Below are 42,570 nucleotides of genomic sequence, written 5' to 3'. Positions count from 1 at the left end.
AGACTGCTTAACCCAAAGCAACCTGGTTCCTCACATTTTATTTATTTCAATTGTCTACTTGACACGGTACGTATCAATCTGCAGGGCTTTTGTCATACTTTGATTACTAAAGAACTTAGCCTTCTAGCTCACTCAAATACTCATAGCGTTCATATTTTTCAAGCAAGCTTTCATTAGTGGCATCCAAGTCACGTTGAAGGCTGGCTAGCTGTCCATAATCGCTTGCATTTTCGAGCATGGCTGCTTCAATCTCTTCGATTTTAGCTTCAAGCTCGGCAATTTCATCTTCAATAGTCGCCCACTCTTGTTTTTCAAAGTAACTCATGCGTTTTTTGTCTTCTTTGACTTTTTCAACCTTAACGCTAGCTTGTGCTTTTTCCTTTTCAAGAAGGGCCGATTGCTCTTGTAAGAAGGCTTTTTCATCAAGGTAGTCCGTATAATTGCCAAAGAACTCACGCACGCCGCCATCTTCAAAGGCTAGAATCTTGTTTGCTACCTTGTCCAAGAAATAGCGGTCGTGACTTACGGTAACGACAGGGCCACCAAAACCATTAAGGAAGTTTTCCAAAACCGTCAAAGTTGCAATGTCCAGGTCGTTTGTCGGCTCATCCAAGAGCAGAACATTGGGCTTTTCAATCAAAATCTTAAGTAGATAAAGACGTTTCTTTTCCCCACCAGAGAGCTTAGCAATCTGTGTTCCATGGCTAGAACGAGGAAAAAGGAACTGCTCCAAGAGCTCGGTGATACTGGTTGTTCCAACTGTTGTCTTGACTTCATCCGCCACTTCTTGCAAGTAGTTAATGACACGCTTGCTCTCATCCATGTCCTTAATTTGCTGTGAGAAATAACCAATACGTACCGTCTCACCAATATCCAGGACACCAGCTGTAGGCACAAGATCACCATTAATGAGATTGAGCAAGGTCGATTTCCCGACACCGTTATCACCAACAATACCGATACGATCACGATTTTGCATGATAAGGTTGAAATCACTGAGAATTTGCTTGCCAGCTTCATAAGCAAAATCGACATGCTTGAAGTTAACCACCTTCTTACCAATACGGCTAGTCTCAAAGTTAATTTCAAGATCGTCATTATTGATCGTTTGGTGAACCTCACCCTTTAGATCCTTAAAACGATTGATACGAGCTTGTTGTTTGGTCGCACGAGCTTGTGGTTGCGTTCGCATCCAGGCCAACTCCTGCTTATAGAGTTGCTTTTTTTTGTGTAGAGCTGCTGCATCACGCTCATCTTGTTCAGCCTTGAGTCGCACGTAATCCTGGTAATTCCCTTGGTACTCAATCAGATTAGCCTGGTCTAGCTCAAAGATGCGTGTTGCCACATTATCTAAGAAATAACGGTCGTGGGTAATGAAAAGCACGGTTTTTTTAGAAGACTTAAGAAAATTAGTCAACCAAGCAATGGTATCAATATCCAAATGGTTGGTTGGTTCGTCCAAAAGCAAAAGATCAGCATCATTCAAGAGAACCTGAGCCAACTGAACACGACGTCGAAGACCCCCTGAGAGGTCACCAACCTTTTGCGAGAGGTCTGAAAGACCCAGCTTAGACAAGACTGTCTTAACCTCACTTTCAATAGACCAAGCATCCAGACTATCCATCTCAGCCATAACCTTCTCCAAGCGAGCCTGATTATCCTCAGAATAATCCGACATAAGCGTTTCATACTCACGAATCAAGGCCATCTCACGAAGGTCCGATGACAAGACCGTATCAAGAACTGTCTTGCTATCATCAAATTCTGGCTCCTGAGTCAAATAAGCTATCTTGTAGCCATTAGCCTTGGTGAAAGGTGACACATCACCATCAAAGCCAATACGCTCAGACACAACATCTAACAAGGTTGTCTTACCTGTCCCATTGACACCAATAATCCCAATACGATCCAAATCATGGATAATGAATGAAATCTCTTTAAAAACCGTCTTATCTCCAACGGACTTGGTTAATTTTTCAACAATAAAATCTGACATCTTACCTCCTTTTTACAAATAACACCGCTACGGATCTTACGCATGCTCTGTAGCGGTGTGTCATTTTTATAACGTCTAAAGGTTCACTTCATAGCTTGAACAAAGGCTATAATGGCTTCCTTGTCATTAGCTAGATTTCCATTAACAATAGTATTTTCAATAGCTTTGAGTGTACGACCAAGGTCCGGTCCAGGTTTGAAACCCAGATCCTTCATCAGCATACCGCCATTTACAACAATTTCGTGCTTATCATGGATGAGCAACTGACCATCCAACTCAGCAATACGCTCATAATCGACTGTCAAGCCCTGAGCTTGTCTCAAACCTTCAGCTTCCTCTAGGAGTTCCTTACCATAGTGATAAACATCTTGTTTGGTCACAGCTCTCTCCATACGGAATTTGAAAATCTCAACCAGAGATTGTACTGTCTTCTGGAAATTCACAGAGGTCTTCCATTTTTTAAGGAAAGAGCGTGGATTGTCATGCTTGAGAGCCAAAAGCGTTGCTGCCCAGGCCTGCTCAGAACTTGTAAATCTAAATCCCTCAGCATAATCTGCCACAAAAGACTGCCATTTCTCAGCTGTCTCTTGAAAATCTGGAAGGTACTGATAAGCCTTAGTCTCTAGAAGAGCCTTGATTCCTTTCTTCCAATGTGGGGCCAAAAGTAGCTTATCAAACTCGATGAAACTTCGCTCAATCGAAATCTTTTCCAAAAGCGGAGCATGGCTGGTCATCGCCTCAAAAGTCTTTTCTTCGATATCAAAGTCTAAACTTGCTGCAAAACGTAACCCACGCATGATGCGAAGGGCATCCTCGTTAAAGCGTTCCTCAGCCTTACCAACAGCCCTCAAAACACGGTTGTCCAAGTCAGCAAGACCATTGAACTTATCGATAACCTCAGCATTTTCATTAAGAGCAAAAGCATTGACTGTAAAATCACGACGCTTAAGATCCTCTTCCAATGAACGCACAAAGGACACACTAGACGGACGACGGTAATCTACATAGACATCCTCTGTTCGGAAGGTCGTCACCTCATATTCACCGCCATTTTCCAAAACCAAGACCGTCCCATGCTCAATACCAATGTCTACCGTACGCTCGAAAATCTGCTTGGTTTCCTCAGGGTAAGAAGACGATGCAATGTCCACGTCATGGATGGGACGATTGAGAAGAACATCACGAACAGATCCTCCAACAAAGTAAGCCTCAAATCCAGCCGCCTTAATTTTCTCTAATATTGGTAAAGCCTCCTGAAACTCAGAAGGCAAATAACTTAATCTCATAGTAAATGTTCCAAACCATAAACAAGCTGGTCACGTTTAACCACTTCTTTAATCCCAAGATTAACACCACCCATAAAGGAAATACGGTCGTAAGAGTCGTGACGCAAGGTCAAGCCTTCTCCTTGGGCACCAAAGATGACCTCTTGGTGAGCCACAAGACCTGGCAAACGCACACTGTGAATACGGAAGCCATCAAACTCTGCACCACGTGCTCCGGCAAGTGTTTCCACCTCATCTTCAGCTCCTTGACGTTTAGGTTCACGAACTTCACGAATAAGTTCAGCCGTTTTCACTGCTGTACCTGAAGGGGCATCCTTCTTCTTATCGTGGTGAAGCTCAATGATTTCAAGGTCTGGGAAGTATTTACTTGCTTCTGCTGCAAACTTCATCAAAAGGATGGCACCAATAGCAAAGTTTGGAGCAATCAAGCCACCAATTGACTTGTCTTTAGAAAGGGCTGTCAAGTCCTGAATCTGTGCTTCTGTAAATCCTGTCGTACCCACAACTGGTGCAAAACCATTTTCCAAAGCAAAATGGGTATTTTCATAGGCAACAGCTGGCATGGTGAAATCCACCCAGACATCTGCGTCAAAGCCAACCAAATCCGCCTTATCCGTGAAGACAGGAACACCGTCCACTTCTTTTTCTGTCGCAAATGGGTCAAGCAAGGCAGCCAAGGTCAATTCATCATCTCCCTTGACCATATCAACCGCAGTTGAACCCATTCTTCCTTTAAATCCAGCAACAATAACTTTAATAGACATATCATTTTTCCTCTCTATTGATCATAGTCGTAGACAATCCCCATTCAAAATGGATTGTTCTTTATTTGGTGAACTTAGGTGTCAAGCCTAGAACTAACGCTCCCTCTCCCAAATGGGTAGCAATCACGGCACAGAGGGACACCACTGTTGAAACCTTAACACCTTGGGCTTCAAGCTGTTCTTTAAAATCCTCTGCCTTTTCAGGAACATTGGTATGCAAAATGCTGAGCTCCATGTTTTGATTGTCCTCAGCTAGGGCAACCAAACGCTTCACAGCTTTCTTCTCTGTACGCACCTTTTCAAAAACAACGATTTTTCCTTCATCATTAAAATTCAAAATAGGTTTGATAGACAAAAGATTTCCTAAAATCGCCGAACCATTCGACAAACGTCCTCCCTTAACCAAATGGTTAAGGTCATCCACGAGAATATAAGCTGTTGTTTGTGCAATTTGCTCATCTAGTTTCTTCAAGATATTGTCAAAAGACATCTCTTGAGCTGACCAATGCAAAACGTTTCTCACCATGGCACCCATAGGAGTTGCCGTTATTTTAGTATCAGGAAAAGCAATTTTCAACTTGGCATGATCTTCAATCAAAAATTGACTGTTGGCCCAAAAACCAGAAATGCCTGAAGAAAGGAAAAGCCCAATGACATGGGTGTAACCTTTATCCTCTAACTCCATCAGTAGGTTATCCAAATCAGCCAGATTAGGTTGCGACGTCTTGAGCAGTTCTTCTGAGTTCGCCATTTGCTCATAAAACTGTTTCAAGTCCAAGTTTTTTCCTTCAACAAAAGGCTGACCCTCAATGATGACCGGAATATCTAAAATATATACATCAGCATGTCCCTGAATATCAGCAGGGAGATTAACCGACGAATCCGTAATAACTGCAAGAGACATCTTAGAACTCCAAGTTGATACCTGGGCGATCCAAGGCAATCTCAGTGACTTCATAAGTCAAACGTTGAAGCGTATCCAACAAAGGGGCTGCCAAAGCCTCAGCTTCTTCTTGTGAAAAGTCTTTAGGTTCATTGACGATACGGTTTTGAATATGATCCATTTGAGAGACAATACCTGAGATAACAAACTCATCACGGACAATCATAAATTGCAAAACAGCAACAACCGACGTGTTGTTAGCTTCTTCATCTTTATTGTGCAACTGGAAAGTTACCTCAACATTAGTTTTAGGAACACCATTTTCTTTTTCCCACTCATGGTTACGAACATCATAGTGGTAACGGTTAACGAATACTTTTTCGCGAATTAAATCCATTAGTCATTATTCTCCTTGATACAATTACTCTTTATTATAGCATAAATATGGTTTTTGATGGAAATATTATTGACAGAAAAATGAGTATTTTAATGAGTTTTTAACACTATAATTCGGGAGTAACTGACAAATGAAAATAAAGACGAGAGTAGGGCAAAACTTGAATGAACGAGTAAAGAACTAAAAGAGGGCCCTCTCAACAATAAGAGAACCCTTTAAACAAGCACTAACATTCCTTTAATGAACGTTTCTGTTGTCCATTTTCGTCAAAATTATCAGGAGCTAACCAGTTCTCAAAGCGCTCTTTTAGTGCAGGCCACTCACTGTCAATAATAGAGAACCAGTCCGTATCACGGCTACGTCCCTTATAGATAGCATGGTTACGGAAACGCCCTTCGAAGGTGAAACCTAGTCGCTGTGCTGCATTGGCGGAAGGACGGTTGAGACTGTCACATTTCCATTCATAGCGACGGTAGTATAGCACGTCAAAAACATAGGTCATCACTAAATATTGGGCTTCGGTAGCTGCTCGCGTTTTTTGTAAGGCTGGAGCCAAAATGACCCGTCCCATCTCTACACTCCGATTTTTAGGCGTAATGGCCATGAGTGAGAAAGTGCCCAGAACCTTTCCTGAGGCCTTATCCCTAATGGCAAAGAAATAAGGATTAGAAGACTGCTCATAGTCTTCCAAACACTGGCGTACTGCTTCTTCAGATTCAAAAGGATCCGCATACATATAGGTCCAGTCAGAAAGAATCCGATTGGTAAAGTAAAAGTCAAGAATATCCTCGTAGTGTTCTGCTACTGTCAAATGTTCAACACTACAATAGCGACCGTCCAAGAGAGTGATGTCCGGCATCTTCCCAGGTCTGGCATCCGCTAAGCTTGGTCCGACTTCTTGTTGGTACTGATTCAAAGGCATAGTCATCTTCCTTTCATAAATAAGAAAAGCCTACACAAAAGTGCAGACTTTAGCTGAATTATTTAGCAACTGGGTATACAGATACTTGTTTTTTGTCGCGACCTTTACGTTCGAAACGTACAACACCTTCAACTTTAGCGAAGAGTGTATCGTCACCACCACGGCCTACGTTTACACCTGGATAGATGTGTGTACCGCGTTGACGGTAAAGGATTGATCCACCTGTTACAGTTTGACCATCAGCAGCTTTGGCACCAAGACGTTTAGCTTCTGAATCACGGCCATTGGAAGTAGAACCCCCACCTTTTTTGTGGGCGAAAAGTTGCAAGTTTTCAAGAGTTTTCAACATAAGATTGTGTCCTTTCTTAGTGATTAGTCGTCAGCTTACGCGTTGATAGCGTTGATAACAACTTTTGTATAAGGTTGACGGTGACCTTGTTTACGGTGGCTACCTTTTTTAGGTTTGTATTTGAAAGTAACAACTTTCTTTTGTTTACCTTGTTTTTCGATAGTTCCGACAACAGTAGCTCCTTCAACAACTGGAGTACCTACTACAGTTTTATCACCACCGACAAGAACAACTTCGTTAAAAGTTACTTCTGATCCAGCTTCAGCGTTGATTTTTTCAACGTAGATCGCTTGACCTACTTCAACTTTAACTTGTTTTCCACCAGTTTTGATGATTGCGTATGTGCTCATGATGCACCTCCTATTAAAATATTAATGTGTCTGAGGTTTCCCTCTGTGAAGACTCGCCTAGTACTGCGGGGACGAACCCACTTGCAAACAGTAGTCGTGCGGTTGCACAGGACGTGCATTTAGTCAACGTTTCAATTCTATCATTTTTTTACTCTAATAGCAAGAGAAAAAGTTTTTTGATTAGTCTTATTCTGTCGATTTAAGTTAAACACCTAATACGCCATCTAATCCACTCTGACACCATGCTTGCCTAAAAAGGTCTTAGCCAAAGCGTTCTCCAAAGCTACTAGGGAAAGCGTCTTATCGGTTGTTAAAATCTGATAACGCTCAGTCCCTTCAAAATAGAAATGATTCAAAGCTTGATAGCCATTTTTTTCGTAAAATGCTAGACGTTTTAGACGTTGAGCTCGATTAGAAACATTAGGATCATCCATGGGCTCAATCGTGAGAACACATGGGCAAACACCTGCTTCTTTCTTAACTTGTGCCAAAATCTGACTACCGTATCCCTGAGACTGTTTACTTTCTTCAACCGCAAGAAAGAGTAAGTATACTAGGCTGTCAGTATAGATGGTATAGGTTAAGCCAATAAAAGTTTGCTTATCATAATAAGCCAGAAATTCCTGCCCTTTTTTCAAGCCATTCCAAGATAATTGCCAGAGGGGAAGACGCTCACAAGCAGGAAAAGCCGCTTCATAAAGCGAAGCGACCTGTCTAAACGTTGGTGTAAAAGGGTAAACCTTACGAACCCGAACTGCCATGACCCTAACCAATGACCTTTTGATAATCTTCTGGTGTCGCCACACGAGCATGCTCACGTTGACGGTCAAGAAGATGTCTAAAAAACTCATGGTTGCCCAAGGCTTCATGAAGGGTTTGCTTGAAGTGACCGGCATCCATCGGTGAAAAGATATTGCTTGGCGCTGTATACTCTGAACCATGACTAGTGTTCGTAAAGGCAAGGATAAGCATATTATTTTCGAAAGCAGCACGGGTCGCTGACAAGATTTCATTTTGATGGTTAATATCCAAGTAGAAATCAGCTTCTTGATAAAGGCGTTTAACCTGTTCTGTTGTAATGTTAGGATAAAGACTAACATTGCTATATTTAGCCAAATCCATCAAGCGACTTGACATCTCTGTAATAGCCCCGACATGATAGTGCATGGTAGGTACTTCACTAACAATACTTTCCAGATGTTCAACCTGATCGGAATTGGTCAAGATAAGTGCATGGTTTTGGAAATGATTTTGACGTGCAAATGGATACATGAAGCCAAGGAAAGCTACATGAGAAGCCTGCTGGGGACTAATCAATTTTAGCAAATTCGTGTAGGCTGTGTAATCCTGAACAACAATCTTGGTTTGACGGTGATTGCTATCAAGGAGCAAACGCATATTGCCAGGAACTGTGTCTGTAATTGGCTCTTGCCAGAAAAGCACATCTTGGCCAGAATTTGGAAGGTTCATCGTTGTCAAGAAAGGCGTTGACAGTGAGTTATAAAGGATACGACTTAAATCATAACCCGCCTCTTGGAGATAGAAGACTACAAATTCCGACTTGTTTTTGAAAATGTAGACTTTTTCCTTCCAATTCAAGATAACATCCTTGGTCAAATGGTTAACAACGATAACTTCCTTGTTGTCTGGCGTGAAATAACTAGTGATAGTCGCTTCTTGTTTAACATTGTACGTTGTCTGAGAAAAACGATATCCCTTGTTATTATAGCGGTCAGTCACGCGCAAGCGGCCTGACTCATCATACCAGTCCACAGCATTTACCAAACGTTGATGTTCAGGATGCGCATAATGAATATGTCCACGTTTTTTATCAAAACGGAAAATTTCTGCATTACTATTGGTCCCTAAAATTTCCCAGTAATCTGGCACGGGCACTTGATTAAAGTAAAGAGCAGATCCCTGAACCTTATCAAAACCAGTGAAATAAAGGTAGGGCGAGGTTACATCACTAGGTAGAAAGCCATCATCCGAAAGGCAAACCGTTGTATTGGCATAGCCAGCAACGATTAAGGAGTAATGGAGATCCCAACTACCCTGACTATAACTTTCAAATAAATTAATCATGACTAGTCATCTCCTTTACTAAGTTAAGCCACTTCTGCTCAATTTCCTCTGTCAAAAAGCCTTTAGCGATATCATAAGAAACTTGATGAACATGGTCCAAATCTGTGCGGTTAAAGAAGGCTACAATTTTCTCTGCCAAAGCCGATACAATGGCAGGTTCATCATCTTTTTCGAAACGAGGAATGAGGTAACCATTTTCATTATCTTTAATAAAGGTTTGGTTCCCATAGCGCACGTCAAATCCAATCATACCAAGACCTGAACCAACAGCTTCTAAAAGAGTCAAGCCAAAGCCTTCACTCTTAGAACCTGACAGGTAAAGCTCGTAGTCCTTGTAGACTTCTGTTAATTCCTGATGCCCTTTGAGGTGGATGTAATCCTGAGCTTGATTTTCCTCAATAATAGCCTTAAGTTTAGCCTCCTCAGCCCCTGTACCAAAGATATCAAAATTAACTTGTGGCAAGCTCTCCTTAGCCTTAACAACAGCCTTAGCCAACCAGTCCACATGTTTTTCATTGGCCAAACGTGAAGCGGTAATGATAGAGAATGGTTTACGATTGCCATCAGGTTTTCTCAGTTTATCCACACTTCCCACAGGGATGGTTACGATATGAGGCCTAAATGGTGTGTACTTGTTGAACTGATCTAGCATGATATCACGTTGACGATTTGTCGCCGTGATAAAGAAATCGACCTTGTCCGCATTACTAAATTGATACTCGTAATAATTATTCCAAAGAATGGTCTTGTCTGTTACCGCATTCTCACTAAAGTGTTCCGCATGGACCACTACCCCAAGTTTGGCAGGTTTGGCATTACGGAAAACGGCTTGCCCTGTACCAGTTGCACGGTCCAAGATGACAATATCTTTGTCCGTGAGGCCAAGTTGAGACATAAAATAAGCGATAAACTCGTGCTTAGAAGACAAAATCTTATCTGAAAAACGGAAGATACTATCCTTTCCATCAACGATTTCGTCATAGGCAACACTACCATCTTCATTGAAGAAACGGCGTTGGTAAAGATGAGCCTTGTTGTCCACTGGTGTGTAATACTCTGTGAACATCTTGGTATAAGAGTAAAAATCTTTACGAATCAAGCAACCACGAGAAACCTTTTCCACACGGTGAACAATCTCTTCACCCTCTTTACGCAAGTATGCCGCATAAAAAATGTCCTCTTTAGCACAAAAGAGCTTCACTACCTTACCATTAATTTCACGACGTGTAATATCATAAGGAATTTCATTTTCCAAATCCTTGACGGTATAAGTCGTTGGGGCAATCTTAAGGTCTGTAAAATAGCTATAGAGCCAGATGACATCTTCGTCCGCAAAACCCATGTTACGGGTCAAATCAGACAGGTTGTCCTGCAAGAACATATCCATAAAGACAAACTTAGCCTTGATACCAGTGTTTTTAAAAATGGTAGAACGGTAGGCCTGAGCATATTCGACACCACTTGACGCCCAACCAATTCCTAAATTGATGTTATAAACAGTCATGTATTTTCCTTTCTAGGTAAAATGCAACATCGATATTATTTCTTTATTTGATACAGCTGATGCTAATAAAATCTAAGCAGTCACTATATACTTTGGGACTAGAGCAAGTCATCAATAAGTGTGTCTACTTCGTCTTGTGCCTCTTCGATAGGTGTGATTTCAGTCACCATAATTCCTGCAACCGCCCGTTCAACTAGGCCTTCAACATCCATACGACGCTCATATTGTTCAACGTTTTTGATTTTGGGATTGGTCTTTGGACGGTCCGGTGCAAAGATGGTACAGCAATCTTCGAAAGGTTGAATAGAAATGTCGAAGGTATCAATTTTTTGTGCCAAATCAATGATTTCCAACTTATCCATAGTCACAACTGGGCGAATCACTGGCGTACAGGTGACAGCATTAATGGCCTGCATAGACTCCATAGTCTGACTGGCAACCTGACCAAGACTTTCTCCATTGATAATTACAAGACCACGTCGTTCCTCACGAATGCGGTCAGTAATACGCATCATAAAACGACGAGTCAAAGTCATCAAATAAGCCTCTGGTGCTTTTTCCTTGATTTCCTCTTGAATTTCAGTAAAGGGTACTTCAATGAACTGGATATTGCCACCAAACTTAGTCAACTTACGGGTCAAATCTTGAGCCTTTTTCAGTGCACCAGGACTGGTGTATGGAGGACTTGCAAAATGGACAGCCTCAATATCCACACCACGTTTAAGGGCTAGATAACCTGCAACAGGCGAATCAATCCCACCTGAAAGCATGAGCATGCCTTTCCCAGCTGTCCCTACAGGTAATCCACCTGCACCCTTAATTTCCTCATGAGAAATATAGGCAGCCTCCGCACGAATCTCTACCTTAAGATTAACATCTGGACCCTTCATTTGTGCTTTAATATCAGGCAATACATCAAATACAGCATTTCCTAAAGTAAGGTTGAGCTCACGACTGTCGAGAACAAAGTCGTGGTCACTACGTTTAGCCGTCACCTTAAAGGTAAGTCCATCATGATAAAGCCCAGTCATAATGTCTTGAACAGCTTTTTTCAATACTTCGACATTTTTTTCACATTTGTAAACAGGACTAAAGGCCTGAATCCCGAAAATCTGTTTCAAAGACTCTGCGACTGGTTCGTAGTCTGTGCCATTTAGATAGATGTGTCCACGGTCACGGTCAAAAGTCACTTTCACTTCTGGATAGATGGATAGGACATCCTTGATATTATTTTTAAGTTTATTGATGAAACGCATGCGGTTTTTGCCCTTGGTTGACAATTCCCCGTAGCGCACCATAATTTCTGAATACGTTAGTGTCATTCCTTTTCCTTTTGAACTTGAATTTAGTTTTATTTAATCGTTTTATCTCACTTTTTGTGTCTTAGCGTAGACCTGCTTGAAAATCGTGAGAAATTGTTCAACCTGTCCCATATCATTGTCATCATCGAGACTGATACGAACGGCAGTTTGGGCCAACTTACTTGGTACACCCATAGAAATGAGGGTTCCTGCTGGCTTACCGGCTTTTGAGGAGCAGGCTGATGTCGTTGAAATATAGATTTGATGTTCCTCAAAAGCATGGACAACAACTTCACCACGAACTCCCTTGATGCCAAAGGTCAAAATATTGGGAGCAAAGTTATCACCTTCACCTGAGAAGAGAGTAATGTCCTCATACTTCGACAATTCGTCAAAGATAACTTTTTTCATCTTGGCAATTTTAGGCAGAGACAAGGCCTCTTTATCAGTGACTAAGCGCAAGGCCTTAGCCATACTTGCAATCCCGGCAACATTTTCAGTCGTTGAACGAAGGTCTTTTTCTTGACCTCCACCTGTTAAGAGAGGCGTAATCTTTTTGCCAGCTTTTTTGTAGACAAAACCGACACCACGAACGGCATGGAACTTATGACCAGAAAAGGTCGCAAAGTCTACACGGTCAGTTAAATAAGACGATACAGGAACTTTACCAATAGCCTGAACAGCATCCACATGGAAAGAAATCGTTGGCTCATTAGCTAGAAGATCTGAAATCGCTTGAATGGGTTGGATAGATCCAATTTCATTATTAACAGCCATCACTGAAACCAAGATGGTATCAGGGCGTAACAGTTGAGCAAGAGCTTCTACATCCACGAACCCTTGAGCATTAACTGGCGCATAGGACACTTGAAAACCATGCTCAGAAAGCCATTTGGCAGACTCTTTGACAGCAGGATGCTCAATGTCAGATACGATGACATGTTTACCGTAGGGTTCTTTTTCAAAAGCTACGCCCTTGATGACCCAGTTGTCTCCTTCGGTTCCACCAGACGTAAAGAAAATCTCATCGGCTGATTTTCCAATGAGGTCCGCAACTTGCTTACGAGAAGCCTCCAAAATACGTGTCGCAGATGTTCCTAATTGGTGCAAGCTAGAAGGATTCCCAAAAATTTTCGTTGCCGCTTCTTGATAGGTTCTAAGAGCCTCTGGATAGGGCATGGTTGTGGCTGAATTATCAAAATAAATCATGTTTTTTCCTCGATTAATAGTTACTCCCTATTATAGCATAATTTTTTTAGCATTTTTTGCGAGAAAATCATATAATAGAGAGTACGAAATAATTTTTAAGGAGAGCATCATGTCTGAAAATTACTCACGCCGTAACCATACGTCCAATGAAGAAAGCAAATCTTCCCCTAAAGTGACTGAACACGTTTCTAAAGGCTTCACTGCCTTCCAAAAAGTCCTTACTGCTGTCGGGACCATTTTGTCAATCATCGTAGCGTCTATCACTATTATGAATTTCACATCTTCTAATAAAGATAAGGATACATCTGATTCTTCAGCAAATCAATCAACTGTAGTCATTAAAGAAGGTAACAATAAGACCCAAGATTCAAGCGCTGCCTCATCTAGCTATGGTAATGCGACTGACTCAGAAACAGAAACAAGCAGCCAAGCTGGTAATAACACTTATTCTTCATCAGCAGATACAACAACTGGTGGAAATACAACTACTTCTTCATCAGCAGCCACTGCAGACACAACTACTGGCAATGCGACAACTGGTGGTGCAACAACTGGTGGCGCTGCTTCCAACTAAGACATTTGAAAGGCTAGGAGTTTCCTGCCTTTTTCTATAATCCTATGAACTATACAGAAACCATAAATTTCATTCACTCTTTTAAGGGTAATGGTCGTCGTCCCAAGCTTGAGCGTATGTGCTGGCTTTTGGAGCAAACTGGAAATCCTCAAATGCACTATCCAACAGTCCATATCGTCGGAACCAACGGTAAGGGATCAACAACCAGTTACTTACAACATATCCTAAGTAAGGCAGGCTATCAAGTCGGAACCTTTACTTCTCCTTACATTACTCGATTTAACGAGCGTATTAGTATTAATGGCACAGAGATTCCTGATAAGGACCTGATTGCTATTGTTGAGAAAGCTCAAATTTTTCTCAATAATTTAGAACATAACACTGATTTTGACCGACCAACGGAATTTGAGTTGGTCACCCTACTCATGTTTCTCTACTTTGATTTGAAACAGGTTGATATTGCTATCATCGAAGCCGGAATTGGTGGACGTCTTGATTCGACCAATGTGCTTTCACCAGAGCTTGTCATCTGTACTTCGATTGGCTTTGACCACACTGAAACTCTAGGGAATAGTCTTGCGGAAATTGCTGAGCATAAAGCTGGTGTCATGCAAAAAAATACCCCTACCTTACTAGGTCGTGTTCCTGAAGAAGTTGAACAGCTCTTTAGACAAAAATCACATGAATGTAAGGCTCCTTTGGCTGTTATTGATAGGGAAATCCAGCTCATTCATGCATCCAATCAAGCTCTTCAAGTTTCTTATGGTAAGTGGCAGAGTTCAAAACTTAAGCTCTCCATGCTAGGACAGCATCAAGAAAATAATGCTGGTTTAGCCGTCACTGCTGCCCATCTATTGACTCAAATATTTCCTAAGATTACCGATAAGAGTATCCAAGAAGGCATCGAAGAGACGCATTGGCCTGGTCGCAGTGAGTGGATTGGAAATAACATTTACCTAGATGGCGCCCATAATCCTCAAGGTATTGCCAGTTTAAAACAGGTACTAAAAGATAACTTCGCCAATCGTAAGGTCCACATCCTCTTTGCAGGACTTAGGCGGAAGCCTCTAGCAGACTTACTAGAGGAGCTGAAAGCTTATGATATAACGGTAACTAGCTTTGACTTTTTTGAAGCACTGCCCTTGGATGACTATCCTCAACACTTCAAACAGGCGACCGACTATAAAGACTGGTTAATCCAAGCTGATTCAGCGAGTCCTGATGATTTATTTGTCATTACTGGGTCCCTTTACTTTATCTCAGAAGTCAGAAATTATTTGATTAACGAAAAAAAGGCCTAATGCCTTTTTTTATTTAGACAAGTTATTTGCTACACACAAAGTGTGGGCTGCTATTTGAGCACAAAGAAAAGCCTGAAACTCTTGGTATTCAGACCTCACTTATTTATCTCATTGTCACAAATTCTTCTGAACCGATTGGATGAATGGTTTCCATAGCCAAAAAGGCTATGGAAATTCGCAAGGGACTTCCTTGCGATCACTTTCAATTGAGGCCATTCAGACATAAAGAAAAGCCTGAAACTCTCGGTATTCAGACCTCACTTATTTATCTCATTGTCACAAATTCTTCTGAACCGGTTGGATGAATGGCAACCGTATTATCAAAATCAGCCTTAGTTGCTCCCATCTTAATAGCCACAGAGAAGCCTTGAATCATCTCGTCGACACCGTAGCCAATGCCATGAAGACCGATGATTTTTTCATTCTCACCAAGTGTTACTAATTTCATAGTTGACGGCTGACGATTGTTTGCAAGAGCTGTATACATTGGAGTGAAACTAGATTTATAGACCTTGATATTCTCCGCACCATATTTAGCGATTGCTTTTTCCTCAGTCAAACCAACAGAACCAATGACTGGGTGGCTAAAGACCACAGTAGCAACATCTGTATAATCAAGCTTAGCATCAGCTTTATTGTTGAAGAGTCGCTCTGACAATTGACGTCCCGCCTTGATTGCAACTGGCGTCAAATCTAGTTTACCAGTCACATCACCAAGGGCATAGATACCAGGAACTGATGTATTTTCAAAGGCGTCTGAATAAATGTTACCTCGTTCAGTCAACTCAACGCCCGTCTTTTCAAGACCAAAACCAGAGGTATTTGCTGCACGTCCGATAGCCCAGATAAGGCAATCAACAGTTACTGTTTCTCCATTGTCAAAGCTAATGGTCAAAGAATCGTCAGCATTTTTCACTACTTCTGTAGCATTAGCATGCGTGTGAAGGGTCGGACCTGATTTAGCCATCTCATCGACTAAGACATCAATAATATCCTTGTCAAAGGTACGTAATGGGCGATCCTTACGCACAAAGAGATGCGTATCACTGCCAAGAGCATTGAGAACACCAGCAACCTCAACGGCGATATAGCCACCACCGATAACAGCTGTACGTTTTGGTACCTCATCTAACTCAAAGAAACCATCTGAAGTAATCCCATATTCACTACCTGGAATATTTGGATAAAGGGCATGTCCACCTGTTGCAATAAGGATATGTGGCGCTGTATAACGCTCCCCAGCTACTTCAACTGTATGAGAATCAACAAATTTTGCATACTCGTAGACACGTTCAACGCCATTACTATCAAAACCACGCTCATAAGAACCATGGATACGGTCGATATAAGCTTGACGATTGGCCTTAAGGGTCGCAAAATCAAACTTATTAAGCGTCACATCAAAGCCATATTCGCCCGCATAGCGGTGAAGAGTCTCAGCAACCTGAGCACCATACCACATGACCTTTTTAGGTACACAGCCCACATTGACGCAGGTACCGCCGACCTCTTTTCCTTCAAAGAGAATAACCTTAGCGCCGTGCATAGCAGCACGATTAGCACTAGCAATCCCGCCAGAGCCACCACCGATGACAATATAATCGTATTCTTTTACCATAATTTACCTCTTATATTTCTTTATGGAGCATATAAGCTTCTAGATAAGCCTTGTAAGCCATTTCTGATTTTACTTTATCATAAATTAAATATCCTGACAAAAATCCGCTACGACACAAAAAAACAACCCCGTACTCAACGAGATTGTTTAATCATATCTTATTTATCAAGTGGTTTGCGGAGGAATCCGAAAAGGATACCTGATACCACAGCACCAATCAAGATGAAGAGAAGGTAGAGAAAGGCATTTGAAGTGAGGGCAATAACGAAGATACCTCCGTGTGGTGCCATCAATTTGATTCCTGCCATACCTACGAGAGCACCTGTAAGAGCTGAACCGACGATAAAGCTTGGGATAGCGCGTGCTGGGTCAGCTGCACCAAATGGGATTGCACCTTCAGTGATGAATGAAAGTCCCATAACGATGTTTGTCAAACCAGAATCACGTTCTTCTTGTGAGAATTTATCTTTGAACAATACGGTTGCTACAAAGACTGCCAAAGGAGGAACCATACCAGCTGCCATAACTGCTGCCATAACAACTGAACCACCTGAAGTTACGGTTTCAGCAAGAGTACCTGTAGCAAAAACATAAGCAGCTTTGTTGACTGGTCCACCCATGTCTACCGCCATCATACCACCGACAAGAAGACCAAGGAGTACTGCTGAGCTTCCTGACAAGCTTGACAAGAAGTTATTAAGTCCAGTATTGATTGCTGCCATTGGGATATTCACTGCTAGCATGGCAAATCCTGTGAGGGCCACTCCAAGGAGAGGCATCAATAAGATTGATTTTGCACCTTCGAGTGCACGTGGAACCTTAATGTATTTTTTCAACAAAAGTACAATTCCACCAGCTAAGAAACCACCTACCAATGCTCCAAGAAATCCTGATGACACTTGATGAGAAGAAATCTTATCAACTGCTTCTTTCGCTGCATTTTCATCTAAACCTGCAACTTTTGCATAGACTACAATATTTCCATAAGCAAGACCTGCTTTCGCAATAGCCCCAGCTGCAAAACCGGCAATCAAACCTGGTTTCTCAGCAATTGAATAGGCAATATATCCTGCAAGAATAGGCAACATGAAACTGAAAGCAATATCACCAATTGATTTAAAGAGAGCTGGAAGTTCATTGTAACTACCCAAATGTGACAATTGATCTTTAGGAACACCCATGATTTGGTCAAGCAAGAAGGCAAGGGCAATCATGATACCACCACCAATAACGAATGGAAGCATTTGTGATACCCCACTCATCAAGTGTTTGTAGAAGGCACCACCAAGGCTCAATTTCTCACTTGATTCTTGAGCAGCTCCAGCATTTTCAGCATGGAAGACTTCAGCTTTACCATCCAAGATGTTTTGGATTAATTCTTGAGGTTGACGAATACCCGCAGCAACCGGTTTAGAAATCAATTTCTTACCGTCAAAACGTGCTGTTTCAACTGCCTTGTCCGCTGCTACGATAACACCTACAGCCTTACTGATTTCTTCAGCAGTCAATGGTGTTCCAACACCTGAAGCACCGTTAGTTTCAACACGAACATTGACTCCCATTTCTTCACCAGTTTTAATCAGTGATTCTTCAGCCATGTAAGTGTGCGCAATACCAGTTGTACAAGCTGTTACAGCTACGATAAGTGGTTTATCGCTTGAAGCTGCTTCTTTAACAGCTTGTGCTTTCTTAGCTTCCTCAGCTTGTGCTTCTTCTTCGCCAGTATTAAAAGCAGCAATCACTTCATCTGGAGAAGTCACCTTACGCAAACGATCTGCAAAACCATCTTGCATAAGGTATTTTGACAACTCAGCAAGGGCTGCCAAGTGAGTGTCATTTGCTCCCTCTGGAGCAGCAATCATAAAGAAGAGGTCTGTCGGTTGACCATCAAGTGATTCGTAATCTACACCTTTATTAGATTTAGCAAAAAGTACTGTTGCTTCTTTGACTGCAGCATTTTTACTGTGTGGCATAGCGATTCCATCACCCAAACCAGTTGATGTTTGTGCTTCACGAGCCATGATACCTGCTTTGAAAACATCAAAGTCGGTCACAACACCATTGTCAACCAGACTGTTAATCATTTCATCGATAGCAGCTTCTTTTGTAGTTGCTTGAAGATCAAGCAACATGACTTTTTTGTTCAGTAAGTCCTGAATTTTCATAGTTTTTCTACCTCTACTTTATTGTATGTTTCTTTAATAAATTCAATTGTCGCTAAGTCATCTGAGAAGGCTGTAGATGTTCCACACGCCACTCCCCACTTGAGCGCCTCAATTGGGTCCCCTGATTTGACAAACTCACCAGTGAAACCAGCAACCATTGAGTCACCCGCACCAACAGAGTTTTTAACTGTCCCCTTAATTGGTTTGGCAAAGTAAGCAGCCTCTGGTGTAACAAGGAGTGCCCCATCACCAGCCATTGAGATGATAACATTCTGCGCCCCCTTAGCCAGGATTTCACATGCATATTTTTCAACATCAGAAATACCATTAAGTTTGACATTGAAAATAGCTTCAAGCTCATGATTATTTGGTTTAACCAAGAGTGGTTGGTGAGCTAATGAATCAAGAAGCGTTTGTCCTTCAAAGTCACAAACCACCTGAGCACCAGTTTCACGAACCAGTGGAATCAATTTGTTATAGACCTTGTTTCCAAGATTGCTTGGTGCAGAACCAGCAAAGACAACCACATCATCTGCAGTGATACTTGAAAGGATTGCCTCCAATTCAGCCAACTGTTCTTCTGTGATAACTGGACCTGTTCCATTAATTTCAGTTTCTTGATCGGCCTTAATTTTAACGTTGATACGTGTATCTTGGTCGACGGCTACAAACTTAGTTTTAATACCTTCAGCATCCAAACCATCTGTTACAAAACGGCCTGTAAAACCACCGATGAAGCCCGTAGCGGTATTATCAATGCCTAAACGTTGTAGAATACGACTAACGTTAATCCCCTTACCACCAGCGAATTTATCATCACTGTCCATACGGTTAACTTCACCAATCTCTACCTTATCGATACGAACAATGAAGTCAATAGATGGATTCAGCGTTACAGTATAAATCATACTTCAATAACCCTCGTTTTCTCTTTTAATTCTTTCAGGAGCTCTTCTTCCGAAGCATTTGTGATTATAGTGACCTTCTCAACCTCCGCTACCTTTGCATAGGTAATCTGACCAAGTTTCGAAGCATCGGCTAGAACGTAGGCTTTTCGTGCATTAGCAATCACTGTCCGTTTAATGACTGCCTCCTCCATGTCGGGTGTTGTAAAATAATTGGCATCAACACCATTAGCGCCAATAAAGGCACAGTCAAAATTCAGTTGTCTGATTTGCTCCTGAGCAGTGCTCCCTATGGAAGCATCTGTAGAGTGCTTAACCTTCCCACCAATAATTCTGGTGCTAATACCAAAATCTACCAGCTTAACTGCATGATGGATAGAATTAGTCACAACCGTCACCTGACGATTGAGCAAATGAGGAATCAACAGTTCATTCGTTGTACTAGCCTCAAGGAAAACGACATCACCTTCCTTAATTAAATCAGCAGCATAGCTAGCTAATTGTGACTTTTCTTGAACATTTCTGATGGCTTTCTGACTGTTGGCAATTTCTTCCTTCAGACCTCGAAGGCTTTCAGCGCCACCATGAACACGTTTCAGTTGACCATCTGCCGCTAACTCATCCAAATCACGACGAATCGTTGACTCAGAAGTATCACTTAATAAAACGGTCAAATTTTCTAAAGTGACAAAACCATCTTGTTTCAATTGAGACAAGATAATCTGCTTACGTTCAGACTTTATCATAATCTCTCCTTCTGCAATCGTTTACATGTTCTATTATACAAAATTTTTAATACTTGTCAACAAAAACGGTCAAAAAAATCCAAAATATTCCATATACACTCACTATTCTATCAAAATGACGCATTCTACTAAGAATCGTCACACATTTCAACTAGGTAGACATTGCTTAACCTGACAAAACAAAAAAGCCTTGCGGCTTTCTTGTCCTATTTGGCATAGTCAATCGCACGGAATTCACGAATGACAGTAACCTTAATATTTCCTGGATAATCCAAGTTTTTCTCAATTTGTTCACGCACCTTGTGAGACAAGATAGTGACCTCATCATCTGAAATTTTATTTGGATGAACCATGATACGAATTTCACGACCTGCTTGAAGGGCAAAGCTAGTTTGCACACCCTCAAAGCTTGATGCAATTTCTTCCAAATCACGAAGACGTTTGACATAATTCTCAACAGACTCATTACGAGCACCTGGACGTGCAGAACTCAACGCGTCCGCAGCAGCTACTAGGACCGCAATAACACTTTCTGGTTCCACATCTCCATGGTGACTGGCAATAGCGTTAACAACCACTGGATGTTCTTTATATTTACGAGCGAACTCAGCACCAATTTCTACGTGACTACCTTCAACTTCTTTGTCAATAGCTTTCCCCATATCATGGAGGAAACCAGCACGACGAGCAAGGGCAACATTTTCACCCAATTCGCCCGCCATAATCCCGGCCAATTTACCAACTTCAACCGAGTGACGAAGAACATTTTGACCATATGATGTACGGAACTGCAAACGTCCCATAATCTTGATCAAGTCAGGATGAAGATTCATGGCACCAATTTCATAAGCCGCTTCTTCACCATATTCACGAATACGATTATCCATTTCCTGGCGATTCTTCTCAACCAACTCCTCAATACGAGCTGGATGAATACGACCGTCTTTAATCAAAGCTTCAAGAGTCATGCGTGCAATCTCACGACGGACTGGATCAAAGCCAGAAAGAACAACTACTTCTGGCGTGTCATCAATAATGACGTCAATACCAGTCAGGCTCTCAAGGGTACGAATGTTACGACCCTCACGTCCAATAATACGGCCTTTCATATTGTCATCTGGGAGATGAACAGTCGTTACTGTTTGCTCAGTAACATAATCTCCAGACAAACGTTGCATGGCTTGCGCTAACAGATTCTTGGCCTTTTTATCAACAATATCTTTGACCTGTGCTTCTGCATCTTTAATACGTGTTGCAATCTCATGAGTTAAGTTATTCTCAGTCTCTGTTAAGATTACCTCACGCGCCTCTGCAATGGTCATTTGACCAACACGTTCAAGTTCTGCCTGCTTCTCAGCCTCCAACTGAGTCACATTCTCTTCACGCTCATTCAGATGTTTAGATTTGTCAGCAAGACTATGCTCTTTCTTCTCGAGGGCAAGTTCTTTATTTGATAGATTTTCATCCTTACGATCAAGACTAGTAGCACGTTCTGTTAAACGATTTTCCATTTGCTTAAGCTCTTGACGCTCAGATTTAAATTCTTTTTCAATATCTTCTCGATATTTTCTAGCTTCCTCTTTTGCTTCTAGCAAGAACTCTTTGCGTTGAGCCTTGCTATCACGCTCGGCAGTAACACGCAGATGATCTGCATCGTGTTCAGCCTGACTACGAAGGTTGACAGCATCTTGCTCTGCTTTTAGCAAAGTAGTTTCTGCCTGTTCCTTAGCCTTGCTAAGTTTGATAGAAATTGCTAAATATCCAACGACTAAACCAATGAGTGCAAAGACAACTAAAATTATCATGTTTAACATGTCTTTACCTCAACTTTTCTAAGGTTCCCCTAAAGAAAACCGTCTTCTAGTGTACCATATTTACAGCTAATTCTCAAATAAATACTAGAACTTTAAACTGATTTTATGGTATGATAGCTCTATTAGAATAGGGAGGTATTACCATGCCAAAAGACGTAACTGTTGAAAGTTTCGAACTTGATCACACGATTGTAAAGGCACCTTACGTTCGTCTTATTTCAGAAGAAGTCGGACCTAAGGGAGATATTATCACAAACTTTGATATCCGTTTAATTCAACCAAACGAAAACAGTATTGATACCGGCGGTCTTCACACCATCGAACACCTACTTGCTAAACTAATTCGTCAACGTATTGATGGACTCATTGATTGTTCACCATTTGGTTGTCGTACTGGTTTTCACATGATTATGTGGGGCAAACAAGACCCTACAGAAATTGCTAAAGTTATCAAGTCTAGTCTTGAAGCTATTGCAAATGATGTCACTTGGGAAGATGTTCCAGGAACTACCATTGAATCTTGTGGAAACTACAAGGATCACAGCCTTCATTCAGCTAAAGAATGGGCTAAACTTATCCTTGAACAAGGAATCTCAGACCAAGCCTTTGAACGTCATATCGTTTAAAAAAACATTGGGACAGATATCCCAATGTTTTTTAATATTTTCTAAAACGTTGATAACGTGCCTCAAGCAAGTCCTCAGTTGACAATTGACTCAATTCTTTCAACTCATCGACAATTGCTGTCTTGACTGCTTCAAGAATTTCACTAGTGAAGTAACCACGTTCTGGAATAATTTTATCAATAATTCCCATATTAAGCAGCTCGCTTGAAGTAATCTTCATTAATTCTGCTGCTTCTTCTGCACGTGAACCATCTTTCCAGAGAATTGTCGCAAACCCTTCTGGACTCAAAATAGAGTAAATGGTATTTTCCAGCATCCAAACCTTATCAGCCACTGCCAAAGCAAGAGCTCCTCCGGAACCACCTTCACCAATAATAATGGCAATAATTGGAACTTTAAGGTCACTCATCTCCATAAGGTTACGAGCTATCGCCTCACCTTGTCCACGCTCCTCTGCACCAACACCAGGATATGCACCTGCCGTATTGATAAAAGTAACGACTGGACGACCAAACTTTTCAGCCTGCTTCATAAGACGAAGGGCCTTACGATAGCCCTCTGGATGGGGCTGACCAAAGTTTCGACTTAGATTATCTTGTAGGTTCTTACCTTTTTGAATACCCACTACAGTTACGGCTTGGCCATTTAAGCGGCCAATACCACCGATAACGGCACCATCATCACGGAAGTTACGATCACCATGCAGTTCGATAAAATCATCAAAAATCCCTTGGGCAAAGTCCAAAGCAGTCAAACGGCCTTGATCACGCGCTTCTTTTAAAATACGTGTTACGTCGCTCATTGAACACCTCCATGGAATGATAAGAGTGTGGCAATAGTATCAGCCAACTCTGTACGTTTGACAATAGCATCAACAAATCCATGTTCTTTAAGGAACTCAGACTTTTGAAAACCATCTGGCAAAGTCTCACGTACAGTATTTTCAATCACTCGACGACCCGCAAAACCAATTAAGGTTTGTGGCTCAGCCAAGATAATATCACCTTCCATAGCAAAACTTGCTGTAACCCCACCAGTTGTCGGATCTGTCAACACAGTTAAGTAAAGAAGACCTGCATTTGAATGACGTTTTACTGCTGCTGAAATCTTAGCCATTTGCATCAAACTCATGATTCCTTCTTGCATACGGGCACCACCAGATGCTGTAAAGATAACAACTGGCAATTTTTCTTCAATGGCATGCTCAAAAAGTCTTGTGATTTTTTCACCAACTACAGTTCCCATTGATGCCATGATAAAGTGAGAATCCATGATTGCTAAGGCAGTCTTTTGACCCTTAATGGTCGCAACACCAGTCACAACGGCTTCATCAAGTCCTGTTTTTTCCTTGGTTGCTGCCAATTTCTCCATATAGCCTGGAAAATTCAATGGATTTTCAGTTTTAATGCCTGTAAACAGTTCTTGGAAAGAACCTTCATCAACTGTTAAATCCAGACGTTCCTTTGCTGAGATACGGAAAGTATAAGAACAATTTGGACAAATCTTAGCTTGTCCCAAGTCCTTTTGATAAATAGCCTGTTTACATCCAGGACATTTGGCAAAAAGCTCATCTGGAACTTCTGGCACTTGGTGATCAACCCCATTACGTACAGAACGGTTAGGATTGATCCGAATATACTTTTCTTTTCGATCAAATAATCCCATAAGTCCTATTCCTCACGATTCTGATAAGCTGGCAAGAAAGTCTCCATCAAGAAGGAAGTATCATAATCCCCAGCAATAACGCTACGGTCTGAGATCAAATCCAACTGGAAGTCAGCATTAGTCATTACACCATCAATTTCAAGCTCGTAAAGAGCACGTTGCATCTTCATGAGTGCTTCAAAACGGTTTGCTCCATGAACAATAATCTTGGCAATCATTGAGTCATAGTAAGGAGGGATAGTATAGCCAGGATAAACGGCACTATCAACACGAAGTCCAACACCACCACTTGGTAAGTAAAGATTACTAATTTTACCTGGGCTTGGTGCAAAATTAAACTTAGGATTCTCTGCATTGATACGACACTCAATAGCATGTCCCTTGATTTTAATATCATCTTGGGTTACAGATAATTTTTCACCCGCAGCTACACAAATTTGTTCTTTGACGATATCCACACCACTAACAAATTCTGTGACTGGGTGCTCAACTTGAACACGGGTATTCATTTCCATGAAGTAGAACTGACCTGTTTTTTCATCAAGAAGAAACTCAATTGTACCCGCATTTTCATAATTAACAGCCTTAGCAGCACGGGCAGCCGCAGACCCAATTTCATGACGAAGGGTTTTACCAATGGCAACTGAAGGTGATTCTTCCAAAACTTTTTGGTTATTACGTTGAAGAGAACAGTCACGCTCACCTAAGTGGACGATGTTACCATAGCTATCCCCCAAAATTTGAACCTCAATGTGACGGGCTGGGTAGATAACTTTTTCGATATACATTGCCCCATTACCAAAGGCAGCCTTAGCTTCTTGGGACGCCGATTCAAAAGCAGGAGCCAACTCTTCCTCAGTGCTGACTTTACGAATTCCCTTACCGCCACCACCAGCAGAGGCTTTAAGCATTACTGGGTAACCAAGGCGATTGGCAACTTCTAAAGCTTCTTCAGCTGTAAAGACTTCACCATCTGAACCAGGAATAACGGGAACATTAGCCTTTATCATCTCTGCACGAGCATTGATTTTGTCACCCATCTTGTCCATCACTTCACCTGAAGGTCCGATGAACTTGATGTTCATTTCTTCACAGAGAGTAGAAAATTTAGAGTTTTCACTCAAAAATCCAAACCCTGGGTGAATAGCTTGTGCACCTGTTACAATAGCTGCAGACAAGACACGATTCATATTTAAGTAAGATTCTGTTGATCTCGCCGGTCCAATACAAATAGCTTCATCTGCTAAAATCGTATGAAGAGAATCCTTATCAGCTTCCGAATAGACAGCAACCGTCTGTATTCCCAATTCACGTGCTGCGCGGATAATACGAACGGCAATTTCACCACGATTAGCAATCAATAATTTTTTAAACATAAAACAAGATAACATCAGACATCTTTTGGAAGTCTGTGTTTATTTCCTTTCTATGTGATAGGCCAATATCTAAAGAAAAATCCTTTCCGACTGTCGCCAGAAGGATTTTCACCAAACATTAGCTTCCAATAGCAAAAGTCAAAGTCCCTGATGCAGCCAGTTTACCATCGACTTCAGCCTTAGCTTCGACAACAGCGATTGTTCCACGACGTTTAACAAACTTAGCTGTCATTACAAGTTGATCTCCAGGAACAACTTGTTTTTTAAATTTAACCTTATCCATACCTGCGTAAAAGACTAATTTGCCTTTATTCTCAGGTTTTGACAATTCAAGAACACCAGCAGTTTGCGCGAGTGCTTCCATGATGAGAACACCTGGCATAACTGGATATTGAGGAAAATGTCCATTGAAGAAAGGTTCATTGATAGTTACATTTTTAATAGCTGTGATTTCATCTTCTGAAACTTCTAGAACACGGTCAACCAAAAGCATTGGATAACGGTGAGGTAAAGCTTCACGAATTGCATTAATATCAATTGTCATTTGATGCGTACCAATCCTTTTCCGTAGTCAACAACTTCTTCGTTTGTTACCAAGATTTCAGTGATAACACCATCTTTAGGTGCTGGCACTTCATTCATGACCTTCATTGCTTCAACGATAAGAAGGGTTTGACCTTTCTTAACAGTATCACCAACTGAAATAAAGGCTGGTTTATCAGGAGCTGATGACAAGTAAGCTACACCTACTAGAGGGCTCTCCACCACGTCCCCTTCTGCAGCTGACGCTGGTGCTACAACATCTTCCGCTGATGCTGAAGCTGTTTCAACAGCTGGAGCAGGAGCCACTGCTGGTGCAGCTGGAGCTTGAGGAGCAGGCGCAACCACTTCAACTGTAGGAGCTACAGGAGCTCCCACCACTGAACTTGTTTGGTTCTTACTCAAGCTCAATTCTTCACCATTATTCTTATATGAGAATTCACGTAAAGTTGAGGCATCAAATTGAGCCAACAAATCTTTAATTTCAGAAATATTCATAGATTAGTCCTCCCAACGTTTGAAGGCAAGAACCGCATTGTGTCCACCAAAACCAAAAGTATTTGAGATGGCATACTTGATATCAGCTTCTTGACCTTCACCGTAGACAACATTCGCTTCAATGTAATCAGACAATTCTTTGGTACCAGCAGTTTTTGGTACATAGCTGTGACGAATGGCTTCGATTGTTGCAATCGCTTCAACGGCACCAGCAGCACCAAGCAAGTGTCCTGTAAATGATTTAGTAGATGAAACTGGGACTTCTTTACCAAGTACAGAAACGATAGCACCACTTTCACCTTTTTCATTGGCAGGTGTTGATGTCCCATGCGCATTGACATAATCAACATCTTCAGGCTTGATACCAGCTTCATTGATAGCCAATTTAATGGCTTTAGCCGCACCTGAACCGTCTGGTGTTGGTGTTGTCATATGGTAGGCATCACAGTTTGATCCGTAACCAACAATCTCAGCCAAGATATTAGCACCACGTTTTTGCGCATGTTCCAGGCTTTCAATAACAAGAACCCCAGCACCTTCACCCATAACAAAACCATTACGGTCTTTATCAAATGGAATTGAAGAACGTTCTGGATCTTCTGTTGTTGAAAGAGCTGTAAGAGCGTTAAAACCACCAATACCAATCTTAGTGATTGAAGCTTCAGCACCACCAGCCAAGACAACATCGTGCAAACCAAATTTAATTTCACGGAAGGCCTCACCAATAGCGTCATTGGCAGAAGCACAAGCAGTTGTTACTGATTTACATACCCCTTGAGCACCAATCTTAAGAGCAATGTTACCTGCCCCCATGTTTGAAAGAGCTTTAGGGATAAACATTGGCTTGATGCGTTTCATACCACGTTCATGCATACGGATAATTTGATCTTCAAGTTCTTGCAAACCACCAATACCAGATGACACAATAACACCAACACGATCACGATTTTCTTCTTCCATGTTAAGTCCTGAGTTCTCTAGGGCATCCATAGCAGCATAGATCGCATAAAGTGAGTAAGTATCCATACGATTCGTATCTTTTTTCACAAAATATTTATCGAATGGGAAATCTTGAATCTCACCAGCATTAAAAACTGGAATTTCGGAGGCATCAAACTTAGTAATTGGTTTGATACCGATTTTACCGTCATGAAGACTGTTCCAAAATTCTTCTGGTGTATTACCGATTGGTGAGGTTACACCGTAACCTGTAACAACAACACGATTTGTAGACATATATATTCTCCTTTTGTCGGATGGATATTCAAATAAATAATTCTTGATAATTGACAAGCAATTATTGCATAGTCATACCACCATCAATAGCGATGGTTTGACCTGTGAGATACTCTTGGCTAGCCAAGAAAGCCGCGACTTCAGCAACTTCTTCTGCTTGACCAATACGTTTCATAGGTACTTGAGCAATCATAGCGTCCTTCATTTTTTCTGGAATCGCATCAGTCATATCTGACTCAATGAAACCAGGAGCAATAGCATTAACACGAACGCCACGAGCCGCAACTTCACGAGCCACTGATTTTGTGAAACCAATCAAACCTGCTTTTGAAGCTGCGTAATTAGCTTGACCAACATTTCCCATGAGACCTACAACAGATGACATATTGATAATAGCACCTTGACGGGCCTTAGACATAGGTTTCAAAACGGCTTGCGTCATATTGAAAGCACCAGTCAAGTTGATTTTTAAAACACGTTCAAAATCTTCTTCAGTCATCTTAAGCATAAGCTTATCATTGGTGATACCAGCATTATTTACTAAAACATCAATGCTACCAAGCTTTTCAGTAGCCTCTGCAACCATACGTTTGGCATCTTCGCCATTAGAAATATCACCTGAGATACCAATAACTGTTACACCATAGTCCGCAAATTGTGCCAATAACTCATCAGAAATCTCTGAACGTCCATTCAAGACAACATTAGCACCTAGACTCGCAAATTTGTGCGCCACGGCTAATCCAATTCCACGTGTTGAACCTGTTACAAAAACATTTTTATTCTTAAGTTCCATGTTTACCTCGTTTTAAGCATTAAGAAGGGCCTCAAGGCTCGCTTGATCTTCCACATTATGAGTTGGTAGACTTTTGTCGATTTTTTTCAAGAAGCCTGACAAGACTTTCCCAGGACCAATCTCAATCACTTCATCAACCCCAAATTCTTGGATTGTCGCAATTGAATCGTAAAATCGTACAGGTTCCATGACCTGACGTGCCAAAAGCGCTTTGATTTCTTCTGACTTCATAATTTTAGCTTCAGTATTACCTACCAAAGGAAGTTTAAAGTCATTGAAGGACACTTTCTCAAGTTCTTCCGCTAGATTTTGGCTAGCTGACTTAAGTAAAGCTGTGTGGAAAGGTCCTGAAACCTTAAGAGGAATCAGACGTTTAGCACCAGCTTCTTTAAGTAATTCCACAGCATAATCAACTGCCTCAACTTCACCACCAATCACAATTTGTGCTGGAGTATTATAGTTAGCAGGAGTCACCACACCCTTTTCAGAAGCTTTTTGACAAATCTCTTCAATCAAACTAGGGTCTGTATTCATGACAGCAACCATTTTTCCACTTCCAGCTGGAGCTGCAGTTTCCATGAATTCACCACGTTTAGCAACCAAGGCTACTGCATCTTCAAATGAAAGGGCACCAGCCGCCACTAGGGCAGAATATTCCCCAAGAGAAAGGCCGGCAACAATATCAGGAGTGATACCATTTTCTGCCAAGAGACGATAAATAGCTACTGACGTTGTCAAAATAGCTGGCTGTGTGTAACGTGTTTGATTAAGCTTTTCTTCGTTAGAATCAATCAATTCACGCAAATCATAACCTAAAATACGACTAGCTGTATCAAATGTTTCTTTGACAATTGGATAAGTCGCATACAAATCGCTTGCCATACCCAATTTCTGAGCTCCTTGACCAGCAAATAAGAACGCACGTTTTGTCACTATCCTAATCCTTTCGACGTTTTTAGACGTTTACATCTGCCCAACGAGCAGCTTCTTCTTTAATTACCTTAGCAGCACCTGTGTACAAATCTTCCAAGATTTCTGCACAAGTTTCTTCTTTACGAACAAGACCTGCAATTTGTCCAGCCATAACTGAACCATATTCCACATCTCCATCAACAACGGCATTACGAAGTGCACCTGCACCAAGCTCTTCAATTTCCTCTTGAGTTTTCTTACCAGCCAAGAAATCTTTTTCAGCCTGATTGTACTCTGTAGCCAATTTATTCTTAATCGCACGAACTGGGTGTCCCACAACAGAGGCAGAGATAACAGTGTCAATGTCTTTAGCCTTCAAAATTTTATCTTTGAAGTTTTGGTGTGCATTAGATTCCTTGGCAACAACAAAACGTGTTCCAACTTGAACAGCATCCGCACCCAACATAAGTACCGCTGCCATACCATGACCATCGGCAACACCACCAGCACCAATTACAGGAATTGAAACTGCGTCTGCGACCTGACGAACCAAGGTCATAGTTGTTAATTTACCAATATGACCACCAGCTTCCATACCTTCTGCAACAACGGCATCAGCGCCTAGTTTTTCCATACGTTTAGCAAGTGCTACTGATGGAATAACTGGAATAACTGTGATACCCGCTTCATGGAGACGTTCCATATATTTACCTGGGTTTCCTGCACCAGTTGTAACAACTTTTACACCCTCTTCAATAACAAGGTCAACGATGTCATCTGCAAATGGTGACAAAAGCATAATATTAACACCAAATGGTTTGTCAGTAATTGATTTTACTTTATCAATATTAGCTTTTACCACTTCTTTAGGGGCATTACCACCACCAATAATTCCGAGTCCACCAGCATTTGAAACGGCTCCAGCCAAGTCACCATCGGCAACCCAGGCCATACCACCTTGGAAGATTGGATATTTAATTCCTAACAGTTCTGTAATACGAGATTTCATTTTTCACCTTTTTTCGATTTTCTAATCAAATAAATAGTTTAATAATCAAAGTAATTGTATAAACAAAGGAGAATATCCCTAATAAGAATATTCTCTATACCCTGCTTATTTAGTTTTTTCTTCTACGTAAGCAACAAGGTCACCAACAGTGTTAAGACCTTCTTCAGTTTCGATTTGGATATCGAATTCGTCTTCGATTTCTGAGATAACTTGGAATACGTCAAGAGAGTCAGCATCAAGTTCGTCAAAAGTAGTTTCCAATTTTACTTCTTCTGCATCTTTCCCGAGTTCTTCAACGATGATTTCTTGTACTTTTTCAAATACTGCCATTTTACATTCTCCTTTAAGATAAATATATTTCTTATAATCTATGCTGGTGCATAATTTATATAACTAGATTTTAACAATAAGACTGCCCCATGTCAAACCCCCACCAAAACCTGATAGTAGAATTGTTTGACCGCTGCCTAATTTAAGGGTCCCATTTGCTACGTTTTCAGAAAGCAAAATCGGGATACTTGCTGCACTGGTATTACCATAAGACATCATGTTTGCCAAGAATTTGTCACGACTAACATCAATTTTCTTAGCCATAATATCTAAAATACGAATATTGGCTTGATGAAGAAGGAAGTAATCCGGTTCACCTTTTTCTTCAACCAATGTTTTGATGCTCTTTGAAACAGTCTTCACTGCAAAGTCAAAAATTGCTTTTCCATCCATTTTCATGTATGGGTTAGACTGTTCAGTTTGAGCAGAATAAGGTGAGATTACCGCCGAAGCTCCTGACTCCAGACCACCCTTGCTACCATCAGTATTTAGAGACTCCCCAAAGAAGTGCTCTTCATCAGATTCTTCTAGGAGGACACCTCCTGCGCCATCACCAAAGAGAACAGCTGTAGTACGATCAGACCAATCCAAAGTTTTGGAAAGAACCTCTGATCCAATAACGATACCCTTTTTGTAAACACCCGAACGAATCAATTTTTCAGCAGTTGCCAAAGCAAAGACAAAACCACTACAAGCTGCAGCAATATCAAAGGCAAAAGCATTGACCGCTCCGACTATTCCTTGAACACGCGCTGCCACCGATGGCATCGAACTATCTGGTGAAATCGTTGCAACTAAAACAAAGTCCAAATCTTCAGGAGATACTCCTGACTTTTCTAATAGCTGTTGAGCAACATGGGTAGCCAAATCACTCGTATTCTCGGTCAATGAGATGCGACGTTCTTGGATACCTGTGCGTGTACGAATCCACTCATCACTGGTATCCATGATTTTTGATAGGTCATCATTGGTCACGACCTGAGCAGGTGCATAATGGGCAACCTGACTAATTTTTGCAAATGCCATTATTTCAACTCCTCAAGAAAGGCGTGGAGATTTTCCAATCCCTTGCTCATAACCTTCAATTCCTCGTCATTAAAGCCATCTGTAATCTTCATCACCATTGACTTATGGAAACGACGATGAAGGCGGTATACCAGACGACCCTTTTTAGAAAGTGACAAATGCACCACACGTCGGTCAACGGATGAACGCGTACGGATAATATACCCTTTCTTTTCAAGCTTATTGAGAGAAGTTGTCACAGTACCAAGAGTTAGCATAAGTTCTTTAGCCACAGCACTCGGTGTTGTATCTGGATGTGTACCGATCACATCAATGGTATGCATTTCCTTGAGGGAAACATCATTAAATTTTGAATTTTTCAAACTTGCTTCTTCGATAATAACCACGTTATTAAAAATATCAACAAGATAGCCATCAATTTTATCGTAATTCACACCAGACTCCTTTCAATAAACTTTGACTTTCAAATTATATCAGACTCAAACTAATTTAGCAAGTCGAATTAGAAAACCTTAGTTTTAATTTCAGAAAATGAGTTTATTTTCCTTGAAACTTCGGACGACGACGTTCACTATAAGCACGAACACCTTCCTTGAAATCTTCTGTAAATGCAAGTGATTTCTGCAAATCAAGCTCTAACTTGGCATAATTTTCCCAACCTGCAAATTCAGATTCCCAAACCATTTCTTTAATTGCCTTAAATGAGTTTACTGAAGAACGATTTAATTTCTTAATTAATTGGCTGACAGTTTTTTCAAGTTTTTCTGATTCAACAACTTTATAAGCAATTCCCCAATCCAAGGCTTTGTCAGCAGACACAGGTTCTCCAGTCATCGTAATTTGGGTAGCACGATTAATACCAATTGAACGTGTCAAAAGGTAAAGTCCACCAGCATCAGGGGCCAAACCAACACCCACAAAAGCTTGAATAAATTTAGCTTTCTCAGACGCAATTGTGAAATCTGCTGCAACAGCTAAGTTAGCTGCGGCACCAGCACAAGGACCATCTACAACCATGATAACAGGTTTAGGCAATTTTTTAAGAGCAAAAGAAATTTCATTTACCTGCTCAGCAATACGAACCAAAGATTGGACATCATCTACGGCAACCGCTTTTTGCATTTGATCAAGATCACCACCAACAGAAAAGACCTTCCCGTTAGCCTTAATAACCAAGAACTTCACTGAGGCATCCTGACCAGCTTCCTCAATGGCAGCCATAATTTCATCACAAACAGGGATATTAAACCCATTTTGAACTTCTGGGCGATTGAGCGTCAAAGTCGCCACTCCCTCTTCGACACTATAAAGAATTGTTTCGTAAGCCATTTTTAGCATTCCTCCGATAACTAGTTCCTATATAAAAACCGCATGTTATTTGACTTTTTTGTCATATTTTATTTGATGAATAGATAATTTGATAATCAAATCATTCACCATTATTTTCTAGTATACCATAGTCAACATAAAGGTCAACATAAACTTAAGTTTTTTGGTTAATATACCAAAAAACCGAGCATTAAAACTCGGTGCTTTCTTTCACTTCAATAAATCTAAAACATCTTTAAGACTGTCTAATAAGCCATTTGCATCTTCTTGATTCATACCGAAACGATTATCTTTAATCGCCCAAACCTCAACACCTGCAGCAACCCCAGCAGCAATTCCCTTTTCACTATCCTCGATAATGAGAGCTTTATTAGCTTCCACTCCTAATTGCTTCAATGCGGTTAAATAAATCTCCGGATTGGGTTTACTTTCTTTGAATTCTTCTCCCGAGAGCACCACATCAAAGAAACCTTGCAAATGATTTTCCTCCAAAGCTCTTAGGATATCTGCTTTCACCGAGCTAGAGGCTAAACCGATTTTTAACCCTCGAGATTTGACTTCATTCAAAACCTTTAAAACATCAGGAAAAATTAATTTTTTATAAGGTAGGGGATGATTTTTCTTATATGAGTTGTACTCTTCCTGTAGAGTTGCGACATCCCATTTATCATAATCATTTCTTAAAATATTCTCCCAAACCCGTTTGGTGTTACCTCCTATAAAGAAAGATGGAGGTAAATGGTCTATAGATATTCCCTTTTGGTTTAAAAAGCTAGCTCGTCGATCATAATAATACTTTTCCGTGTCAAAAAGGACACCATCCATATCAAAAATAATTGCCTCAACCACTGGAGTTTCTCCTTTTTATTTTATTGTACCATAATCAAAGTAAATCGTACTGGCTTTAAAAACAATGTGACAAATTGTCAGAATTTTGCTATAATTGTAGAGTAATTTAAATTTTTTGGAGAACATATGAAAGTCATCAAATTTGGTGGAAGCTCACTCGCTTCAGCCACACAATTAGAAAAAGTCTTAAACATTGTAAAATCTGATCCTGAACGTCGTTTCGTCGTTGTTTCCGCACCTGGTAAACGAAACGATGAAGATACTAAAGTAACAGACGCTTTGATTAAATACTACAAACACTATACAAAGGGAGCTGATGTTAAATCTGATCAGGAATGGATTATTAATCGCTACCAAGCTATGGTGGATGAATTAGGTTTTAAATCAGCAGAAATGGCTAAAATTACCAAATCGATTACTGATCTCGCTACGCTTCCCATTGATAATAACGATTTTCTCTATGATACTTTTCTAGCAGCCGGTGAAGACAATAATGCTAAACTGGTTGCTGAGTATTTCCGTAATAATGGTATTGAGGCACGTTATGTGCATCCTCGCCAAGCCGGTATCTTTGTCTCAAACGAACCAGGAAATGCCCGTATTCTTCCAGGAGCCTATGATAAACTAGAAGAACTCCGTGAATCAGATGAGGTGCTTGTTATTCCTGGGTTCTTTGGTGTTACCACTGACAATCAAATCTGTACCTTCTCACGTGGAGGTTCTGACATCACTGGTTCTATCGTTGCGGCTGGGGTTAAAGCAGACCTTTATGAAAACTTCACTGATGTAGACGGCATTTTTGCTGCCCATCCTGGAGTAGTTCACGAGCCTCATTCGATTCCAGAATTGACCTACAAGGAAATGCGTGAGTTGGCATATGCTGGTTTCTCAGTCTTGCATGATGAAGCTCTTCTTCCTGCTTACCGTGGTAAAATTCCATTGGTTATTAAAAATACTAACAATCCTGAGCACCCAGGTACACGTATTATTCTAGAACACAAGGGTGCAACTGTACCTGTTGTAGGTATTGCCAGCGATGATAAATTTGTTAGCATTAACATGACTAAGTATCTTATGAACCGTGAAGTAGGTTTTGGTCGTAAGGTACTTCAAATCTTGGAAGATTTAAATATTCGTTGGGAACACATGCCTTCTGGAATTGATGACCTCTCAGTCATTATTCGTGAACGTGAACTCACCCCTATTAAAGAACAAGAAATCTACTCATACTTGACTCGTGAACTGGGTGTTGATGATGTAGAATTTGAACACGGTCTTTCTATTCTTATGATTGTAGGTGAGAATATGCGAGATCATATTGGTGTTACAGCAACAGCTGCCAAGGCACTTTCTGAAAAACACATTAACCTAGAAATGATTTCTCAAGGGTCTAGTGAGGTTTCTGTTATGTTTGTTATTGATACTGTGCAAGAAAAAGAAGCCGTTAGAGCACTTTATGATGCCTTCTTCCGTAATAAAGACTAATTTTCTACCAGTTTAACAAAAAGCTCCAAGGGCTGAATAAGTGTAGCAATAACTGTATGATACAGTACCTAATTGTTCAAGATGAGGTTGAGGTATAAATCTCTCAAAGTAACTTTCCCTTTATCTACAGGCTTAAAAAGAACTATGAGCCCCTTTGAAATTTAAAGGAGTGATACAGAATAATCTGAATACGATTATTCTGTATCACTCCTTTTTCTTATAGGCACGGACATGGTCCCCTTTAGATAAAATAAGATTCACTTAGCGAATTAGTTTATCAACTGTTCCCATATAACAAGAAACGAATAAAAGTAAAACTAAAAGGACTTGGTCCTCTATTATACAGAACCAAATCCTTTGCTTAAATAAATTGTCTAACTTTTTGGGGTTAGTACATATTAACTCTTCTTTAGTTACAAGATATTTTCGTAAGTTTCACGAACAGCATCTGGCCAAACTGACGTTTGTACCTCACCGATATGTTTTTTACGAAGTAAGAACATAGCCATACGTGATTGACCGATACCACCGCCAATTGTAAGTGGGAAAAGACCATGTAACAAGGCTTGGTGCCAATCTAATTTCAAACGATCTTGGTCGCCAGTGATTTCAACTTGACGTTTAAGAGCATCTTCATCCACACGAATACCCATAGATGACAACTCAAGGGCATGACCCAACTGTTCATTCCAAACCAAGATATCTCCATTCAAGCCATGGTAACCCTTTTCTGACTCAGTAGTCCAATCGTCATAGTCAGGTGCACGACCATCATGTGGTTTGCCATCAGGAAGAACACCACCAATACCAATCAAGAATACAGCCCCATATTCCTTAGTAATAGCATCTTCACGCTCTTTCGGTGTCAAATCAGGATACTTCTCAACAAGTTCTTCTGAGTGGATGAAGGTGATTTTCTTAGGCAAAATGGCTTCAATATCGTAACGTGCTTCAACTGCAAGCTCTGTCAAACGGATGACCTTATAAATGGTTTCAACAGTTTCTTTCAAGTAAGCAATATTACGGTGTCCATCGGGAATAACCTTTTCCCAGTCCCATTGGTCAACATAAACAGAGTGCGTTGCATCCAACGAATCTTCATCTGGACGAAGAGCTTTCATATTGACTACAAGCCCCTCACCTTCATTAAAACCAAAACGAGCCAATGTATGGCGTTTCCATTTTGCTAATGAGTGAACAACTTCGTATGTAGCGTCTGGGATTTGAAGCACATTAACAGTTACAGGATTTTCAATACCGCTCAAATTATCCTGCATACCATCCCCGACCTTGCTTAAAATAGGCCCTTGCACTTCGATGACGTCAAGTTTATCAATCAAATACTGTGTAAAAGTATTTTTAACAAAAGAAATCTCCTTTTGTTGATGAATGAAGCTCTTTTTCATACGCTCCTCCTTTAAAAAATCGATAGTCCTATTATACTCCTATTCATTGGAAAAATAAAGAAATTTTCCAACAATTTGGAAAATTTCTTGTTTTTTATGTTAGGTTTTATTACATTTTCCTTGTCAACTTCACGACGGCCTCTGTTCGAGCAGTATGAGGGAACATGTCTACCGACTGGATGTAATTGACTTCATAAGCCTGAGTTAAAGAAACAAGATCTCTGGATAACGTAGAGACATTACATGAAACGTATACCATCTTCTCTGGTACATACTCTAAGATAGTCTGAAGTAACTTATCATCAAGACCTGTTCTAGGTGGATCTACAATAAGAGCATCTGCTCGATACCCTTCCTTGTACCATCGTGGAATAATATCCTCAGCTTTACCGACTTCATAGTGATAATTCTCCAACCCAAGTGCTTCAGCATTCTTCCGTGCATCGTCAATAGCTTCTGGAATAATGTCCATACCTCGAATGTCCTTAACTTTATTTGCAAAAGCAAGACCAATAGTACCAACACCGCAATAGGCATCAATAAGATTGTCATTTTTGTCCACATCCAAAGCCTTAACTGCCTGACCATAGAGTACTTCTGTTTGCTGTGGATTTAACTGATAGAAGGCACGGGGAGAGAGTTCAAAACTATAATCAAGTACCTCTTCTCTAATTGTATCCTGTCCCCAAATAATTTCTGTCTCCTGTCCATAAATCTCACTAGATTTCGAATAATTATAATTGATAGCAATGGTTACGATTTCAGGGTAGATTGCAGTTAACTCCTTGACCAACTTAGCGAAAGAAACCGATTTAGAGGTGACAAAGATTAACTGTACCTGATTAGACCCTAAGGCACGTCGAATCATTACCGTCCTAATACCAGAAATTTTACGTTCATCATAAATCGGTAGCTTGTACTTATCCAATAAAACTACCACTTGGTTCATAATAGCCTGTGTTAGCTTATCTTGTACGACGCAATTGTTGATATTAATGAGACGATGGCTTCCCTCAGCAAATAAACCAGCTTTAACTGAGCCACCACCAAATGAACGTGTTTGAAATTGTAATTTGGCACGGTAATGCCGAGGTTCCTTCATTCCTATTGTTGGACGAATATCATAAGACTCAAAATGTTCTGGTTTAAACTTCTTCAAAGCTTGTCCTAACAGGTCTGTTTTAAACTCCAATTGCTTATCATAACGAAGGTGCATTAACTGGCAACCACCACATTCTTTATAGACGCCACATTCTGGCTCTACACGAAACTTAGAAGGTTTATTAATCTTCAATAATTTGGCTTGAACAAAGTTCCTTCTAACAGAAGCAACCTGACAGAACACCTCTTCACCCTTCAAAGCCCCAGGGACAAAGACCAGAGTTTTCTTATAAAACCCAATACCTTCACCATTGATTCCCATACGTTTAATCTTAAGCGGGATTCGCTGTTTCACTTGTAAATTCATACTACCATTCTAACATTTTGATATAATAATAACTATGAAAATCACAAAAATCGAGAAGAAAAAAAGACTCTATCTCCTTGAGATAGACCAAAAAGAAAGTCTGTATGTTACAGAAGACACTATCGTCAAATACATGCTAACTAAAGGCATGACTATTGACAAAAAACAACTAGAAGATATTAAGATTTTTGCCCAATTTTCACACGGTAAAAACCTTGCTCTCTATTATATTTCCTTCAAACAACGAACCGAGAAAGAAGTAAAAGATTATCTGTTTAAACATGATATCAATCCACACATAATCCCAAAAATCATTACTAATCTTAAAAAAGACCATTGGATAGATGATTACAAACTACTAGAGAGTCTAGCCCAACAGAATCTTAACTCAGGCGATAAGGGGGCTTATGTCCTTAAACAAAAGTGGCAACAAAAAGGTTGCGACAAACAAGTTATTGACGATATTTTAATCCAATTTGATTTTTCAGAAGTAGCAATGAAAGTAGCAGAAAAACTATTACGAAAATATCAAGGAAAATTACCGGCAAAAGCGCTCAAAGATAAATTGACTCAGAGCCTCATCAACAAAGGATTCTCATTTCAAGAAAGTAAGCTTGCTATCAATCAATTAGAATTGGAACCAGATGAAGAAACTGAGCAAGCCTTGCTATATAAGGAAATAGATAAACAATATAACAAATTTAGCAAAAAATATAATGGATATGAACTAAAACAACGTTTGACTCAATCTTTAGCTCGTAAAGGCTATGATTTTGATGCTATAGCATCTGCTCTTAGAGAATATTTATAGGAATTCCCCCTCTTTTTACAAAATTATGATACAATAATGGGGATAATCTTTATTGTAGAAAGAGGACGCCATGAAATTACCAAAGGAAGGCGACTTTATCACAATTCAAAGTTATAAGCATGATGGTAGTTTGCACCGTACTTGGCGCGATACTATGGTACTAAAGACAACTGAGAATGCTGTTATTGGCGTTAACGACCATACCCTCGTTACTGAAGCAGACGGGAGGAGATGGGTTACACGTGAACCTGCTATTGTTTATTTCCACAAAAAATACTGGTTTAATATTATAGCCATGATTAGGGATAACGGCATTTCCTACTACTGCAATTTAGCCAGTCCATATGTTTTGGATCAAGAAGCTCTAAAATATATTGACTATGACCTAGACGTCAAAGTCTTTGCTGATGGTGAAAAAAAATTGCTGGATGTAGATGAGTATGAAACCCATAAAAAAGAAATGCATTACTCTCACGACATTGACTATATCTTAAAGGAACATGTTAAAATCTTGGTAGACTGGATTAACAATGGAAAGGGTCCATTTTCACAATCTTATGTTAACATCTGGTACAAACGTTATCTTGAACTAAGGAATCGTTAAAGTTGTCATAAAAAAGACTAGTAAATTATCACTAGTCTTTTTTGGTACTATAAACTAAACCATCAATATCTAAATCCATATTCAAAGTATAATGCCCCTCTTCCACTTGAATAATATATCCCAGTATTTCTAAAGCATCGACAAAGATGTTCCTCCTCTTTTGAAGCAAAACATCTTTCCTAACAAATTTCAGAAGAAAAGTTGTTACGTACTTCAAAAAATACTCCGGATTGACATCGCCTAATAAATTATATAACCTATTCTGTTCTTCCGAAAATGGTAAATTTTCTCTTAACTTATAAAAATAATTAGAAATTGTATTATCATCTCTCGTTATACTGGTGTACTCTTGAATAATAACATCATTAGTAGAATTCAAAACTTTAGTCCTAAAACGGCGACCTATTAATTCTTGATAAAGAGAAGTGGCATCATCAATAACTAAATGCTGATCCAAATCAACTGTAGAAACATCAGAAACAAAACTAATTAATAAAGAATATCGTTTATTAGAACGTTCAATATAGTTTGCCTTCACAAATTCTTCTATCAAACGGTCTAGATTATCCTGAGAAGAAAATTCTTTTTTAATCTCCCGTAATGTTACAGGCTGATTTAAATATAGAAAATTAATCAAATCAATAAAAAATGGTTGTTTGGATAATTTGTCTGGGTTAAATTGTTTTATCATAGAAAGTATTATACCATTATTCAGATTACAAAAAAAAGGCCTAAAGGCCTATTTTTTAAGCATTAAAGCTTTCAGTTAATTGAGGTACTACTTGTTTTTTACGTGAGACAGCTCCCTCAAGAAAAGCATGATTATTTTCAAGAACAAAATCAAAAGCTTTCTCAACCCTATCAGGATTAGAACCAAGGGCAAGAATCTCTGAATTTGAATTAAGAATATCAGTAATCATCAAGACAAAATCAGAATAACCATTATCCTTGATTGAAGTATTAATAGCTGCTTCAATTTCTTCTTGACGAGAAAGAACATCAGCAATATCAACTGTATTAACTTGAGCAACACGAACTTTATTACCATTCAACTCAAAAGTTTTAGCATCAATATCAATAAGTACTTCAGCAGACTTGGAAGAAAGATTAGTACCAGCTTTTAACATTGCAAGACCATATTCTTCCAAATTAACACCAGCAATCTCAGCAAGATCAGCTGCAACTGCAGGATCTGTAGCGTGAGTAGTTGGAGATTTGAGAAGAAGAGTGTCAGAAATTAAACCAGACAAGAGCAAACCGGCAACTTCTTTAGGAACTTCAACATTATTTTCTTTAAACATACGATAAACAATTGAAGAAGCAGAACCAACAGGTTCAAGACGCATCATTAAAGGATTAGCCGTTTCAAAATTAGCTACACGATGGTGATCGACTACTTCAATAATTTGAACATCCTTAATATCAGAAATTGATTGTTGAAACTCATTGTGGTCAGTAAGAATAACTTGATTAACACCCTCTTCCTGTGCTGAATTAACAACACGAGGAGCCTTAACGCCGAAATAGTCAAGAACAAAAGCAGTTTCCTCATTTGGAGCACCCAAAGCAACTGCCTCAGCGTCAACACCAAGCTGACGTTTCAAATAAGCATAACCATAAGAAGACCCAATAGCATCAGAATCAGGATTTTGATGACCAAAAACAAATACTTTAGACATAAATTCACCTCAAAAATAATATTATAAATCATTATAACATATAAAAAAAAGAAACAAAATAAAAAGAGTAACATAAGCTACTCAAAACATAGTCCGTACGGGATTCGAACCCGTGTTACCGCCGTGAAAAGGCGGTGTCTTAACCCCTTGACCAACGGACCATATCAAATGCCGGCTACATGACTTGAACACGCGACCCTCTGATTACAAATCAGATGCTCTACCAACTGAGCTAAGCCGGCTATCTCTTTTATGCGGGTGAAGGGACTTGAACCCCCACGCCGTTAAGCGCCAGATCCTAAATCTGGTGCGTCTGCCAATTCCGCCACACCCGCATATATGACCCGTACTGGGCTCGAACCAGTGACCCATTGATTAAAAGTCAATTGCTCTACCAACTGAGCTAACGAGTCTCAAATATTTCTACTTGAACGGTCCCGACGGGAATCGAACCCGCGATCTTCGCCGTGACAGGGCGACGTGATAACCGCTACACCACGGGACCTATGGGAGTTAACGGGATCGAACCGCTGACCCTCTGCTTGTAAGGCAGATGCTCTCCCAGCTGAGCTAAACTCCCTCTTGGTCGTTTAACTCAGCCAACGGTCAGAAACTTTGTTTCTCTTATCCGCCGATTGAAATCTCGATTGCCTCTCAATTCCAACTAAGCTAAACTCCCTAAATGCTAAGCGACTACCATATCTAACAGGGGGCAACCCCCAACTACTTCAGGCGTTCTAGGGCTTAACTGCTGTG

Annotated in this window: 42 protein-coding genes, 6 tRNA genes and 1 other annotated feature; of the genes, 6 read left to right on the top strand and 42 right to left on the bottom strand. The window is 40.3% G+C overall.

Features of this window, described 5'->3' with window-relative positions; all coding sequences use genetic code 11:
- Positions 1 to 115: 115 nt before the first annotated feature.
- The 13 genes from QRD39_RS09570 to QRD39_RS09510 form a co-directional block, all read right to left on the bottom strand.
- Positions 116 to 1,996 (bottom strand): ABC-F family ATP-binding cassette domain-containing protein, encoded by a 1,881-nt coding sequence (locus QRD39_RS09570; RefSeq protein WP_285956349.1) that lies wholly within the window; start codon positions 1,994 to 1,996, stop codon positions 116 to 118.
- Positions 1,997 to 2,079: 83 nt separating this feature from the next.
- Positions 2,080 to 3,282: a CCA tRNA nucleotidyltransferase gene (locus tag QRD39_RS09565; RefSeq protein ID WP_285956348.1), complete on the bottom strand. Its 1,203-nt coding sequence runs from the start codon at positions 3,280 to 3,282 to the stop codon at positions 2,080 to 2,082.
- Positions 3,279 to 4,046 carry a 4-hydroxy-tetrahydrodipicolinate reductase gene (gene dapB / locus QRD39_RS09560; protein WP_004183981.1) on the bottom strand — a complete coding sequence of 256 codons (768 nt, stop codon included), beginning with the start codon at positions 4,044 to 4,046 and terminating at the stop codon, positions 3,279 to 3,281. Before dapB ends, QRD39_RS09565 begins: the two co-directional genes overlap by 4 nt.
- A gap of 61 nt (positions 4,047 to 4,107) precedes the next feature.
- The gene (locus tag QRD39_RS09555; protein WP_285956347.1) at positions 4,108 to 4,950 is read right to left on the bottom strand and encodes a DegV family protein; all 843 of its coding nucleotides are present in this window, start codon (positions 4,948 to 4,950) and stop codon (positions 4,108 to 4,110) included.
- A 1-nt stretch (position 4,951) separates the two neighbouring features.
- Positions 4,952 to 5,326, bottom strand: a complete 375-nt coding sequence (locus QRD39_RS09550; RefSeq protein WP_002885550.1) for a DUF1149 family protein — start codon at positions 5,324 to 5,326, stop codon at positions 4,952 to 4,954.
- Between the two features lie 226 nt (positions 5,327 to 5,552).
- Complete coding sequence (locus QRD39_RS09545) at positions 5,553 to 6,248, bottom strand: GNAT family N-acetyltransferase (protein ID WP_285956346.1); 696 nt, start codon at positions 6,246 to 6,248, stop codon at positions 5,553 to 5,555.
- A 58-nt stretch (positions 6,249 to 6,306) separates the two neighbouring features.
- Positions 6,307 to 6,597, bottom strand: a complete 291-nt coding sequence (gene rpmA / locus QRD39_RS09540) for a 50S ribosomal protein L27 (protein ID WP_004183988.1) — start codon at positions 6,595 to 6,597, stop codon at positions 6,307 to 6,309.
- Between the two features lie 35 nt (positions 6,598 to 6,632).
- Positions 6,633 to 6,947, bottom strand: a complete 315-nt coding sequence (rplU, locus tag QRD39_RS09535) for a 50S ribosomal protein L21 (protein ID WP_002885597.1) — start codon at positions 6,945 to 6,947, stop codon at positions 6,633 to 6,635.
- Positions 6,948 to 6,986: 39 nt separating this feature from the next.
- Positions 6,987 to 7,061, bottom strand: a sequence feature (ribosomal protein L21 leader region).
- A gap of 110 nt (positions 7,062 to 7,171) precedes the next feature.
- Complete coding sequence (locus QRD39_RS09530) at positions 7,172 to 7,708, bottom strand: GNAT family N-acetyltransferase (RefSeq protein WP_285956345.1); 537 nt, start codon at positions 7,706 to 7,708, stop codon at positions 7,172 to 7,174.
- Between the two features lie 4 nt (positions 7,709 to 7,712).
- Entirely contained in the window at positions 7,713 to 9,032 is a 1,320-nt protein-coding gene (gtfB, locus tag QRD39_RS09525; protein ID WP_004183992.1) for an accessory Sec system glycosylation chaperone GtfB, read from the bottom strand.
- Complete coding sequence (gene gtfA, locus QRD39_RS09520) at positions 9,025 to 10,536, bottom strand: accessory Sec system glycosyltransferase GtfA (protein WP_285956344.1); 1,512 nt, start codon at positions 10,534 to 10,536, stop codon at positions 9,025 to 9,027. The genes gtfB and gtfA overlap by 8 nt, the downstream gene beginning before the upstream one ends.
- Before the next feature lie 98 nt (positions 10,537 to 10,634).
- Entirely contained in the window at positions 10,635 to 11,858 is a 1,224-nt protein-coding gene (gene thiI / locus QRD39_RS09515) for a tRNA uracil 4-sulfurtransferase ThiI (protein WP_285956343.1), read from the bottom strand.
- Between the two features lie 42 nt (positions 11,859 to 11,900).
- A complete protein-coding gene (locus QRD39_RS09510) occupies positions 11,901 to 13,046 on the bottom strand; it encodes a cysteine desulfurase family protein (protein ID WP_285956342.1) in 1,146 nt (381 codons plus the stop codon).
- Positions 13,047 to 13,155: 109 nt separating this feature from the next.
- Here QRD39_RS09510 and QRD39_RS09505 point away from each other — a divergent pair, with 109 nt between their 5' ends.
- The gene (locus QRD39_RS09505; RefSeq protein ID WP_004183998.1) at positions 13,156 to 13,620 is read left to right on the top strand and encodes a DUF6556 family protein; all 465 of its coding nucleotides are present in this window, start codon (positions 13,156 to 13,158) and stop codon (positions 13,618 to 13,620) included.
- 44 nt (positions 13,621 to 13,664) lie between these two features.
- Positions 13,665 to 14,921: a bifunctional folylpolyglutamate synthase/dihydrofolate synthase gene (locus QRD39_RS09500; protein WP_285956341.1), complete on the top strand. Its 1,257-nt coding sequence runs from the start codon at positions 13,665 to 13,667 to the stop codon at positions 14,919 to 14,921.
- A gap of 265 nt (positions 14,922 to 15,186) precedes the next feature.
- Here the strand turns inward: QRD39_RS09500 and gorA are convergent, their stop codons facing one another.
- From gorA to QRD39_RS09475, 5 genes are all read right to left on the bottom strand, one after another.
- Positions 15,187 to 16,539: a glutathione-disulfide reductase gene (gene gorA / locus QRD39_RS09495; RefSeq protein WP_285956340.1), complete on the bottom strand. Its 1,353-nt coding sequence runs from the start codon at positions 16,537 to 16,539 to the stop codon at positions 15,187 to 15,189.
- A 158-nt stretch (positions 16,540 to 16,697) separates the two neighbouring features.
- Entirely contained in the window at positions 16,698 to 18,704 is a 2,007-nt protein-coding gene (locus QRD39_RS09490) for a PTS fructose transporter subunit IIABC (RefSeq protein WP_285956339.1), read from the bottom strand.
- On the bottom strand, positions 18,701 to 19,612 hold the full coding sequence (gene pfkB, locus QRD39_RS09485) for a 1-phosphofructokinase (protein ID WP_285956338.1): 912 nt from the start codon (positions 19,610 to 19,612) through the stop codon (positions 18,701 to 18,703). The genes QRD39_RS09490 and pfkB overlap by 4 nt, the downstream gene beginning before the upstream one ends.
- Positions 19,609 to 20,355 carry a DeoR/GlpR family DNA-binding transcription regulator gene (locus QRD39_RS09480; RefSeq protein ID WP_008533859.1) on the bottom strand — a complete coding sequence of 249 codons (747 nt, stop codon included), beginning with the start codon at positions 20,353 to 20,355 and terminating at the stop codon, positions 19,609 to 19,611. Before QRD39_RS09480 ends, pfkB begins: the two co-directional genes overlap by 4 nt.
- 206 nt (positions 20,356 to 20,561) lie before the next feature.
- Complete coding sequence (locus tag QRD39_RS09475) at positions 20,562 to 22,169, bottom strand: ribonuclease Y (RefSeq protein WP_285956337.1); 1,608 nt, start codon at positions 22,167 to 22,169, stop codon at positions 20,562 to 20,564.
- Between the two features lie 143 nt (positions 22,170 to 22,312).
- Between QRD39_RS09475 and QRD39_RS09470 the strand changes: the two genes are divergently transcribed.
- Positions 22,313 to 22,795 (top strand): S-ribosylhomocysteine lyase, encoded by a 483-nt coding sequence (locus QRD39_RS09470; RefSeq protein WP_008533857.1) that lies wholly within the window; start codon positions 22,313 to 22,315, stop codon positions 22,793 to 22,795.
- Between the two features lie 31 nt (positions 22,796 to 22,826).
- Here the strand turns inward: QRD39_RS09470 and QRD39_RS09465 are convergent, their stop codons facing one another.
- The 14 genes from QRD39_RS09465 to QRD39_RS09400 all read right to left on the bottom strand — a co-directional run bounded on the left by QRD39_RS09465 (position 22,827) and on the right by QRD39_RS09400 (position 34,361).
- Complete coding sequence (locus QRD39_RS09465) at positions 22,827 to 23,597, bottom strand: acetyl-CoA carboxylase carboxyl transferase subunit alpha (protein WP_004184009.1); 771 nt, start codon at positions 23,595 to 23,597, stop codon at positions 22,827 to 22,829.
- Entirely contained in the window at positions 23,594 to 24,460 is an 867-nt protein-coding gene (accD, locus tag QRD39_RS09460) for an acetyl-CoA carboxylase, carboxyltransferase subunit beta (RefSeq protein WP_004184012.1), read from the bottom strand. The genes QRD39_RS09465 and accD overlap by 4 nt, the downstream gene beginning before the upstream one ends.
- A gap of 5 nt (positions 24,461 to 24,465) precedes the next feature.
- Positions 24,466 to 25,836, bottom strand: a complete 1,371-nt coding sequence (locus QRD39_RS09455; protein ID WP_004184018.1) for an acetyl-CoA carboxylase biotin carboxylase subunit — start codon at positions 25,834 to 25,836, stop codon at positions 24,466 to 24,468.
- 118 nt (positions 25,837 to 25,954) lie between these two features.
- Positions 25,955 to 26,380, bottom strand: coding sequence for a 3-hydroxyacyl-ACP dehydratase FabZ (gene fabZ / locus QRD39_RS09450; protein ID WP_002885470.1), 426 nt, complete (start codon positions 26,378 to 26,380; stop codon positions 25,955 to 25,957).
- Positions 26,377 to 26,874: an acetyl-CoA carboxylase biotin carboxyl carrier protein gene (gene accB, locus QRD39_RS09445; RefSeq protein ID WP_008533844.1), complete on the bottom strand. Its 498-nt coding sequence runs from the start codon at positions 26,872 to 26,874 to the stop codon at positions 26,377 to 26,379. Before accB ends, fabZ begins: the two co-directional genes overlap by 4 nt.
- Positions 26,875 to 26,877: 3 nt before the next feature.
- Complete coding sequence (gene fabF, locus QRD39_RS09440) at positions 26,878 to 28,110, bottom strand: beta-ketoacyl-ACP synthase II (RefSeq protein ID WP_004184026.1); 1,233 nt, start codon at positions 28,108 to 28,110, stop codon at positions 26,878 to 26,880.
- A 61-nt stretch (positions 28,111 to 28,171) separates the two neighbouring features.
- The gene (fabG, locus tag QRD39_RS09435) at positions 28,172 to 28,906 is read right to left on the bottom strand and encodes a 3-oxoacyl-[acyl-carrier-protein] reductase (RefSeq protein WP_004184028.1); all 735 of its coding nucleotides are present in this window, start codon (positions 28,904 to 28,906) and stop codon (positions 28,172 to 28,174) included.
- Between the two features lie 12 nt (positions 28,907 to 28,918).
- On the bottom strand, positions 28,919 to 29,839 hold the full coding sequence (gene fabD, locus QRD39_RS09430; protein WP_285956336.1) for an ACP S-malonyltransferase: 921 nt from the start codon (positions 29,837 to 29,839) through the stop codon (positions 28,919 to 28,921).
- 22 nt (positions 29,840 to 29,861) lie between these two features.
- Positions 29,862 to 30,827, bottom strand: a complete 966-nt coding sequence (gene fabK / locus QRD39_RS09425) for an enoyl-[acyl-carrier-protein] reductase FabK (RefSeq protein WP_004184032.1) — start codon at positions 30,825 to 30,827, stop codon at positions 29,862 to 29,864.
- A 105-nt stretch (positions 30,828 to 30,932) separates the two neighbouring features.
- Complete coding sequence (locus QRD39_RS09420; protein WP_004184034.1) at positions 30,933 to 31,157, bottom strand: acyl carrier protein; 225 nt, start codon at positions 31,155 to 31,157, stop codon at positions 30,933 to 30,935.
- Between the two features lie 63 nt (positions 31,158 to 31,220).
- The gene (locus QRD39_RS09415; RefSeq protein WP_285956335.1) at positions 31,221 to 32,183 is read right to left on the bottom strand and encodes a beta-ketoacyl-ACP synthase III; all 963 of its coding nucleotides are present in this window, start codon (positions 32,181 to 32,183) and stop codon (positions 31,221 to 31,223) included.
- Complete coding sequence (gene fabT / locus QRD39_RS09410) at positions 32,183 to 32,617, bottom strand: fatty acid biosynthesis transcriptional regulator FabT (RefSeq protein WP_004184037.1); 435 nt, start codon at positions 32,615 to 32,617, stop codon at positions 32,183 to 32,185. Before fabT ends, QRD39_RS09415 begins: the two co-directional genes overlap by 1 nt.
- A gap of 103 nt (positions 32,618 to 32,720) precedes the next feature.
- Positions 32,721 to 33,512, bottom strand: a complete 792-nt coding sequence (locus QRD39_RS09405) for an enoyl-CoA hydratase (protein WP_285956334.1) — start codon at positions 33,510 to 33,512, stop codon at positions 32,721 to 32,723.
- A 210-nt stretch (positions 33,513 to 33,722) separates the two neighbouring features.
- Entirely contained in the window at positions 33,723 to 34,361 is a 639-nt protein-coding gene (locus QRD39_RS09400; RefSeq protein WP_042771934.1) for an HAD family hydrolase, read from the bottom strand.
- A gap of 126 nt (positions 34,362 to 34,487) precedes the next feature.
- On the opposite strand from QRD39_RS09400, the gene QRD39_RS09395 reads away from it, so the two are divergent.
- The gene (locus tag QRD39_RS09395) at positions 34,488 to 35,846 is read left to right on the top strand and encodes an aspartate kinase (RefSeq protein WP_285956333.1); all 1,359 of its coding nucleotides are present in this window, start codon (positions 34,488 to 34,490) and stop codon (positions 35,844 to 35,846) included.
- 413 nt (positions 35,847 to 36,259) lie between these two features.
- On the opposite strand, the gene asnA is transcribed toward QRD39_RS09395, so the two are convergent.
- Both asnA and rlmD read right to left on the bottom strand, forming a co-directional pair.
- The gene (gene asnA, locus QRD39_RS09390; RefSeq protein ID WP_285956332.1) at positions 36,260 to 37,252 is read right to left on the bottom strand and encodes an aspartate--ammonia ligase; all 993 of its coding nucleotides are present in this window, start codon (positions 37,250 to 37,252) and stop codon (positions 36,260 to 36,262) included.
- A 109-nt stretch (positions 37,253 to 37,361) separates the two neighbouring features.
- On the bottom strand, positions 37,362 to 38,720 hold the full coding sequence (gene rlmD / locus QRD39_RS09385; protein WP_285956331.1) for a 23S rRNA (uracil(1939)-C(5))-methyltransferase RlmD: 1,359 nt from the start codon (positions 38,718 to 38,720) through the stop codon (positions 37,362 to 37,364).
- A gap of 34 nt (positions 38,721 to 38,754) precedes the next feature.
- On the opposite strand from rlmD, the gene recX reads away from it, so the two are divergent.
- On the top strand, positions 38,755 to 39,531 hold the full coding sequence (recX, locus tag QRD39_RS09380; RefSeq protein ID WP_285956330.1) for a recombination regulator RecX: 777 nt from the start codon (positions 38,755 to 38,757) through the stop codon (positions 39,529 to 39,531).
- Between the two features lie 70 nt (positions 39,532 to 39,601).
- Positions 39,602 to 40,135, top strand: a complete 534-nt coding sequence (gene ntdP / locus QRD39_RS09375) for a nucleoside tri-diphosphate phosphatase (RefSeq protein WP_004184049.1) — start codon at positions 39,602 to 39,604, stop codon at positions 40,133 to 40,135.
- A gap of 31 nt (positions 40,136 to 40,166) precedes the next feature.
- Here ntdP and QRD39_RS09370 read toward each other — a convergent pair whose 3' ends face one another.
- The 8 genes from QRD39_RS09370 to QRD39_RS09335 form a co-directional block, all read right to left on the bottom strand.
- Positions 40,167 to 40,826, bottom strand: a complete 660-nt coding sequence (locus tag QRD39_RS09370) for a DUF1803 domain-containing protein (protein WP_285956329.1) — start codon at positions 40,824 to 40,826, stop codon at positions 40,167 to 40,169.
- 55 nt (positions 40,827 to 40,881) lie between these two features.
- The gene (locus tag QRD39_RS09365) at positions 40,882 to 41,814 is read right to left on the bottom strand and encodes a manganese-dependent inorganic pyrophosphatase (protein WP_021146008.1); all 933 of its coding nucleotides are present in this window, start codon (positions 41,812 to 41,814) and stop codon (positions 40,882 to 40,884) included.
- 89 nt (positions 41,815 to 41,903) lie between these two features.
- A tRNA-Glu gene (locus tag QRD39_RS09360) sits at positions 41,904 to 41,975 on the bottom strand.
- A gap of 8 nt (positions 41,976 to 41,983) precedes the next feature.
- A tRNA-Thr gene (locus tag QRD39_RS09355) sits at positions 41,984 to 42,056 on the bottom strand.
- 11 nt (positions 42,057 to 42,067) lie between these two features.
- Positions 42,068 to 42,149: transfer RNA gene (locus tag QRD39_RS09350), tRNA-Leu, on the bottom strand.
- A 5-nt stretch (positions 42,150 to 42,154) separates the two neighbouring features.
- Positions 42,155 to 42,227, bottom strand: a tRNA-Lys gene (locus QRD39_RS09345).
- Between the two features lie 19 nt (positions 42,228 to 42,246).
- Positions 42,247 to 42,319: transfer RNA gene (locus QRD39_RS09340), tRNA-Asp, on the bottom strand.
- 2 nt (positions 42,320 to 42,321) lie between these two features.
- A tRNA-Val gene (locus QRD39_RS09335) sits at positions 42,322 to 42,394 on the bottom strand.
- Positions 42,395 to 42,570: the final 176 nt, after the last annotated feature.

Origin of the sequence: Streptococcus raffinosi, from assembly GCF_030284685.1 — a bacterium.
In the GTDB taxonomy this organism is placed as follows: domain Bacteria; phylum Bacillota; class Bacilli; order Lactobacillales; family Streptococcaceae; genus Streptococcus; species Streptococcus raffinosi.
This window is presented reverse-complemented; position numbering and strand designations above follow the sequence as displayed.

Bases quoted from the DNA above. Each gene is read 5' to 3' on its own strand.
- QRD39_RS09570 (WP_285956349.1), bottom strand. From the start codon at position 1,996: ATGTCAGATTTTATTGTTGAAAAATTAACCAAGTCCGTTGGAGATAAG.
- QRD39_RS09565 (WP_285956348.1), bottom strand. From the start codon at position 3,282: ATGAGATTAAGTTATTTGCCTTCTGAGTTTCAGGAGGCTTTACCAATA.
- dapB (WP_004183981.1), bottom strand. From the start codon at position 4,046: ATGTCTATTAAAGTTATTGTTGCTGGATTTAAAGGAAGAATGGGTTCA.
- QRD39_RS09555 (WP_285956347.1), bottom strand. From the start codon at position 4,950: ATGTCTCTTGCAGTTATTACGGATTCGTCGGTTAATCTCCCTGCTGAT.
- QRD39_RS09550 (WP_002885550.1), bottom strand. From the start codon at position 5,326: ATGGATTTAATTCGCGAAAAAGTATTCGTTAACCGTTACCACTATGAT.
- QRD39_RS09545 (WP_285956346.1), bottom strand. From the start codon at position 6,248: ATGCCTTTGAATCAGTACCAACAAGAAGTCGGACCAAGCTTAGCGGAT.
- rpmA (WP_004183988.1), bottom strand. From the start codon at position 6,597: ATGTTGAAAACTCTTGAAAACTTGCAACTTTTCGCCCACAAAAAAGGT.
- rplU (WP_002885597.1), bottom strand. From the start codon at position 6,947: ATGAGCACATACGCAATCATCAAAACTGGTGGAAAACAAGTTAAAGTT.
- QRD39_RS09530 (WP_285956345.1), bottom strand. From the start codon at position 7,708: ATGGCAGTTCGGGTTCGTAAGGTTTACCCTTTTACACCAACGTTTAGA.
- gtfB (WP_004183992.1), bottom strand. From the start codon at position 9,032: ATGATTAATTTATTTGAAAGTTATAGTCAGGGTAGTTGGGATCTCCAT.
- gtfA (WP_285956344.1), bottom strand. From the start codon at position 10,536: ATGACTGTTTATAACATCAATTTAGGAATTGGTTGGGCGTCAAGTGGT.
- thiI (WP_285956343.1), bottom strand. From the start codon at position 11,858: ATGACACTAACGTATTCAGAAATTATGGTGCGCTACGGGGAATTGTCA.
- QRD39_RS09510 (WP_285956342.1), bottom strand. From the start codon at position 13,046: ATGATTTATTTTGATAATTCAGCCACAACCATGCCCTATCCAGAGGCT.
- QRD39_RS09505 (WP_004183998.1), top strand. From the start codon at position 13,156: ATGTCTGAAAATTACTCACGCCGTAACCATACGTCCAATGAAGAAAGC.
- QRD39_RS09500 (WP_285956341.1), top strand. From the start codon at position 13,665: ATGAACTATACAGAAACCATAAATTTCATTCACTCTTTTAAGGGTAAT.
- gorA (WP_285956340.1), bottom strand. From the start codon at position 16,539: ATGGTAAAAGAATACGATTATATTGTCATCGGTGGTGGCTCTGGCGGG.
- QRD39_RS09490 (WP_285956339.1), bottom strand. From the start codon at position 18,704: ATGAAAATTCAGGACTTACTGAACAAAAAAGTCATGTTGCTTGATCTT.
- pfkB (WP_285956338.1), bottom strand. From the start codon at position 19,612: ATGATTTATACTGTAACGCTGAATCCATCTATTGACTTCATTGTTCGT.
- QRD39_RS09480 (WP_008533859.1), bottom strand. From the start codon at position 20,355: ATGATAAAGTCTGAACGTAAGCAGATTATCTTGTCTCAATTGAAACAA.
- QRD39_RS09475 (WP_285956337.1), bottom strand. From the start codon at position 22,169: ATGTTAAACATGATAATTTTAGTTGTCTTTGCACTCATTGGTTTAGTC.
- QRD39_RS09470 (WP_008533857.1), top strand. From the start codon at position 22,313: ATGCCAAAAGACGTAACTGTTGAAAGTTTCGAACTTGATCACACGATT.
- QRD39_RS09465 (WP_004184009.1), bottom strand. From the start codon at position 23,597: ATGAGCGACGTAACACGTATTTTAAAAGAAGCGCGTGATCAAGGCCGT.
- accD (WP_004184012.1), bottom strand. From the start codon at position 24,460: ATGGGATTATTTGATCGAAAAGAAAAGTATATTCGGATCAATCCTAAC.
- QRD39_RS09455 (WP_004184018.1), bottom strand. From the start codon at position 25,836: ATGTTTAAAAAATTATTGATTGCTAATCGTGGTGAAATTGCCGTTCGT.
- fabZ (WP_002885470.1), bottom strand. From the start codon at position 26,380: ATGACAATTGATATTAATGCAATTCGTGAAGCTTTACCTCACCGTTAT.
- accB (WP_008533844.1), bottom strand. From the start codon at position 26,874: ATGAATATTTCTGAAATTAAAGATTTGTTGGCTCAATTTGATGCCTCA.
- fabF (WP_004184026.1), bottom strand. From the start codon at position 28,110: ATGTCTACAAATCGTGTTGTTGTTACAGGTTACGGTGTAACCTCACCA.
- fabG (WP_004184028.1), bottom strand. From the start codon at position 28,906: ATGGAACTTAAGAATAAAAATGTTTTTGTAACAGGTTCAACACGTGGA.
- fabK (WP_004184032.1), bottom strand. From the start codon at position 30,827: ATGAAATCTCGTATTACAGAACTGTTAGGAATTAAATATCCAATCTTC.
- QRD39_RS09420 (WP_004184034.1), bottom strand. From the start codon at position 31,157: ATGGCAGTATTTGAAAAAGTACAAGAAATCATCGTTGAAGAACTCGGG.
- QRD39_RS09415 (WP_285956335.1), bottom strand. From the start codon at position 32,183: ATGGCATTTGCAAAAATTAGTCAGGTTGCCCATTATGCACCTGCTCAG.
- QRD39_RS09405 (WP_285956334.1), bottom strand. From the start codon at position 33,512: ATGGCTTACGAAACAATTCTTTATAGTGTCGAAGAGGGAGTGGCGACT.
- QRD39_RS09395 (WP_285956333.1), top strand. From the start codon at position 34,488: ATGAAAGTCATCAAATTTGGTGGAAGCTCACTCGCTTCAGCCACACAA.
- asnA (WP_285956332.1), bottom strand. From the start codon at position 37,252: ATGAAAAAGAGCTTCATTCATCAACAAAAGGAGATTTCTTTTGTTAAA.
- rlmD (WP_285956331.1), bottom strand. From the start codon at position 38,720: ATGAATTTACAAGTGAAACAGCGAATCCCGCTTAAGATTAAACGTATG.
- recX (WP_285956330.1), top strand. From the start codon at position 38,755: ATGAAAATCACAAAAATCGAGAAGAAAAAAAGACTCTATCTCCTTGAG.
- ntdP (WP_004184049.1), top strand. From the start codon at position 39,602: ATGAAATTACCAAAGGAAGGCGACTTTATCACAATTCAAAGTTATAAG.
- QRD39_RS09370 (WP_285956329.1), bottom strand. From the start codon at position 40,826: ATGATAAAACAATTTAACCCAGACAAATTATCCAAACAACCATTTTTT.
- QRD39_RS09365 (WP_021146008.1), bottom strand. From the start codon at position 41,814: ATGTCTAAAGTATTTGTTTTTGGTCATCAAAATCCTGATTCTGATGCT.